At 55.4% G+C, this 57,671-nt stretch carries 43 protein-coding genes and 1 pseudogene (2 of these 44 running past the window's edge); 15 read left to right on the top strand and 29 right to left on the bottom strand.

The window, feature by feature from the left end:
• A protein-coding gene (locus H6F46_RS14945) for a DnaJ domain-containing protein (RefSeq protein WP_190355532.1) crosses the window boundary here: on the top strand, positions 1-797 show its 3' portion. Its footprint begins 727 nt before the window's first position; the window shows 797 of its 1,524 coding nt (coding positions 728-1,524); its start codon lies off the left edge, out of view; its stop codon occupies positions 795-797.
• Between the two features lie 60 nt (positions 798-857).
• On the opposite strand, the gene recJ is transcribed toward H6F46_RS14945, so the two are convergent.
• Positions 858-3,227, bottom strand: a complete 2,370-nt coding sequence (gene recJ / locus H6F46_RS14940; protein ID WP_190355531.1) for a single-stranded-DNA-specific exonuclease RecJ — start codon at positions 3,225-3,227, stop codon at positions 858-860.
• Positions 3,228-3,317: 90 nt separating this feature from the next.
• Complete coding sequence (locus tag H6F46_RS14935; protein WP_099532203.1) at positions 3,318-3,806, bottom strand: flavin reductase family protein; 489 nt, start codon at positions 3,804-3,806, stop codon at positions 3,318-3,320.
• Positions 3,807-4,221: 415 nt separating this feature from the next.
• On the opposite strand from H6F46_RS14935, the gene H6F46_RS14930 reads away from it, so the two are divergent.
• From H6F46_RS14930 to H6F46_RS14890, 8 genes are all read left to right on the top strand, one after another.
• Complete coding sequence (locus tag H6F46_RS14930) at positions 4,222-4,524, top strand: hypothetical protein (protein WP_242027975.1); 303 nt, start codon at positions 4,222-4,224, stop codon at positions 4,522-4,524.
• Positions 4,525-4,702: 178 nt separating this feature from the next.
• A complete protein-coding gene (locus tag H6F46_RS14925) occupies positions 4,703-6,214 on the top strand; it encodes an AAA family ATPase (protein ID WP_099532152.1) in 1,512 nt (503 codons plus the stop codon).
• 187 nt (positions 6,215-6,401) lie between these two features.
• Positions 6,402-6,752 (top strand): DUF1257 domain-containing protein, encoded by a 351-nt coding sequence (locus tag H6F46_RS14920; protein WP_099532151.1) that lies wholly within the window; start codon positions 6,402-6,404, stop codon positions 6,750-6,752.
• 262 nt (positions 6,753-7,014) lie between these two features.
• The gene (locus H6F46_RS14915; RefSeq protein ID WP_190355530.1) at positions 7,015-7,458 is read left to right on the top strand and encodes a hypothetical protein; all 444 of its coding nucleotides are present in this window, start codon (positions 7,015-7,017) and stop codon (positions 7,456-7,458) included.
• Between the two features lie 163 nt (positions 7,459-7,621).
• Positions 7,622-8,383, top strand: coding sequence for a cytochrome c biogenesis protein CcdA (locus H6F46_RS14910; RefSeq protein WP_099532149.1), 762 nt, complete (start codon positions 7,622-7,624; stop codon positions 8,381-8,383).
• Between the two features lie 193 nt (positions 8,384-8,576).
• A complete protein-coding gene (locus tag H6F46_RS14900; protein ID WP_347278341.1) occupies positions 8,577-9,977 on the top strand; it encodes a cytochrome c biogenesis protein in 1,401 nt (466 codons plus the stop codon).
• Between the two features lie 170 nt (positions 9,978-10,147).
• Positions 10,148-10,645, top strand: a complete 498-nt coding sequence (locus tag H6F46_RS14895; RefSeq protein WP_099532147.1) for a pentapeptide repeat-containing protein — start codon at positions 10,148-10,150, stop codon at positions 10,643-10,645.
• 18 nt (positions 10,646-10,663) lie between these two features.
• Positions 10,664-11,395: an SIMPL domain-containing protein gene (locus tag H6F46_RS14890; protein WP_190355528.1), complete on the top strand. Its 732-nt coding sequence runs from the start codon at positions 10,664-10,666 to the stop codon at positions 11,393-11,395.
• An 84-nt stretch (positions 11,396-11,479) separates the two neighbouring features.
• Here the strand turns inward: H6F46_RS14890 and H6F46_RS14885 are convergent, their stop codons facing one another.
• From H6F46_RS14885 to H6F46_RS14815, 15 genes are all read right to left on the bottom strand, one after another.
• The gene (locus H6F46_RS14885; RefSeq protein ID WP_190355527.1) at positions 11,480-15,136 is read right to left on the bottom strand and encodes a response regulator; all 3,657 of its coding nucleotides are present in this window, start codon (positions 15,134-15,136) and stop codon (positions 11,480-11,482) included.
• Between the two features lie 412 nt (positions 15,137-15,548).
• A complete protein-coding gene (locus tag H6F46_RS14880) occupies positions 15,549-16,748 on the bottom strand; it encodes an FtsW/RodA/SpoVE family cell cycle protein (protein WP_099532145.1) in 1,200 nt (399 codons plus the stop codon).
• A 291-nt stretch (positions 16,749-17,039) separates the two neighbouring features.
• A complete protein-coding gene (locus H6F46_RS14875) occupies positions 17,040-17,243 on the bottom strand; it encodes a phycobilisome linker polypeptide (RefSeq protein ID WP_099532144.1) in 204 nt (67 codons plus the stop codon).
• Positions 17,244-17,482: 239 nt separating this feature from the next.
• The gene (gene apcB / locus H6F46_RS14870) at positions 17,483-17,968 is read right to left on the bottom strand and encodes an allophycocyanin subunit beta (RefSeq protein WP_099532143.1); all 486 of its coding nucleotides are present in this window, start codon (positions 17,966-17,968) and stop codon (positions 17,483-17,485) included.
• A gap of 86 nt (positions 17,969-18,054) precedes the next feature.
• Positions 18,055-18,540, bottom strand: coding sequence for an allophycocyanin subunit alpha (gene apcA / locus H6F46_RS14865; RefSeq protein ID WP_099532201.1), 486 nt, complete (start codon positions 18,538-18,540; stop codon positions 18,055-18,057).
• A 450-nt stretch (positions 18,541-18,990) separates the two neighbouring features.
• A complete protein-coding gene (locus tag H6F46_RS14860; protein ID WP_099532141.1) occupies positions 18,991-19,314 on the bottom strand; it encodes a 2Fe-2S iron-sulfur cluster-binding protein in 324 nt (107 codons plus the stop codon).
• 29 nt (positions 19,315-19,343) lie between these two features.
• Positions 19,344-20,294: a F0F1 ATP synthase subunit gamma gene (locus H6F46_RS14855; RefSeq protein WP_190355526.1), complete on the bottom strand. Its 951-nt coding sequence runs from the start codon at positions 20,292-20,294 to the stop codon at positions 19,344-19,346.
• 89 nt (positions 20,295-20,383) lie between these two features.
• Positions 20,384-21,901 carry a F0F1 ATP synthase subunit alpha gene (gene atpA / locus H6F46_RS14850; RefSeq protein ID WP_190355525.1) on the bottom strand — a complete coding sequence of 506 codons (1,518 nt, stop codon included), beginning with the start codon at positions 21,899-21,901 and terminating at the stop codon, positions 20,384-20,386.
• A gap of 88 nt (positions 21,902-21,989) precedes the next feature.
• Entirely contained in the window at positions 21,990-22,544 is a 555-nt protein-coding gene (gene atpH / locus H6F46_RS14845; protein ID WP_099532138.1) for an ATP synthase F1 subunit delta, read from the bottom strand.
• A 2-nt stretch (positions 22,545-22,546) separates the two neighbouring features.
• Positions 22,547-23,089: a F0F1 ATP synthase subunit B gene (locus H6F46_RS14840; RefSeq protein ID WP_234406580.1), complete on the bottom strand. Its 543-nt coding sequence runs from the start codon at positions 23,087-23,089 to the stop codon at positions 22,547-22,549.
• 7 nt (positions 23,090-23,096) lie between these two features.
• Complete coding sequence (locus tag H6F46_RS14835; RefSeq protein ID WP_190355524.1) at positions 23,097-23,576, bottom strand: F0F1 ATP synthase subunit B'; 480 nt, start codon at positions 23,574-23,576, stop codon at positions 23,097-23,099.
• A gap of 127 nt (positions 23,577-23,703) precedes the next feature.
• Complete coding sequence (gene atpE, locus H6F46_RS14830; protein WP_099532136.1) at positions 23,704-23,952, bottom strand: ATP synthase F0 subunit C; 249 nt, start codon at positions 23,950-23,952, stop codon at positions 23,704-23,706.
• Positions 23,953-24,061: 109 nt separating this feature from the next.
• Positions 24,062-24,829 (bottom strand): F0F1 ATP synthase subunit A, encoded by a 768-nt coding sequence (gene atpB / locus H6F46_RS14825; RefSeq protein ID WP_234406579.1) that lies wholly within the window; start codon positions 24,827-24,829, stop codon positions 24,062-24,064.
• A gap of 32 nt (positions 24,830-24,861) precedes the next feature.
• The gene (locus tag H6F46_RS14820) at positions 24,862-25,299 is read right to left on the bottom strand and encodes an ATP synthase subunit I (protein WP_234406577.1); all 438 of its coding nucleotides are present in this window, start codon (positions 25,297-25,299) and stop codon (positions 24,862-24,864) included.
• Positions 25,300-25,462: 163 nt separating this feature from the next.
• Complete coding sequence (locus H6F46_RS14815; RefSeq protein WP_190355523.1) at positions 25,463-26,707, bottom strand: bifunctional 2-polyprenyl-6-hydroxyphenol methylase/3-demethylubiquinol 3-O-methyltransferase UbiG; 1,245 nt, start codon at positions 26,705-26,707, stop codon at positions 25,463-25,465.
• Between the two features lie 373 nt (positions 26,708-27,080).
• Here H6F46_RS14815 and H6F46_RS14810 point away from each other — a divergent pair.
• The 3 genes and pseudogenes from H6F46_RS14810 to H6F46_RS14800 all read left to right on the top strand — a co-directional run.
• Positions 27,081-29,783: pseudogene (locus H6F46_RS14810) on the top strand (phycobilisome rod-core linker polypeptide); the annotation flags it as partial.
• A 415-nt stretch (positions 29,784-30,198) separates the two neighbouring features.
• Positions 30,199-32,274, top strand: coding sequence for a calcium-binding protein (locus H6F46_RS14805; protein WP_190355522.1), 2,076 nt, complete (start codon positions 30,199-30,201; stop codon positions 32,272-32,274).
• A gap of 1,184 nt (positions 32,275-33,458) precedes the next feature.
• Positions 33,459-35,681, top strand: a complete 2,223-nt coding sequence (locus H6F46_RS14800) for a calcium-binding protein (RefSeq protein ID WP_190355521.1) — start codon at positions 33,459-33,461, stop codon at positions 35,679-35,681.
• Positions 35,682-35,734: 53 nt separating this feature from the next.
• Here the strand turns inward: H6F46_RS14800 and H6F46_RS14795 are convergent, their stop codons facing one another.
• The 5 genes from H6F46_RS14795 to H6F46_RS14775 all read right to left on the bottom strand — a co-directional run bounded on the left by H6F46_RS14795 (position 35,735) and on the right by H6F46_RS14775 (position 41,669).
• Positions 35,735-37,276: a glycosyltransferase family 61 protein gene (locus H6F46_RS14795; protein WP_190355520.1), complete on the bottom strand. Its 1,542-nt coding sequence runs from the start codon at positions 37,274-37,276 to the stop codon at positions 35,735-35,737.
• Positions 37,277-37,342: 66 nt separating this feature from the next.
• Positions 37,343-39,571: a polyphosphate kinase 1 gene (gene ppk1 / locus H6F46_RS14790; RefSeq protein WP_190355519.1), complete on the bottom strand. Its 2,229-nt coding sequence runs from the start codon at positions 39,569-39,571 to the stop codon at positions 37,343-37,345.
• Positions 39,571-39,804 carry a hypothetical protein gene (locus H6F46_RS14785; RefSeq protein ID WP_099535054.1) on the bottom strand — a complete coding sequence of 78 codons (234 nt, stop codon included), beginning with the start codon at positions 39,802-39,804 and terminating at the stop codon, positions 39,571-39,573. Before H6F46_RS14785 ends, ppk1 begins: the two co-directional genes overlap by 1 nt.
• A 223-nt stretch (positions 39,805-40,027) precedes the next feature.
• The gene (locus H6F46_RS14780; RefSeq protein ID WP_190355518.1) at positions 40,028-40,519 is read right to left on the bottom strand and encodes an EVE domain-containing protein; all 492 of its coding nucleotides are present in this window, start codon (positions 40,517-40,519) and stop codon (positions 40,028-40,030) included.
• Between the two features lie 76 nt (positions 40,520-40,595).
• Positions 40,596-41,669 (bottom strand): mannose-1-phosphate guanylyltransferase, encoded by a 1,074-nt coding sequence (locus tag H6F46_RS14775; protein WP_190355517.1) that lies wholly within the window; start codon positions 41,667-41,669, stop codon positions 40,596-40,598.
• A 1,050-nt stretch (positions 41,670-42,719) separates the two neighbouring features.
• On the opposite strand from H6F46_RS14775, the gene H6F46_RS14770 reads away from it, so the two are divergent.
• Positions 42,720-44,282, top strand: coding sequence for a serine/threonine-protein kinase (locus tag H6F46_RS14770; RefSeq protein ID WP_099535051.1), 1,563 nt, complete (start codon positions 42,720-42,722; stop codon positions 44,280-44,282).
• A gap of 32 nt (positions 44,283-44,314) precedes the next feature.
• Here the strand turns inward: H6F46_RS14770 and H6F46_RS14765 are convergent, their stop codons facing one another.
• Positions 44,315-45,400: a hypothetical protein gene (locus H6F46_RS14765; RefSeq protein WP_190355516.1), complete on the bottom strand. Its 1,086-nt coding sequence runs from the start codon at positions 45,398-45,400 to the stop codon at positions 44,315-44,317.
• Positions 45,401-46,181: 781 nt separating this feature from the next.
• Positions 46,182-46,421, bottom strand: coding sequence for a hypothetical protein (locus H6F46_RS14760; RefSeq protein WP_190355515.1), 240 nt, complete (start codon positions 46,419-46,421; stop codon positions 46,182-46,184).
• Between the two features lie 927 nt (positions 46,422-47,348).
• Between H6F46_RS14760 and H6F46_RS14755 the strand changes: the two genes are divergently transcribed.
• Positions 47,349-48,419: a YdcF family protein gene (locus H6F46_RS14755; protein WP_190355514.1), complete on the top strand. Its 1,071-nt coding sequence runs from the start codon at positions 47,349-47,351 to the stop codon at positions 48,417-48,419.
• 269 nt (positions 48,420-48,688) lie between these two features.
• Here the strand turns inward: H6F46_RS14755 and H6F46_RS14750 are convergent, their stop codons facing one another.
• The gene (locus tag H6F46_RS14750; RefSeq protein WP_099535046.1) at positions 48,689-49,321 is read right to left on the bottom strand and encodes a class I SAM-dependent methyltransferase; all 633 of its coding nucleotides are present in this window, start codon (positions 49,319-49,321) and stop codon (positions 48,689-48,691) included.
• A 245-nt stretch (positions 49,322-49,566) separates the two neighbouring features.
• Here H6F46_RS14750 and hemH point away from each other — a divergent pair, with 245 nt between their 5' ends.
• A complete protein-coding gene (gene hemH, locus H6F46_RS14745) occupies positions 49,567-50,730 on the top strand; it encodes a ferrochelatase (protein WP_190355513.1) in 1,164 nt (387 codons plus the stop codon).
• A gap of 71 nt (positions 50,731-50,801) precedes the next feature.
• On the opposite strand, the gene H6F46_RS14740 is transcribed toward hemH, so the two are convergent.
• From H6F46_RS14740 to H6F46_RS14725, 4 genes are all read right to left on the bottom strand, one after another.
• Positions 50,802-51,854, bottom strand: a complete 1,053-nt coding sequence (locus tag H6F46_RS14740; RefSeq protein ID WP_190355512.1) for a dihydroorotate dehydrogenase-like protein — start codon at positions 51,852-51,854, stop codon at positions 50,802-50,804.
• A 138-nt stretch (positions 51,855-51,992) separates the two neighbouring features.
• Positions 51,993-55,610 (bottom strand): pyruvate:ferredoxin (flavodoxin) oxidoreductase, encoded by a 3,618-nt coding sequence (gene nifJ / locus H6F46_RS14735; RefSeq protein ID WP_199291591.1) that lies wholly within the window; start codon positions 55,608-55,610, stop codon positions 51,993-51,995.
• A gap of 48 nt (positions 55,611-55,658) precedes the next feature.
• On the bottom strand, positions 55,659-56,243 hold the full coding sequence (locus H6F46_RS14730; RefSeq protein WP_190355510.1) for a hydrogenase maturation protease: 585 nt from the start codon (positions 56,241-56,243) through the stop codon (positions 55,659-55,661).
• 313 nt (positions 56,244-56,556) lie between these two features.
• Positions 56,557-57,671 carry the 3' portion of a Ni/Fe hydrogenase subunit alpha gene (locus H6F46_RS14725; RefSeq protein WP_099535042.1) on the bottom strand. 325 nt of this gene lie beyond the right edge of the window, so the window shows 1,115 of its 1,440 coding nt (coding positions 326-1,440); the start codon falls outside the window, past its right edge; it ends in the stop codon at positions 56,557-56,559.

Below are 57,671 nucleotides of genomic sequence, written 5' to 3'. Positions count from 1 at the left end.
AGGGCCTTGATGCTGCGGCAAATGGATCACAATCACGGCAATTTGAGGGAGAACTAACGGCGCTGGCGGCGAGTCGGGATGGGTATCTGTGGGCGATCGGTTCCGCCAATGGTGTGATTTGGATTTGGGATGGTCGGCGGCAACGGGTGGGGGCAACACTGGATGAACGGTGGTTAAACTTTGGGGCTGGGATTAACGCTTTGAGGTTTGCACCTGACGGGTTTGGATTGTGGAGTGTTGATACCCAAGGAACGATTTGCCATTGGGACTTGAAAGCGGGGCGATCAACTTTGCGGTGGTCAGCCACCGAGCAACAGTGCTCTTCGGAAGTACGCGCACCGCAAGGATCTGACTTGAACGCTGTGATTAGTGCCTGCGGTCGGTCAGCATTATTGGGCGGGCAGTCCTGCGGGCTACAGTTGCTGGATTTACAACAGTCCAAAATTCAGCGGCGATGGTCACTCTCACAGCCGGTGAATGCTCTGGCTTGGAGTCCCGATCGACGGGCGATCGCCCTAGCCCAAGGAGCAACGATTCAACTATCCCTGGCCTCCCCCAAACCCACTACCCAATTGTTACGGGGCCATCAAGGGTCAGTGCGAGCGATCGCGTTTGCTCCCCATAGCACTTGGTTCCTCAGCACAGGAGATGATTGCACGCTTCAGTTTTGGAACCTATCGACCGATCGCCCGCTAAAAACCCTGAGTTTGCCAGCGCCTGGCCGGGCAGTGGTCACCGATGGCAAACGGATCTTCTGTGGCTTGGAAACGGGAGCTGTCATGCTTATTGGAGAGTAGGGTTTGCAACTGGCTGAACTCCCACCTTTCTCTCTTCGAGATCGTTGCGATCAAGGGTGATCAATGGGGTTGGAGGCGCGGATCCAGATCCTGGAGTGCTGCTGGGGGCATGGTGGCGAAATATTGATGGTGAAAGCGCTCTTCTTGGATGATCGCCCAAAATTGTGCGATCGCCCGCGATCGGGTGGTCGCTTCAGTTTCCATCGCATCCAAGGCTTGGGGTTGAAACCTCAGGTGGCCATCCTGCTCCATTGGGTTCAGGCCGATCGCCGCCAGGGCATTGAGGCCGAGTTCAATTGCTTGGGGGCTGAGGGCTAATCGCGCTGATAAGACTGCTCGATCGACGGGTTGGCCGGTGCGGCTGAGATATTTCGCCATCCCCAAAAGGGTTTGCCAGGTGCGATCGGGGCTGGGTTCCAAAATTGGCTGATAGGTCAGGGCGATCGGGCGTTGATCGTCTAGGGCTTGGCGGGCGATTTGCTGCCAGTCTTCCCAACGGGTGGGGCATTGATTAACCCACAACATCTCGTTGGGCGATGGCAATTCGGCGGCAGGTAACCCTTGCCGATAATCCCAAACGGGAATCGTACCAGCGAGATCGCGCACCAAGGGGCGATCGGCTGGGCGCACTGCCAAGGGCCGCAATTGATAGCACTTATCGCGGGCATTGAAATCCAACTCCGCCACCAAGTCACAGGAACCCTTGGGAATGGCTTCCGGCAAACAGTCCCACCAAATGCCCGGGAAAGGTTCGGTAGCCGAATCATCTTGAATTTCAAAGCGGGTGTAGAGATACCGCAATTTTTGGGATCCCAGGTGCAGGCGGCGGACTTGCAGATTTTGGAACCGAACTTGCCGAATCAGCAAACGCGGAGCCGGGTTTCCCATACCGCAAGGTTCCAGCCACTTCAGGGCTTGAAACAGGGCCCGTCCCCGATCGAGCAACAGGTCTGCTACGGTGACGGTCAAATCGGCCGTGATGGGCTGGGGCGATCGGGCTGGGCAGCGTTGACGTACTTCCCGTTCCAGGGCTTGGGTAAACAAATCCAGATTGGCCACCGGCAAAGCCAACCCCGCTGCCAGGGGATGGCCCCCAAATCGATCGAGCAAATGGGTTTGTTGCTTCAGGACTTCATAAAAATCCAGACCCGGGAGCGATCGGGCGGATCCCTTCGCCATGTCGCCTTCCAGGGTCAGCAACACCACGGGGCGGTTAAATTCCTGCACCAGTTGACCCGCCACTAGCCCCAAAACGCCCAAGGGCCAACCCGCTTCCGCCAACACAATCACGGCGGTGGTAGACCAATCGGCGGCGGCCAGGCGCGATCGGGCCCGCCACAGCACATCGTTTTGCAGGGCTTTGCGGCGACTGTTGGCCGCTTCCACTTGGTCAGCTAATTGGCGACACCGATCGCGATCGCGACTGGTCAGCAGTTCAATGCAAAAGTGAGCATCGCCATAGATGCGGCTGGCCGCATTGATGCGCGGCCCCAGGCCAAAGGCAATATCAGAGGGGCGATCGCCCGTTTTCTTGCATCGCTCCAGCAACAGTTGCAATCCGGGGCGATCGGTTTTTTGGAGATGCTGCAATCCCACTTGGGCCAAGTACCGAGCATCGCCCCGCAGTTCCACCAAATCCGCAATTAGCCCGATCGCCACCAGATCCAGCAAGGCCGAGAGGGGCTGTTGGGGAACCGTGGGCAAGGCTTGGTAAAGGGCTTCCACCAATTTGTAGGCCACAGCCACACCCGAAAGGCTGGCCAAGGGCGAATCGATCGGGAGTGCGCGCGGGTTCACCAACGCCACCAAGTCCGGCCGTTGGTCGGGCAAGCTGTGGTGATCGGTCACAATCACTTCCAAGCCCAAATCCCGCGCGATCGCCAACTCCGCCAGGTTGGTGCTGCCCGTGTCGCAGGTCACGATCAGTTGCCAACCGGCCGCCGCCAGGGCCACCAACCCCGATCGGGATAACCCGTGGGATTCTTTGAGGCGATCGGGCACAAAATAAGTGAGCCGATCGCCCTGGGGAAAAAACTGCCCCAACCCGTCCCACAGCACCGCCGTGGCCGTCACGCCATCCGCATCAAAATCTCCCCAAATGGCTACCCGATCGCCCCGTTCATGGGCCAACACCAACCGCGCGATCGCCTGGGCCATCTCGGAGCCAAACCCCTCTGGCCCCGTGGGTTGATAGTGCTCCGCCGAGAGCCACCCGGCCAAGGTGCGCGGATCACGCCAACCCCGTTCCCACAACACTTGGGCCAGCCACCGGGCCCGATCGCCTTGCGGTGAACGACTTTCTTTGAGATCCGCCGCCTTCGGGTTGCCCACCTGCACCGCATCCAGGCGATCGAGCATTGATTGCACCGCCGCCACCCAATCCACCGGGGGAGGTTCGATCGGGAATTGCCAAGCCGCTTCAATATCCATGGGCAAAATCCATGGGTTAACTACAACGGGCCAACTGAAACAAGCTGACGAAACCAGCCAATTTCAGCCAGGGAGTCAACCAAGCCACACCTAGCCGCCGTAGTTCCAGCCGGTGCTTTCTAGGGTGAGGGCCTCTCCTTCCCGATGGATGCCTGCGCCAATCACTTCGCCCACAAAAACCGTGTGATCGCCATGGGCGATCGAGCCAACCACCTTGCACTCCACATAGCCCAGGGAGTCCGGCAAAATTGGGCAGCCCGTCGCTTCGCCCAAATAGAACTCGATGTCTTCAAACTTGTTGCCCACCCGGCGACGGGGCTTAAAAAATTGAGCCGCCAAATCCTTTTGGCCCGCTTCCAACACCGTCAGCGCAAACACGCCGCTCGCTTCAATCATGGCGTGGGAACCAGATTCCCGATTCACGCAGTTCACCACCAAAGGCGGCTTAAATGAGCCTTGCATGACCCAACTGGCCGTAAAGGCGTTCACATCTTCGCCCGCCTCATCCCGCACGCCACAAACATAGATGCCGTGGGGAATTTTCCGGAGCATGGTCTTTTTGGCTTGTTCATCGAGCATGGTGCGAACTCCTCGATCGGGTGAATAGGCGGGGCAACTAACGGCCACGAATGTCAATCACGAATGCCAATTGTGGATGTCAATGATCGATCGCGTCGCCGTTTGCAAATCCCTTGCTGAGTGTATCGCAGCCGATCGCCCTCAAAGTTCCACCCAATCACCGATTAACCCGTTTTAGCGCCGTGAATTGAGCCATGAAGGCTTGGATTTTGTGTAAAGAAAGATTACGGAAAAGACAGCAAGACGGCTTTCTGTCTTGACAGACTAGCGTTGCCCCGATACCTTAACATTCATACCCGGGTAATTCATTTGTAGTTATATGCAAGACAAACAGGACAAACAAAAAGTCACGCTCTACTTCCCCCAACAGTTGCATCGTCAACTCAAAATCCGGGCGGCAGTTGAGTCGGAACCCATGTCCGCAATTGTCGAAAGGGCCGTGGCTTTTTACCTCGAACACCCTGAGGTAATTGACGAGCACAGCGAACCCTACGGGCGTACCCACCGGGTCTATAGCTGCCCTGTCTGTCAAACCTCCACAGTCCTGCGTGACGGTGAATTGGTTGGTCTTGGAAGCCAGCCTGGCATTCTTGCCGAAGATACGCTGTCGATCGAACGGGCCCTGACGGTTCGGGCTGGTGCTCCGGAGTCCGCTGAGGAGGAAGCTCCCAGTAGCGACACGGACGATTCCAACAGCGAAAGCCTTGTCCCTTGCTGAAGCAACTGCCAAATGGCTTCAGTTCCGGTTGCGGGTTAGCCCCTTAAGGATTTCGCTCAGGACTCGCTAGATACTTACTAATCACTTTGGCTAATCACGTTGGGCTAGATGGAGAGCAATTTCCAGTCTCTGAGCTAGTCCGTCGCATGTCCAACTCAAGCGGAATGGGTCGAGGGTTATGCAAGAGCAACTAAGCGTCCTGGTCAGAGCGCAATATCCGCTGGTTTACCTCCTAACCTATGAAGAGGAACGCGCTGAACAGGCGATCGCCCGCCTTGCCCAATCCAAAACGCAACCCCGCCGTCTGTTTGTTTGGACAGTGACCCATGGGGTGGTGGAATATGGCCAACCCCGCACGGTTACGCAACACAACACCGTTTCGCCGGAAGCTGCGATCGAGTGGATTGTGCGCCAACGCGACCCCGGGATCTATATCCTCAAAGACTTCCATCCCTACATCGACTCACCAGGGGTGAAGCGCTGGCTGCGAGACGCGATCGCCCAGTTTAAGGGGATGCAAAAAACGATCGTGTTGATGTCGCCGGTTCAGGAAATCCCGATCGAGCTTGAAAAAGAAGTCGTGGTGTTGGATTTCCCCCTACCCACCCTGAACGAACTCGATCAGGTGTTGGGTGAACAACTCGAAGAGACCCGATCGCGCCCTCTCAGCCCGATCGCCCGTGAGAAACTGCTCAAAGCAGCCCTCGGTCTCACCCGTGACGAAGCCGAAAAGGTCTACCGCAAAGCCCATGTGAGCACCGGCAAGCTCACCGAATCGGAAGTCGAAATCGTCCTATCCGAAAAGCAGCAGTTGATTCGTCGCAACGGCATTTTGGAATACATGGACGAAGACGAGACGATCGAATCGGTCGGCGGTCTCGAAGAGCTGAAACGGTGGCTTACTCAGCGCTCCAACGCCTTCACCGAGCGGGCCCGCGAATACGGTTTGCCCCAACCGAAGGGAATGCTGATTTTGGGTGTGCCCGGTTGCGGTAAATCTCTGATTGCCAAAACCACTTCCCGGCTGTGGGGTTTACCCCTGCTGCGCTTGGATATGGGGCGGATCTACGACGGCTCCACCGTGGGGCGATCGGAAAAGAACCTGCGGATGGTGCTCAAAACCGCCGAGTCAATTTCCCCCGTCATCCTGTTCATTGATGAACTGGACAAGGCCTTCGCCGGTTCCGCCGGTTCCGCCGACTCCGACGGAGGAACTTCCAGCCGCATCTTTGGCTCCTTTCTGACCTGGATGCAGGAAAAAACTTCCCCGGTGTTTGTGATGGCGACGGCCAACCGGGTCGATCGGCTCCCCGGCGAGTTCCTGCGCAAAGGCCGGTTTGACGAAATCTTCTTCGTCGATTTGCCCACCCAGGACGAACGGAGCGAAATCTTCCAAATCCACCTCGAAAAGCGGCGTTCTGAAATCTCCCGCTTTGATTTGGATCAACTTGCCAAAGTTTCCGATGGTTTCTCCGGCGCAGAAATCGAACAGGCCATCTTTGCGGCCATGTACGAAGCCTTTGCCCAAGATCGCGAGTTTACCCAACTCGACATCATCGCAGCGATCAAGGCAACCCTGCCGCTGTCGAGAACCATGACCGAGCAGGTAACGGCATTGCGCGACTGGGCCCGCCAGCGTGCCCGTCCTGCCGCCGCTGCTGTCGCGGACTACATCCGCCAGGAGTGGTGACCCCCAAGCTTTCTCCCGTCTCCCAACGGGAGGAGGGCTAGCCCCCCAGTTCCAAACCGTTCAGCATCTGGAACCCCGGTTGGCTAGCGCATTGAAACCAAGCATCGAAGCCTCCCAACTTCGTGCTTGCCATTGAACCCCTAGTTGTTGTCGTTCACGCAATTTCCATCCACAGGAGGAAACCCTCATGTCTCACTTCAGCACCCTGCGCACCAAGATTACTGATGTGGAAATCCTGCGCCAATCCCTGTGCGACCTGGGCATTCAGACCAAAACCAGCGCCGATGTGCGTGGCTATAACGGCCAGCGGGTTCGCGCTGATCTGGTTGCGATCCTGGAAGGGGAATATGACCTGGGCTGGTCGCGCAATGCTGACGGCTCCTATGATCTGATTGCGGATCTGTGGGGTGTGGCGAAGAAGCACAACCAAACGGAGCTGATCAATTCGATCAACCAAAAATATGCGGTGAATAAGACGCTGGCGGAGGTGAAGCGTCCTGGGCTGCAAAATGCCAATGTGAAATTGGTGGTTCAGTAGCAACCGCTTTGTCTGCGCGTTCCTAAGCTTGCTGGCTGGTCGGGTTACCCGGCCAGCCTATTTTATTGGTTGATTGTTGTTGGTTAATTGCTGTTTATTGGTTGCTGTTTATTGGTTGGTATGGGCTGGTTTTTTTGATTGTTATTGGTTAATTGTTATTGGTTAATTGCTGATTTTTGCGATTGGGTGCTATTTGGTTTTTGGGTTCATTGCTCTTGGTTGCTGTTGATTAGTTGATTACTTGTTTTTTGGGTCTTAGTGGATGCGATCCTTTCCTCGGCTGAATTTGCGGCCCGTGATGATGCACCCGATCGCACGGCGGGGCATGACGGTGGCTCACTGGATTTTGGCGATCGCCCCAATTAGCTTACTGATCACCGGAGCGGGGGCTTGCCTCCAAGCCACCCGAATTTTAGGAAAAGTGCCACAGCCTTGGATCAATGACCCTTATTTGTTCGGTCACAACGACGCGGCTTATCAAGCTTGGTTGCAGGCGGCCAGCTTGGCCCTGGGGTTTACCGTTCTGAGCCTGATTCCTTGGTTTGTGCTGACGGCAGTGGCGATTTTTGCCCATTGGCGCTACTGGGCCAAAACAGAGTCCAGAGGGGCGGTGGGCTACCGGTTGTTGCCGATCGGGCTGTATCTGCTGAGTTGGGCGGTGTTGATTTGGGAACCGGTGGGATTGATAGATTGGTTGCTGGACTAGTGAGCAGCGCCGTTGATTAACCCGAGCAGTGGGCAACTGGGGCGATCGGCAATTTCCATCCACCCCCTAAAATTAATCCTGTAGGCCATAGGGCTATGCCATGGGGCCATGCCATTGGGCCAGGGCAAACCAGCCAGTTCCTGAACAAGTAGGGCGATCACAGGTGTGGGAATCAGTACAAACGGGTTTATATCACCTGGCACAGTGGGCGACAGCGTTGGTGGAAGCACAGTTGGCTCATCCCAGTTTGGGGAGTGCGCTGGTGACGTTTGGGGCGGGCCTGCTCACCAGCTTGACCCCCTGTATGTTGTCGATGCTGCCGATCGCGGTGGGCTATCTCGGGGGGTATGATACCTCAGGCGAGTCGGAACCTGCCGATGGGCGATCGCGCTGGGCGGCAGCGGTGCAATCCCTCTGGTTTGCCCTGGGCTTGGCCACCACCTTGGCCGTGATGGGAGTGGCGGCGGCCTGGTTTGGTCGGGTTTATGGCCAGGTGGGTTGGGGCTTGCCGTTGCTGGTGAGCGGGGTGGCGATCGTGATGGGGCTGAATCTGCTGGAGGTGTTGCCCTTTCAGTTTCCATCCCTGGGACAATTGATTCCTGTGCCGACGGGAGTTCCCCGATCGCTGCGATCCTACTTGGTGGGGCTAACGTTTGGGCTGGCGGCTTCCCCTTGCAGCACGCCTGTTTTAGCGGCACTGTTAGCATGGGTTTCGGCCACTCGCGACCCGATCGCGGGTGGGGGTCTGTTGTTGGCCTATGCGATCGGCTATGTGTCGCCGTTGGTGTTGGTGGGCACGTTTGCCGCCTCTTTGAAGAGCTTGTTGGCGCTGCGGAGTCGATCGGGCTGGATTGTGCCCACCAGTGGCGCGTTATTGGTGGGATTCGGCGTATTTTCGCTGCTCAGTCGGTTACCGATCGGCTAGGGTGAATAACCAACGGATTGCCAGCCAACGGATTGCCAGTCAACGGATTGCCAGCCCCATGAGACGCTAGGGAATTAGGGTCAAAAACACAGCGCTAATCATGCGCTAATCATCAGGATCGGCACACTAGGGCGAATTAAGGGAAGACCAAAGTACTGAGGTCAGGGCAAAAACCATGGATGCAAATGACGGATTGCAGCAAACTCCCCTGGATGGAGCGATCGGGCGGAGCTGGTGGCGCGCAGGGGTGCGCATCATTGCTGACCTGCGGTTAGCGATCGTCCTGTTATTGGTGATTGCGGTGGCCAGCATCACTGGCACGGTCATTGAGCAGGGCCAGGGCTTGGAGTTCTATCAAGCAAACTATCCAGAGGATCCGGCCCTGTTTGGCTTCCTGAGCTGGAAAGTGCTGCTGGCCTTGGGGCTGAACACCGTCTATCGAACCTGGTGGTACTTGGGGCTGCTGGTGTTGTTTGGCACGAGCTTGGCCGCCTGCACCGCCCTGCGCCAATGGCCGGCCCTAAAAGCTGCCCAGCATTGGAGTTATTACCGGGCCCCCAGACAGTTTGAGAAATTGGCCCTCAGTGCCCGGTTGGACTTGGGGGAAGCCAGCAGCGCGATCGCCCCGGCCACTCCTCTCTTGCAAGCCAAAGGTTACCGAGTTTTTGCGGAAGGCAGCAGCTTGTATGCACGCAAGGGGATTGTGGGCCGCATTGGGCCGATTATTGTCCATGCGGGGATGTTGATTGTGTTGTTGGGCGGCATTATTGGTGCGCTCACTGGTTTCATTGCCCAAGAAATGATTCCCAGCGGCCAAACATTTCAAGTCACCAATATTATTGACGGCGGCCCTTTGGCGGCGGGTAATGTGCCCCGAGATTGGTCTGTGAAGGTCAACCGCTTCTGGATTGAATATTTACCGGACGGCAACATCGACCAGTTCTATTCAGATTTGTCGGTGTTGGATCAAGCGGGTCAAGAGCGCGATCGACAAACTATTTTTGTGAATCAACCCCTGCGCTACCGAGGGGTGACCATGTACCAAACCGACTGGGGCATCGCAGCGGTGAAGGTACGCATCAACAACAGTCCATCAATTCAGCTACCCATGGGCAAGCTGAACCTGCCGGGCGCGGGCCGGATTTGGGGCACTTGGGTTCCCACCAAACCGGATTTGAGCGAGGGGGTTTCGCTGCTGGCGCGAGATTTGCAAGGGGCGGTGCTGATCTATGACGCGACGGGCCGCCCGATCGCCACCACGCGGGTGGGCCGATCGACCCCAATTACCCTAGGCGATCGCACCCTCACCTTGGCCGTGGATGATTTGATTGGCAGCACGGGGCTACAGATCAAGGCGGATCCCAGCATCCCGATCGTCTATTTGGGCTTTGGATTGCTGATGGTGGGCGTGGTGATGAGCTATTTTTCCCACTCACAAATCTGGCTGTTGCAAGAGGGCCGATCGCTCTATGTGGGTGGCCGCACCAATCGGGCCCAGGTGACCTTTGAGCGGGAAATGCTGGAGGCGATCGCGCAATTGCAAGCCACTGTCCCGATCGCCTCATCCCCAGCACCCGCTGCGACGGAAACCTAAACGATCGTCTTGAAGTTTGCCAAATTCGCAGATTGCTATCGATGGCTAAATCCTAAGATTCGTCTCCGATCACGGAGGGATCAGGGCGATCGCGCTAGGCTCAGAGTAAAGGTTCTTGCCCCCGGCTCACCATTGCCAGAACCCATTCCACGGGGCAAGTAGGAGGAGTGATGACCGATCGGCATCTGCGTTGGCTTAGTGGTGTCGTCTTGGCAGCGGCGCTCCTCGGTGCGGTAGGTTCGCGGGCGGCGGCGGAGCCCGCTGCAACCACGACTCCCACTGACCTCAAAGAACTTTTGGCAACGGGCCTCTGTGGTGGTTGTAATTTAGCGGCGGCCAACTTGGCGGGGCAAAACCTGCAAGGAGCACACCTGATTGGGGCTGACTTGCGCCATGCCAATTTGCGGGGGGCTGATTTAACCAACGCTAACTTGGAAGGGGCCGATCTGACCGGTGCTGACCTAACGGACGCTAATTTAACCGGCACATTCTTAACCAATGCCATCCTGACCCAAGCGAGGCTCGATCGGGTAAACCTCACAGCCGCCACCCTCAATGACGTGGACGTGACCGGCGCGTCGATGCTGGACTTAACCCTCACAGGCGCGACGATTCAGGACACGGCGATCGGGGTTGGCGGCGACGAACCCATTGAACCCCATCCCTAGGGATGGCTAACCCTTGCCATGATGCGCTTGCTGAATTCCCACAGATCTTCCCGCCTTGAAACAGCCGTTGGTTTGCGCTTGGGGGCGATCGGGCTGGGCATGATTGTGGCGATCGCCGCTGCTCTGCCCGCCCAAGCCCAAGAGCGGCTCAATCGAATCCTGTCCGTTACGGGCCGAGGCAGTGAACTGGTCAGCGCCAGCACTGCCCGCGTGAGCTTGGGGGTGGAAGCCCGGGCCGCCACCGCTGAAGCGGCCCAAGCGGAAATGGCCAAGCGATCGAGCGCGGTGGTGGCGCTGCTGCGGGGTCGCAATGTCCAAAAGCTGCAAACCACGGGCGTTTATCTCAGCCCCTACTACGACAACAACAGCAAACCCGTGGGCTTTGTGGCCACCAACACGGTCAGCTTTGAAATTGCCGCCACCGAATCCGGAGCGCTCATGGATGCGGCCGTGAAAGCGGGAGCCACCCGCGTGGATGGGGTGCAGTTCACGATCGATGATGCCACCAACAACACGGCGCGCAATCGGGCCTTGGCAGCAGCAACCCGTGATGCCCAAGCCCAGGCCGATGCGGTTTTGGCAACCTTGGGGCTAACTCGGCAGGAAGTGATGGGCATTCAGGTAGAGGGGGCGATGATGTCGATCCCCAGCCCCATGCTGCGAGGCGCGGCCGACTCCGCCGCCAGCACCCCCGTGGTGGCCGGTGAGCAGACGATCCAAGCCACGGTTACTTTGCACATTCGGTACTAGTTCGGCCGTCGCCACGGGGGGCTGAATTAACGTTTCATTCGTTTTCAGTTGCCAGCGTCGAGGTTTACAGGGTTAATCAACGGTTCAACGTCGGGATGGGGTGGCCTGAATTTGATCGATTTGATCAAGTTGATCAAGCTGCTGAGTATAGGCACAAACGCGATTCATCACATCCCGTAGTTGAGCTGACAAAATTTCAGCCCGATCGAGCCGATCGGCCAGGGCATTGGTTTCGAGTTGGCAAGCCAAATCCGGCATTTCCAAAACGCCAGCATTGGCCGCCGCACCTTTAATTTGGTGGGCCCGCCGATAGACTTCCTTGATGTTTTGGCTTTCGATCGCCCGATCGAGGGCTTCCAAATATTCCGGAATGCCCTCCACAAAAATACTGAGAATTTCACGGGCCACTTCCGGATCGCCCATGGAAATCTCCATCAACCGTTCCCGATCGATCGGCGGCGCTGACTCAGAAGCGGAATTTCCAGCGCTCAGCATTGGCTTGGGAGTCGGTTCCGTCGGGGGCAAGTCGCCTTCCGTATGCAAATTGCGACTCATGGGAATCACCCAGCGATCGAGCACCGCCGCCAAACCCGCCAAGCTAATGGGCTTGCTGATGTAGTCATTCATGCCCACCGCCAAACATTCCTCCCGGGCCCCAGCCAAAGCATTGGCCGTCATGGCAATTACCGTCACATCCCGATTGGGGCCCGCTTCTGCCCGCAACCGTTGCACAGCCTGATAGCCATCCATCACCGGCATCAAGCAATCCATCAACACCAAGTCAAACGGCTCCCGCAACAGTCGATCGATCGCCTGTTGGCCATTGTCAGCACAGGTCACATTCTCCCAACCCAAACTCTTGAGCTGCCGCAAGACAATTTGTTGATTCAGGGGCGTGTCTTCCACCACCAAAATCTTGCAATGTACTGGCCGCACCAGGGGATGGAGCGATCGCGCCGCCGATCGCCCATCACGCTCAGCCACCGTGGGCGACTCCAGTACCGCAGGCAAGGTTGGTGACTCGTGACGCACCGCGGCCGTTAACGCATCCAGCAGTTGCGAAACCAAAATCGGCATCGTCAGGTAATGCTTAATCACCCCCTGACCCACCAGTTGATGGCCCAGCGATCTTGCTTCCGGCTTCAGCAACAGAATCCAGTGCAAAGTGGCCAAGGCTGGTTGCTGCTGAATTTGTCGCTGCAACGGTTCCCAAGTCAAATCCAAATCTTCCAAATTCACAAGGGCGATCGTGTAAGGGTTTTCGCTGTGGCTGGCCATCTCGATCGCCCCAAACACCTCATCCGCCGACACACGATCCAAACGCCCACCCCAAGCCCGCACCTGAGAACCAATCAACAATTGCTGGCGGGGATCCGTATCCACCAACAGCAACCGTTCTTGGCGCAAAAAAGACCATTGCTCCGCCTCATCTGTCAACGCCTGGCGCTGCAAGGGCACTGAAAACCAAAACGTACTGCCCCCGCCCACATTGGCCTCATAGCCAATTTCTCCCCCCATCAGTTCCACCAACTGCCGACAAATGGCCAGCCCCAAACCAGTGCCCCCATAGCGACGGGTTGTGGAAGCGTCCACCTGCGAAAAAGACTGAAACAGCTTGTGACGATGCTCCGGCAAGACCCCCACCCCCGAATCTCGCACCTCACAGTGAATTATCACCATCTTGTTTGATTGGGATTCCAAAGACATTTGAAAAACCACCTGTCCTTGATCCGTGAATTTAATAGCATTACCCACCAAATTAATGCAAATTTGATGCAGTCTTGTGGGGTCACCTACTACCGTCCAAGGCACATTACTATCCAGCAATGTCAAAAGCGTTAATCCTTTCGCTTGGGCTTGGGGCCGCAGGAGATGATCGACGGTTTCAATACATTGATTTAGATCAAAGGGAATGGACTCTAGCTGCACTTCCCGAGCTTCAATTTTTGCCCAATCCAAAATGTCATTAATCAACGACAACAGGTGCTCGCCGCTGGTTTTTAAGATTCGGGCTAAGTCTTGCTGTTCAAGGTTTAGGGGCGTTTGTAGCAGCAGATCGGTTGTGCCTAAAGCCGCATTCAAAGGAGTCCGAATTTCATGACTCATGTTGGCCAGAAATTGGCTTTTGGCTCGGTTAGCAGAATCGGCTAATTCTTTTGCCAGTTGCAATTCCGTGGACTGGTGTTGAAGACGTTGCACCAATTGGGTTTGTTGAACAGCAATTCCCAGTTGTGCTCCAATTTGCACCAGAATTTTGATGTCTGATTCACTCCAAGTGCGGGGGCGTTCATTTTGATAGGCTCCCAGGACTCCCCACAGTTCCCGTCCACAATGAATGGGTACACAAATAAAGGCTTTGGCCGCCAATCGATCGAGCAATTCCAAACAGGTGTCCGCCAAATCCGCCTGCTCCACATCGCTGGCACTGACATAACTGGCTCCCAAGTTGAAGGGGCCCCCTTGGGTCAGTTGCCAAGTTTTGTGGCACAGGGCGGGATTCAAGTGATCCACATCCTTGGTGACTCCGCTCGGACTGACCAAGGGCTGCACACCATCGGCCACGGACTCCACCAAAAATTGACCGCTCCAGTCTGGATTAAACCGATAGATCACCACTCGATGGCAGAGCAGGGCCCGCCGTAGCTCATCGGTTGTATCCAGAAAAATTTCATCCAGATCCAGGGATTGCCGCATTCGGGTGATGATTCGGGCGATCGCGGTTTCGCGCCGGGCCAAGTCCCGCAGGGCCTGTTCTGCCTGTTTTCGTTGCATCAAGGCTCCGGCCTGAGTCCCCACCGCCTCCAGCAGATGCAAAATTTTGTTATCGAGGGTCGAGGCCTGTCGCCGCAGGAACATCAAGACCGCCAAAACCTGGGAGCCGTCCAAAATGGGAACCGCAAAGGCCGATCGCAAACCGACACTAGCGGCCAGCTCTGAACGGGCAAAAATTCCCGGATAGCTCAAATCCTCCAGCCATTCCGCCTGGCGCTGGGCCCAAACTCGGCCGGGCATTCCTTCTCCCGATCGATACTGAAGCTGCAAACTGGCTTGGCGAAAGGCTTGAAAAGATGGGTCACTGGCATACCAACTGGGGCTACACTCCAGCGCCGTCCCGTGGGCATTTGGCACCCAGGCTTCTGCACAATCCCACTTAATGGTTTGGCAAGTCAGCCGCAAAATGGCTTCGAGGGATGCATCAAAATCCGAGGCTCGCCCGATCGCCTGGGAAGCCGCCAGCAACAGCCGAATTTCAATTTCAACTTTCTGGCGCTGAACAATTTGTTTGTGTAGCAGTTCATTCTGCTCAGTCAGGCGACGATTAGCCGATCGCAATTCTTCCTGAAGGGCATACAACCGCAGTTGGCTCTCAATTCGCGACAGAATTTCTTGAACCTGAAAAGGTTTGGTAATATAGTCAACTCCACCGGCTTCAAAGGCATGAACTTTATCGGTTGGGCGATCTAAAGCGCTAATAAAAATAACAGGAATATGACGAGTTTGAGGATCATCTTTTAAATAACGACAAACCTCATATCCATCCAAATCTGGCATACAAGCATCCAGAAGGATTAAATTTGGTGCAGCCAATCGAGCAGCACTTAATGCCAATCGACCACTAATTGCCTTTCTAACGCGATAGCCATGGGTCTCCAGCATAGAAGACAGCAGACGGAGATTGTCTGGCAAGTCATCCACAATTAAGATGTCGGCCTTGGCGGGATGCCCAGAAGAAGATAACATCGACAGCAATCCAGAGAGGAAGGAGGAAATTAGTGATCAAGCGTCAAGCAAGGATCTAGCAACTGTTATTCAAGACGGTTCATTTCATGCAAGTTGTTGGGTTCATGGCTGATGAGTGCTGTGTTATTTTTGATTGATTTTTGATTGGTTTTTGATTAACGGGGACGATCGGGATAGTCAATTGTTTGGAATTTGAGCTTATTAGCTGTTAGGTACTTTAGGCGGTCAATGACTATCAAGTCAGCGATCGCCTAAAGTCAGATTAACTCTGAACTTTTGGTGGCTTCAGTCTGTACGCCATTCAACAATCATGCAGCATGGTCATGGCTGTTAACTATCGGTAGAACACGAGTATTTTTTGATACGATCGCCCGGTTCCCTTTACGGGGATAGTACAAATTGCGGTGCGTCTTTAAGGCCGACGGGGCCGGCGGCGATCGAGGGGAACAACCGTGGCCGCACTGCTTTCGCGGGCCACCCGAATCAGCAACCCCGCTAGAAACAGACTGGCAATAATCGAGCTACCGCCATAGCTCATGAGGGGAAATGGCAGTCCTGTAGTTGGCAGCACGCCGGTTGCCACGCCAATGTTCACCAGGGCTTGGCCCACCAGCAGCAACACAGCACCGACGGCCACCAGTCGCAGGGAGCGATCGCTCGCATTGGCAGCCACTCGCAGGCCCAATGCACCATAAACGACTAATAGAGTCAACAACAGTAGGGAACCGACAAAGCCAAACTCTTCCGCAAACACTGAAAAGATAAAGTCAGTGAACTGGATGGGCAGGCTGGCTAATTTTTGTTGCGAGAGGCCAAACCCCGTCCCCCACCAGCCCCCCGACCCGATCGCCAGGAGACTTTGCACCAATTGATAGCCAATGCCTAGGGGGTCATCCCAAGGATTGAGAAAGGAGGCAATTCGCCGCTGCTGGTAAGTGCGCAGGCTGATGCTAATTAACCCTAAAACCAGCCCACCTCCCGCCGCGCTGAGCAGATAGGCATAGGGCAAGCCCGCCGTCAGCGCCAGTAGCCAAACGGTCATCCCACAAACCGCTGCGGTGCTGAGATTGGGTTGCAACAAGATCCCCAACAACACTGCACCGATGGTTCCCAGCCAAAACCAACGATGGCGATCGGTCAACCGTTCCCACTGACCCAAAATACGGGCACTTTGCAGCACCAAAAAGGGCTTTAGGAGTTCCGAGGGTTGGATCGGCAAGACCCCAATCTCAATCCAGCGAACGGCTCCGTTGGCCGATCGCCCAAGACCAGGAACCAGCAGCGCCCACATCAGCATTAAGGTGACTAGCAATCCCCAGTGGGCGATCGCCAGCACGTAACGCAGGGGCAGGGAAACGGCCGTTTGGAATCCCACCAAGCCCGCCGCGATCCACAGTAATTGCCGTTTGCAGTAGTACCAACCGTCTCCTTCCGTAGCTTCCGCACTGGCGTAGGAAGCAGATAGCAAAATCAGAAACCCCACAAACAGCCAAAAGAAGGTGAGCCAACGCAACCAGCGGGCTTCGTCGGCCCAGCCCACGGCCGACCACCCCACGGAGGTTCGGAACTGTGTGAGCCAATCACTCCAAACAAGGGGGCGACGTTGGGCCATGGATTGCAGGCAACCTCAAGGGGCAAAGACAACCAGGAAGCAACCCCACCAGCGGAGGCCAAGTGCTGCTGACTTCAAACAATGCTGATGCAAAATACCTATTCAAAACAATATCGCGAGCCACAAGTTTCAGCTACCCGTAGGCAGGCTCACTTGTCACTCGCGATCGGCTGAGTTCGGAATTGGTGTGCCAATTCCAAAAATGACTGAGGGTTGGGTCACCGACTCGATCGATCCACCTGACCCCAAAAGGACAGAAGGAACCGATCAGGCGGTTCACAGTTTGCCAATCTACAGCAAACCCGTATTCGTGCCCGGGCGGCCCGTAGCCAGCTCGACCTTCACGATTTTGCCACCCATCTTTTGGATGCGTTGCTGTTCCTTGAACCAGTTGTCGTAGGAAACCAGCTTCGTGAAGAAGGTGTTTTGCAGCTCGCGCTGCGTCCGAATTCGCGTTTGGCTCGGCACGCAAGCCGTAATTTTAAACATCCGCATGGCGAGAAACCTTTGTGACTTCAACGACAAATCTGACCAAAATTCAGACCAAGTCCTTAAACAACGAGGTCTGAGCCGTGCTGCCCCCAAAGCTAACCAGACAACGCGATCGCGGAGCCTATGCAACTTTGAGCGTTCAGCAACTATCCCAGACCCCGTGGCTTCACTCATTTCAACCCAACAGGGGAAACCACAACCATCAACCCGGTGAGTCGAAATTCAGCCAAGCCATTTGTTGTTTAGCTCAAGCCCGAGGAGATGTAGTCGAAGTACACGCCCATTTCCTTACCAGCGTCAGAGCCCACCAAACCGGCGGTCACTTCCTTCATGGCTTGGATTGCTTGCACGGTGGTGCCGATGGGCACGCCCAAGGAGTTGTAGGTTTCCTTCAAGCCGTTGAGCACGCGCTCATCGAGGATCGAAGGATCGCCAGCCAACATGGCGTAGGTGGCATAGCGAAGGTAGTAGTCCAGGTCGCGGATGCAAGCAGCATAGCGACGGGTGGTGTACATGTTGCCGCCGGGACGGGTCACATCGGAGTACAGCAGCGACTTAGCAACAGCTTCCTTGACGATCGTGGCAGCATTAGCGCCGATCGCGTTAGCAGCGCGCACGCGCAGTTCGCCGGTAGCGAAGTAATTCTTCAGCTTATCCAGAGCGCTCGAGTCGAGGTACTTGCCCTGAACGTCGGAGGAGTTGATGACGGAGGTAATTGCGTCTTGCATGATCGTTTTTGAATAAGTCGGTTTTGCAAGGAAATGGCTTTCATTAAAGCCGAAGCAAGTCAAGCTAGCGAGGGAGAACCCAGGTCTTAGCTCAAGCCGCCAATCACGTAATCGAAGTAAGCCGAAGCTTCAGCTGCATCTTCGCCGCTCAGCAGACCAGCAGCAGCAGCCTTCATGCCACGCACACCTTCAGCCACGCCGTCGATCGGGGTACCCAGCGAGCGGTACATTTCGCGCACGCCCACCAAACCGATTTCTTCGATCGGGGTCACGTCGCCAGCCACGATGCCGTAGGTCACCAGACGCAGGTAGTAGTCCAGGTCGCGCAGGCAGGTTGCGGTCATTTCTTCACCGTAAGCGTTACCACCGGGCGAAACCACATCGGGGCGCTTTTGGAACAGTTGTTCGCCGGCTTGCTTAACGATGCGCTCACGGGCATCGGTCAGGATTTGGGCAATGCGCAGGCGTTGAGCGCCGGTGGACACGAAAGCCTTGATGCGATCCAGTTCGCCGGGGCTGAGATAGCGGGCCTCAGCGTCGGCATTCACGATTGACTTCGTGACGATACTCATTGAATAAACTCCTCCGAAAGGAAAAAAGTTTTGACTGGAGATTGGGGCTTCCACCGAGGAAACGACTAGCATCGCTGCGATTGCTCAGGCAGCGGGAGCAACGAGAAATTTTCTAAGCCAGGTCGTTTAACCCTTAGCTCGAAATCCACCAGCGACAGTCCTGAGACCGCACTCGGTGTCCTCCCCGGCAAATCAACACTTATTCTCAGGCATGAAGCCCGTTGACCCTCGCTTGGATTAACAGTTTTTAACATCCTTCCTCAGACAGCTAATCTTTGAGGGCCGTTCCGAGTCTGTGATTTTTGTCCCGATCGCTCAACTGCCGAAAAGACAAAACACCAGGCGAATCAAAATCTAGGGTCAAGATTTTGCGCCTGATGCTTTGTAGATTTCGGTTTGGATCGAGCGATCCAGCGATCGCCCAACAGCCAAGTTTTCCCAAGTCCAAATTTATTTTTGGAATTGACCAAATTGCAGTTCGTAAACCTCATCCTCACAACCAGTTTGGATTTTGAGGTTAGAACGGGGCTTGGCGGTACAAAGGAGCGCAAACCCCTTCGTGCGCAAATCCGGACTCAAGCCCATGCTGTCGCCTGGCTCGATCGTCCCTTCCACTACGCGGGCAGCACAGGTCGTGCAAACCCCCGCATTGCAAGAGCTGGGAAGCGTCAGCCCCGCCGCTGCTGCCGCCGTCAAAATGGGCGTGTCATCCGCCACTTGCAGGACGTGGGTTTGCCCTTCGTGCTGAATTTCAACCTGATAGGTCGTGCTCATGGTTCTTCTCTCGAATCCCTAGCCAATCCCTAGGAGCGCAGCGCCTCAGCACCACCGCACACTTCCAGGATTTCTTGGGTAATAGCGGACTGCCGTGCCTTGTTGTAAGTCAAGGTCAAACTGCCAATCAGGGTCTTGGCGTTCTCGCTGGCGTTGCTCATGGCAGTCATCCGAGCAGCCAACTCGCTGGCGGCGGACTCTTGCAGGGCCCGCAGCAGTTGGTTGTTCAGGTACAACGGCAAGAGCGCATTCAGAATCTGTACCGGATCCTGCTCAAAGATGGTGTCGCGCGGCAAGGGTGTGGTGGGCAAATCGACCCGCTCACGCTCCACTTGGAATTGTCCGCCACGGGTCGTCAGCCGGAAGATCTCGTCATCCGAAGCTTCCAAACCTTGCGGATCCAACGGCAGCAGGGTTTGGACTACGGGACGGGAGCTAATCAGCGATACAAATTTGGTGTAGACCAGTTCAACGCGATCGACCGTTTCCGAGAGGAACAGCGACAGCAGCTCGTCTGCAATTTGCGATGCTTCCGACGCGCTAGGGATTTGCTCTAGACCGTCATAAACAGCCGCGACATCGTAGCCCCGGCGGCTGAAGTATTGGTTTGCCTTGCGACCCACCACGATCATTTTGACGTTGACCCCTTCAGCAAGCAGCTCTTTGCTGCGTTGCTCGGCCCGACGGATCACATTACCGTTGTAGCCACCACAGAGGCCCCGATCGCCTGAAACCACCAAAATACCTACGGTTTTAATGCTTCGTTGCCGCAGGAGTGGCAGATCTACGTCTTCAAATTTGAGGCGCGATTGCAAGCCGTAGAGCACTTGGGCTAAGCGATCGGCGAAGGGGCGGGTGTTGTTTACCTGCTCTTGGGCCCGGCGCACCTTTGCGGCGGCAACCAAGCGCATGGCTTCAGTAATTTTTTTAGTGTTTTTAACGGACTGAATTCGGTCGCGAATTGCCTTGAGGTTTGCCATAGCTGTGGAGTCCTTTGAGTCGCCTGAGTCGCTAGGGGGCGCGATCGCCCGGGGTAGAAGACCCTAGGCGATCGCTTGATTCGCGATGATTACTGAGCAACCAAGAAGGTTTGCTTGTACTCAGTCAACGCTTCCTTCAGCAGGGTTTCCGCCTCTTCCGTCAGTTGCTTGGTGCTGCGCACGGCTTCACCATAGCCAGCCTTGTTATTCTTCAGGTAATCCCGCAGACCCGCCACAAACTTGGTGATCAGGTTGACCGGAATTTCATCCAAATGGCCGTTAATCCCGGCGTAAATGACCGCCACTTGCTCATCCACACCGAGAGGCGCGTATTGGGGCTGCTTCAGCAGTTCCCGCAGACGCTGACCACGGGCCAACTGATCTTGGGTCGCCTTATCCAAGTCGGAGGCGAACTGTGCAAAAGCAGCCAAGTCATCGTATTGAGCCAGTTCCAGCTTCACCTTACCGGCTACCTTCTTCATGGCCTTGGTTTGGGCAGCCGAACCCACGCGGGATACGGAGATACCAGCGTTCACGGCCGGGCGCAGACCCGAGTTGAACAGGTCAGCGGACAAGAAGATCTGACCGTCGGTAATCGAAATCACGTTGGTCGGGATGTAGGCCGACACGTCACCGGCTTGGGTTTCGATGATCGGCAGAGCCGTCATGCTGCCACCACCTAGCTCATCGCTCAGTTTGGCGGCGCGCTCCAGCAAGCGGCTGTGGAGATAGAACACGTCGCCGGGGTAAGCTTCCCGACCGGGCGGACGACGCAGCAGCAGGGACATTTGGCGATAAGCCTGGGCCTGCTTGGACAAGTCATCGTAAACCACCAGGGTAGCCTTGCCCTTGTACATGAAGTACTCAGCAATGGCAGCGCCGGTGTAGGGGGCCAAGTATTGCAGGGTAGCGGGGGCGTTGGCGTTGGCGGCCACTACGATGGTGTAGTCCAGCGCGCCCGATTCCTTCAGTACATCGATCACCTGGGCCACGGAGGAGGCCTTTTGCCCGATCGCCACGTAGATGCAAATCACATCTTCGGACTTTTGGTTGATGATCGTGTCGATCGCAATCGAGGTCTTACCCGTTTGGCGGTCACCGATGATCAGCTCCCGTTGGCCACGCCCGACCGGAATCATCGAGTCAATTGCCGTAATCCCGGTTTGCATCGGTTCGCACACGGACTTCCGGGCGATAATCCCAGGGGCCATCGATTCGATCAGACGGGTTTCCGAGGAGGCAATGTCGCCCTTACCATCGATCGGGCGAGCCAACGCATCCACAACCCGGCCCACAACCGCATCACCCACCGGAATCGCCGCGATCTTACCGGTGGCACGAACGGTACTGCCTTCTTGGATGTTGAGGCCGTCACCCATCAACACAGCACCCACATCGTTCTCTTCGAGGTTCAGTGCGATACCCACAGTACCGTCCTCGAACTCCAGCAGCTCACCAGCCATGGCATTTTGCAGGCCATAGATACGAGCGATCCCGTCACCCACTTGCAGCACGGTGCCCACGTCGGCCACCTTGACATCCTTGTCGTACTGCTCAATCTGCTGCTGAATAATGCTGCTGATTTCGTCCGGTCTGATTGCAATCACGGTCTGCGACTCCTAGTTTTCAACGTTGTTTCCAGCGTTTGGGGTGCTTATCTTGGTTGCGGCCCTCGGGATTTGCTCACAAACAGAGCTAGATCGCGCCCAAAGTCAGCGCCATGCGTCGCAATTGACCACGCAGGCTGGCATCGACCACTTGCGAGCCGACTTTGATAATCACGCCGCCGATCAAATCGGTATCGACCTTCGTCACCAGTTCCACGCTGGCGGCCCCGGTGAGCTGTTTCACCCGCTCAATGGCGCTTTGGCGTTGCTCTTCCGTCAGTTCCACCGCAGAAGTCACTTCCGCCAAGGCCGTATTCGTAAACTGGCGCAGCAGGTCTTGATATTTCTGGGCGATCGAATCCAGCAGCGCAATCCGCTTGCGATCGACCAAGAGTTTCAAAAAGTTCGCCGTCAACGGGTGCAGAGTTTCACCCGCCAGGCGATCGAGTACAGACTTCTTATCGTCCGCCTTGACAAACGGGTTAGCCAAGAGAGCGCCCAGCTCATCCGAGGCTGCTAGCAAACCTCGTAGGTAGGTCACATCCTCGCCAAAACGCTCCACCAAGCTTTCCTTTTGAGCCAAGGTCATCAAAGCTTGCGCGTAAGGCTCGGCGATGCTGGCGATCATTGAACTGCTTTGCATCGTTAGTTCCCTCCCCCTTGAATCAGGGCCAAGCTCCGATCAACCAAATCCCGCTGTTGATCCGAATTCAAGCGCGAGCGCAGTTGGTCGTTGACCTGCTCCAGCGCTGCGGCCACAGCCCGCTGCCGCAATTGCGTAATCACACGCTCTTGCTCAGCCGCCAAGTCACTGGAAGCGGCCTCGCGCATCCGTTGCACATCCTGGGTGGACTTCGCCAAAATGGCTTCCTTCGTCCGCTCAGCTGCAACCTTTGCTTCAGCAGTGATTCGCTCTGCTTCCGCCTGGGCTTGAGCCAGTTTGCGCTGTTGCTCTTCCAAGGCCTTCACAGCTTCCGCTTGCGCCTTTTCTGCTTCGGTGATTGCCTCTTCGATCGCCGCTCTCCGGGTTCCCAGCAGGTTACCCAAGAAGCCACGACCAAAGTAGACCAGAACCCCCAACACGATCGCCAGGTTGATCACATTGGTTTCCAGGATGTCGGTGTTAATCCCGAACGATCCATGGGCCAACAGATGAGGGGCGATCGAACCCAAAAACATGTTCGTCATCACAACCTCATCCCAACTCAAAACCCAACAACTTCCGCACAATCTGACGGCTCAGCACCGCCACTTGACCGTCCAGGGCAGCCAAAGCCGTCTGCCGTTGACTGTCAATCTCCTGTTGAGCCGCTTCCCGCTCCGATTGGGCCTGTCGTTGTGCGTCTGCCACCGTCTGAGCCGCCAGTTTTTGCGCCTCCGCTTGGGCATCCGCTACGATGGACTGAGACTTACGGCGGGCCTCCGCCAAAGCCTTTTCATATTCCGCCGTCAACGACTTCACCTTCTCCAGGCGCTCTTGTGCATCCAGTTGCTTGCCGCGGATGTAGTCTGCCCGTTGGTCAATGGCTTGTCCCAGGGGCTTGTACAAAACCGCATTCAAAATCAAAGCCAAAATTAGAAACTGCGCTGCCATCAGGGGCAGGGTGGCATCAAGGTCAAACAGACCCCCTTCTGCCTCCGCTGCCAACAGCGTTGGTACGAGTGCGTATAGCATTTCGCTTACTCCCAGCAGATGGTTGACAGCCCCTTTTCGCGAGTTGGGGCAGCAAAAGGCTTTCGCATCAAGCAAGCACCTTTCGCCGCCTCAGGTAAAACTCGTTCGCAAAAGCCGAAAACCAAATTTACGAAGCGAAGGGGTTAGCGAACAGCAGCACCAGTGCCACCACCAGACCGTAAATCGTCAGAGCTTCCATGAACGCCAAGCTCAACAGCAAGGTGCCACGGATTTTGCCTTCTGCTTCCGGTTGACGAGCAATCCCTTCCACAGCTTGACCAGCCGCATTACCTTGACCGATACCGGGGCCAATTGCACCCAAACCCACAGCCAGAGCAGCAGCCAGAACCGAAGCAGCAGCAATCGTAGGATTCATTGTCGTAGTCCGTCCTTGAATTGTTGTTGAGAGTCTTGTAATTAGAAGGGAAACAATCCCCAATTGATGCTTTCACGACTCCGTTTCACAACCCCTAAAAATGGGGTCGTTAGTCGTGATGCTCGCCGTGGTGATCTTCCATTGCTTCACCAATGTAGGATGCCGCCAGAGTTGCAAAAATCAGGGCTTGAATTGCACTCGTGAACAGCCCCAAAACCATCAGCGGAATGGGCACGAACAAGGGAACCAGGAAGACCAGTACAGCCACCACAAGTTCATCCGCTAGGATATTACCAAACAAACGGAAGCTTAACGACAGCGGCTTGGTAAAGTCTTCAATGATTTTGAAGGGAACCATGATCGGGGTCGGCTGCGCGTAATCGGCGAAGTAACCCAACCCTTTTCGGCTCAATCCTGCATAGAAATAGGCGACCGATGTGGTCAGTGCCAGGGCAACCGTTGTGTTGATGTCGTTGGTAGGAGCAGCCAATTCACCAGACGGTAACTCAACGAGTTTCCAAGGAATGAGTGCACCACCCCAATTCGACACAAAAATGAATAGGAACAAAGTGCCAACAAAGGGAACCCATGCTCGATATTCTTTTTCGCCCACTTGGGTTTTGGTAAGGTCGCGGATAAACTCCAAGGCATATTCCATGAAGTTTTGCAATCCCGACGGTACTCGCTGAATGTTACGAGTTGCCAAGATGCAAGTAACGATCAGTAGCCCTAGGACAATCCAAGAGGCAAGGAAAACTTGCCCATGTACCTTGAAGTTGCCAATGTGCCAATAGAAGTGTTGACCAACTTCCAGTTCTGCTAGCGGAGAGAACGGAATGTTTGAAAAAAGATCGAACATAGCAACGCTGTTTTGCATAGGCATTTGACGAGATTGCTCTCGCAATTAGCCTAAGGGTTGGGCTTTGCGATCGCGCGCAACGTGTGGAAAATTAGAGCAGCCTTATAGGTCAGAAAACCAAGGATGATTGGCAACAGTTCAAGTTGCTGAACTCGAGCACCAATGAGAAAAATGGCTACAAAAAGTGCTAGCCGAGTTTTACTCAATTGCTGTTTGCCATTACCCAGGGTAGCGACATCTTTGGCCAGCATTCGCAGGTATACAATGCCCACCAGCGCTCCCAGCAAATAGCTCAGGGCAGTGTTGAGACTGTAGGTGGCCCAAACAGACAGAAAAATCACCAGGGATACAACCAAGGAGCCGATTAATAGCTCCCGTTGGAGTTTGTAGTATTCCTCCATGGCTGCGCCGTTTTCGGAAGTGCCCTCGATCGCTTCGGGAGAAACTTCCGGCATGGCGGTGACTGGTTCGACCGTTGGAGAGTCCATCGGTTGCAAACTCCTGGCTGTTGAATGCTGGCCCGGCGGCCCTAAGCCAGGTGCGATTGTACCACGCAGGTGTTGCGCGTTTTTCACGGGAAATGGGCGAGGTTGCTGGGGGGAGCTATTTTGACTGCGCCCGGATTTAGCGGGTGGTTGGCTAGGGATTGAATTAGCGTTGGGGAGTCAGCAATAACAGGCGCTGATCAAGCAACGATCGCACGTTTTCGAGGGTGAAGCCCGGCTGCTGGCTTAGGAGTTGGGCGATCGACTGGGGTTGGTCAGCGGTTTCATTGGCGGCCACGGCACTGAGAAACTGGAAAGTGGCATCGTCCAAGCTGACAATCCGATAGTCCTGATTAAATAGACAACGGCTGGGCCAGCCATCCATACAGGGATTCAGGCTCGGCAGGGCCGCGGCCAGGGCGCTGGAGTCTTCCCAGGTGAGACGATTGACCGGCGGGCAACCTAACCAAAACTCGTAGTGGGTAGCTCCTTCGGGATCCAGCGATTCCACCAGGCGATAGCGCTGTCGATCGCTCAAGCCCTCGGCTCGCGCCATCAGCTCTGGATTGCTGCCCAAGAGGCGATCGAGCTGCCAGTAATCAGGGTTGGAAAAGCCCAGGAACTCCAGACCCGAGGCCTCAATTAATTCAAAGAGGGTATCGATGTTGTAGTCCACTTCCTGGGGATGGACATACATGTCTGCGAAACACTCATCCCGCTGGTTTTCCATCGACCAGCGCTCCTGTTCCCGCCGCACCAACCGATTGGTTTCGGGTAAGGCCGCAAATAGCGATCGTCCAATCTGAACACCATCACGATAGGGATTGGAATCTGCCGGGCCCGTGGGGCTTTCACGGAGCAGGCGGATCGCTCGCTGCATCAACTGGATTTCCCAACGACCCAGTTCCCCGTAAACGAAAATGTGCATGAGGCCACCGGGAGCTAGCTTGGCGGCCAGGGATTGAATGCCTCGCACCGGATCGGGCAGGTGGTGCAACACGCCAACGCAGTTGATCCAATCAAATTTGCCGGAAATTTCCTGGGCATCGTAAAGGCTGAGGTGTCGGAATTCTACGCGATCGCCTCCGCGAACCCGATCGCCCGTCCGCCGACACCGTTCCCGAGCCACGCCCAACGCCTCTGAACTCAGGTCGATCGCCGTGATCTTGGTTTCCGGGTTCAAGTGCATTAAATATTCAGTGCCCACACCCGTGCCGCAGCCCGCATCCAAAATTCGAATATCAGTGCGTTCCGCCTTTCTGCCCGTGCAAAACTGATGCGCCGCTTGCCAATTCCAGCGCCAGTTATAGCCCGGCGGGGGTTCATCCAACAGGGGTTCTGGCGGAAACGGATAGGTATCGTAGAGCTTTTGGACGGCGGCGAGGGTTTGGGCGGTGCGCTGTGCTTCCATCGGAATTGAATAGGGGGTTGATTGGGTTGATTGTTTATATAGGAATTGCTGAAAAGAGGCTGAAACGAGGACTCGCAAGGGTGATCACCGCGATCGAGTCTATCGCACCCCCTGCCCTTCCAATGCCTGCGATCGCCCGCCTGAGAAGCATACACACTTCTTAACAAAGGCCGCCCCACGCACAGAATCGTTTTAGTCTAATGGGTGGATTCACAACCATATTGAGTTGAGATCGTCCCTTCCATGTTCGCCGACAGCCGTTGAGGGTTGCCAGCGTCGAGCCAACCTGAGGCTAAGGGCTAAAGGTTCTGTCCAATGTCACAGAACCCGGTACGGTCGTTCACCTGACTTAGAAAAGGACCATTAGAATCTCATGAGCGTTAAAGCAAGTGGTGGAAGCTCGGTTGCCCGTCCGCAGCTCTACAGCACTGTTCCCGTATCTAAAATTTCCCAAGCAGAACAACAAGATCGCTACCTAGCCCCAGCGGAACTCAGCGAACTTAAAACTTTCTTTAGCTCCGGTGCTCAACGACTGGCCATTGCTCAAGTCCTGACGGTTAACGCCGAAATCATCGTCTCGCGAGCAGCCAACAAGATCTTTACCGGTGGTTCGCCCCTGGCTTTCTTGGAAAAGCCGCCAACGGATGAACCGGTAATGGCCACCACCACCAACCCCGTAGCCAAGACGGTGCAGGAAGGCATGACCTTCGGCACCGTCACCTACGTGGAAGCCAAGAGCAGCGGCGGTGGCCTGTTCAGTGGTCTGCGCGACTTTTTCTTGACCCCCTCCGCGCCCATTCCCGCTGGCTTCCGGCCCATTAGTGTTGCCCGCTATGGCCCCCGGAACATGCAAAAGTCCCTGCGGGACATGAGCTGGTTTCTGCGCTATGTGACCTACGCGATCGTGGCCGGTGACCCGACGATCATCGCCGTGAACACCCGTGGTCTGCGCGAAATCATCGAAAACGCCTGTTCCACGGCCGCCACGATCGTGGCGATCGAGGGCATGAAGCAAGCGGCCCTCACCTACTTCCGCGATGATGCCAACGCCACGGAAATCGTCAAGCAATACTTTGACGTATTGCTAACGGAGTTCAAGGCCCCCACACCGTCCAACAAGGTGCGTCAGCGGCCTTCGGCGGATCAACAGGGTCTGGCCCTGCCGCAAATCTACGCCAACGCCGCTGAAAAGCGCGTTAAGTACGCGATGAAGCCCGGCCTGTCGGCCACCGAAAAGAACGATGCGGTGAAAGCGGCCTATCGCCAAGTGTTTGAGCGCGACATCACCCGCGCTTACTCCTTGGGAATTTCTGACCTGGAATCCAAGGTCAAAAACGGCGAAATTTCCATGAAGGAATTCATCCGCCGTTTGGCCAAGTCGCCCCTGTACCGCAAGCAGTTCTTTGAGCCGTTCATCAACAGCCGTGCTCTGGAACTTGCTTTCCGTCACATTCTGGGTCGTGGCCCTTCGTCCCGCGAAGAAGTGCAAAAGTACTTCTCGATCGTCTCGAGTGGCGGCTTGGCGGCCCTGGTCGATGCCCTGGTCGATTCGCAAGAATACGCGGATTACTTTGGCGAAGAAACCGTGCCTTACCTGCGTGGTCTGGGTCAAGAAGCCCAAGAGTGCCGCAACTGGGGCCCGCAGATCGACCTGTTCAACTACAGCGCCCCCTTCCGCAAGGTTCCCCAATTCATCACCACCTTTGGGGACTATGTGCAACCCCTGCGCGATCAGCATCCCTACGGGGTTGGTAATGATCCGCTGGAAATTCAGTTTGGGGCAATTTTCCCGAAAGAAACCCGCAATCCCAAGAACCGACCTGCGCCCTTTGGCAAGGATACCCGCCGGATTCTGATCAAGCGTGGTGCCGGGATTGAGAACCAACTGAGCAACCCGGGTGCAGTGGGCAAGGCTCCTGGCTCGATGGGGCCCAAGGTGTTCAAGCTGGATCAGTTGCCCGGGATTGGCAAGTCGGTGAAGACCGCCAGCATTCGCTTCTCGGAAAGCACCACCCAAGCCGTCATCCGCGCTGCCTACCTGCAAGTGTTTGGCCGCGATGTGTATGAAGGCCAGCGCCTGACGGTGGCGGAAATCAAGCTGGAAAACGGCAACATCACGGTCAAGGAATTCATTCGTCAGTTGGCCAAGTCGGATTTGTTCCGCAAGACCTACTGGAGTTCGTTGTACGTGATGAAGGCGGTGGAATATATTCACCGTCGCCTGTTGGGTCGCCCCACCTACGGTCGCAACGAAACCAACAAGTACTTCGACATTTGTGCCAAGCAAGGGTTCTATGCCTTGATTGATGCAATTCTCGATACGGCGGAATATGCGGAAGCCTTTGGGGAAGATACGGTTCCCTACGAACGCTATCTGACGGCGGGTGGCCAAGCCCTGCGCACGACTCGTCCGGGTAACTTGGGCTTCAAGGGCGTGCTGACCAAGCCGGAACCGGAAGCACCGCGCTTTGTGGAGCTGGGACAACCGCTCTCGATCCGTACGGAAGGGGATGCGAGCAACCGCGCTGGCCAAGGGGTGAGCCGTCGTCGCGAGCAAACCAAGACCTTCAAGCTGACGACCACGACCGACAAGGTGGCCCTGAAAACGGCGATCGCGGCGGCCTATCGTCAGGTCTTTGAGCGCGACTTGGATCCTTACATCGTGCGGGCTGAGTTCACGGCGCTGGAAAGCAAGCTGGGCAATGGCGAAATCACGATGAAGGAATTCATCGAGTCATTGGGCGGCTCTCGCTTGTACACCAAGGAATTCTATGCCCCCTATCCGAACACGAAGGTGATCGAACTGGGTCTGAAGCATTTCTTGGGTCGGGCACCGCTGAACCAGGTGGAAATCCGCAAGTACAACCAAATTCTGGCGACGGAAGGTCTGAAGGGTTTTGTGTCGGCCATGCTGAACACGCCGGAATATGCGGAGTGCTTCGGTGAGGATACGGTTCCCTATCGCCGGTTCCCGACGCTGCCAGCGGCGAACTTCCCGAACACCAACCGGTTGTATGACCAACTGACCAAACAGAACAGCGATGTGGTGGTGCCGAGCTTTGTGCCGGCAACGCCCCTGAGCCGTGCCTAAAGCGCGGATTCTGTGGGTCTTTTCTGACAGGTGATTCTGTTGAATTTGAGGTTGTGAATGCTCCTACATTCGATCGCTCGCTGAGGCTGGGCGATCGGGTGTAGGCTTCTCAATTTCAAGCCTGATTGGATGGTTGCCGATCGACTCAGACCAATTAAACATACCTTTTAAGCCAGTTTTTCAAGACTGCTGAAAACAAGGGGCCTTCGCTCCTTGTTTTTGCGTTTTTGGCACTGTTGATGGTCGCTATGGTAATGACTGTTCAAATGACTGATAAGCATAGCTCGCCTAGAGTCCGTTCTTTGTGATACCAATCATCATCCTATTCAAGATAAAATTACTACCGACTTCATAACTTAAACAACCCGTCATTCAAAAGATTTGAAGCCAGGGTGCATCAATGGCTATTTCATTTAGCGGTTCCTATAGTCAGAACTTCGACACTCTCAATTCGAGTGGTTCTAACAGTAGGCTAGATTGGACTAATAACACTACGCTGCTCGGCTGGTATTTGTTTCGCCAGCCCGCTCCTGGCCAAGATTTAGAATCTTATCGATCGAGCCGAGGCAACGACAACACAGGCAATTTCTATAGCTTTGGCATCAATGAAGAGAGCGATCGAGCCTTAGGCGGCATTGGCTCAGGCGGTACATATTTCGGGAGTCCTGCCAGCGGAAACATTGCCGGATGGATCGCGTTTGCGGCCAAAAACACCACTGGCACGATGATTAATCATCTCACAATTTCCTTTGCGGGTGAACAGTGGCGAAATGGGGGAAACGCCACTGCGCAAACCATGGTGTTGGAATATGGCTTTGGTAGCAGTTTCACAACCGTTCCAACCTGGACAGCGCCGGGCAGTGGATTCAATTGGACTTCGCCCGTTGCCACTGAAACGGCTGGCATGGTTGACGGGAATGTTGCAGGGCGGGTTGCGGGCGTTGGAGGCGCACTGTCCGGCTTGAGCTGGGCCCACAATGACACCCTCTGGCTTCGTTGGGTGGAGCGAAATGACACGGGGGATGATCATGGTTTGGCGATCGATGACTTCTCCCTCACCGGCACACCCAACCCCACCGTCAATCTCTCGGTCAGCCACAACAAAGGAACCGAAACCGATCGAACCGTCATCACCGTTACGGCCACCGCTTCCCGGGCCGTTGTCAGTGACCAAACCATTGAATTCCAAGTCAGCGGGGCAAACATCACCCCGGAAGACTATCAGCTCAGCCAACCCCAAATCAGCATCACCAACGGCAACACAACCGGCTCCGTCACCTTCACGGTGATGGATGACGCGATGGTGGAAGGAACCGAAACTGCCACCATTACCCTGAAAGCAACGACCAGTGGCTTGACCCCCGGCAGCAGCCTGGTACAAACGATCGAGATTGAAGATAACGACGGGGCCATCAGCTCCCCCAGTCCCCTGAGTCCGGCTGGTGGTTTGGCTCCGGCTCCTGTTGCTCCAGTTTTTGTGGCTCCGGCCCCGATCGCCCCCAGCCCAGAACTTCTCCCCAGCAGCCCGATCGCCCCACCGCCGCCCCTGCCGCCTCGACTGATCGTGACTCTCGATCGGGGCGGGCCAATCATCCTTGACGACACCACCGCCCCCATACAGCTCACCCAACCCTCAGCAACCACAGACAGCGCAGCCCGGCCCCAACAGGTGATCAGCATCACCAACATTGGCTCAGAACCCCTGAAGCTCTTGGATTTGCAACTCCCCAAGGGCTTTTCCATTTTGGAACCCCTGCCGCCCGTTGTTCTGCCCAGCACCACCCTCCCAGTAACTTTGGCACTCACGGAGCAACCGGGAACCTATGACGGGCGCGTTGTGCTGCGCACCAACGGCGAACCGGCAATCTATGATTTCCCGGTTGCTGGACAGGTTCCCCCCAGCCTCAGTTCTTTCCCGATCGGGGACAGCGGTTATGGGTGTCAACCGCCCTTGCTGATGCCCGATCGCACCCAAACTGGTTCCGATCGCGCAGATATCCTGTGGGGCAATGCCGAAAGCAACCAACTCTTGGGGCTAGGTGACTCTGACTGGCTATGGGGTGGCGCAGCAACCGATTGGCTGGCGGGCGGTGACGGGAACGACACGCTCTTTGGCAACCAACAGGCGGATACCCTCTGCGGCGGAACTGGTAACGATCTGCTCTTTGGCGGTCGGGGAGCGGATCTGCTGTTTGGCAACGATGGCGATGATCTGCTCAGCGGCGATCGGGGCGAAGACACCCTGATCGGCGGCACAGGAAGCGATCGCTTTGTGATTGGTGAAGGCACTGATACGATTCTCGATTTTGAAGTCGGCATCGATCGCCTCGTTTTGCCCTTGGGTGTGGGTTTCGACTCTTTGAACCTGACGGTGAGCAATGGCTTTTTAAACCTCAGCAATGGCACAACACTGCTCGCCAAGATCGCCAACCTCGCACCCAACCAACTGACCGCAGCAGACCTCGCTCCGGCTTAGGTTCGTTTTGAATCATCACAAGCGGACAATTTGCAATCATCTTCTCCGTAGAATTCCTGAAACCTACGGAGAAGACCTCTGATTGTTGAACAACCGAAACCAGGCGAAGATCAAACCCCAATCCTAGACAGGCACTTCGTCTGAGCTGGCTTTGTACAATCTTGCTTATCATCCATCCCCCAACAATCAAACTTTAATTGAATGATTTCATTTAAGTACCTTTTTGAGATCAACCAAATATCTACTTTATAAAACTAAATCTATTTATCTAGAAATCAAGCTTTTTTTCGACCAAATTGAGCTTTTCTTTAAACTTAACATCTAACCAATTAGAACTTGATCTTGTTTTTTGCCTGAAAATCGACTTTCTTCGAACTTTTTCAAGTTTTTTGATCCGTAAATCGATGCAAGTTGATTGTATATAAAAGAACTTTCTTAGACAACTCATCAAGCTTGAGATCTAGTCTTGACTCTTCCTAGGAGTTAATTTATACAAGACTGGGAAGGAATTATCTCTCTCGCTTGCTGGATATCTCGGCACTCTTGGTCAGAATTGTCACTAATACGATCTGTTCTGATGAAACTTGGGGTGATCTACGTTGACTGATGCCAAAGATTTAGTGATCTGCCTGGCTGATCACAACATCACCCAGTTTTTGCCAAACGTAGTCCAAATCATTTTCCAGCACTAAACAACTACAGACCATTTCTCTGGCATGTCACCAAATATTGTCAACGGCCCTAGCAATTCTCCTGATGCAATTGGGCCAACAAGTAACAGCGACGACTTTACCAATAAATCTTTCCAAGTTAGTGCAACTCTATCGCCGGGAAGCACCATCAACCCAGGAGCAGTTTCCTTCACTAACACGGTTAAGAATACAGGTACTTCTGCAGCCTATATTTCTTTACGACCTTCTGCACCAGCCAACTTGACTGACTTGCCCAGCAGTACGATCGTAACCATTTCCTATGGCTCTGCATCTGCTATCTACACATACAATGGCACAGTTTTTAACTATACAAGCGGCAGCGGCATTGTAAACGGTAACCCAGTAGGTTCATTTAACCCCGTTCAAATTGGGCCATTAGCCGTCAACGCAACTGCTGACTATACAGTCAGTATTGATCTGCCCGCCAGTACACCTCTTTCAACGGATACCAACATTGAGCGGGGTTTTCCTGTGCCCATCACGGCATTCATTGATGCCAATGGTAACGGCGAAGCAGACGATTCGGTAAAAAACGATACGATTAACCGTCTCTATACTGGATTTCTTCAGCAGCTAAAACAATCGCGGATCTTGCAGGGAACTGGGCCAACTGTTCAAGGAACTGATGGAACTCTCTCGACATCCCCCAAGCAACCTGCACCAGGCAATATTATTGAGTACGTTGTGCAGTACAAAAACATTTCTGACAGCCAAGTCGGAAGCGGGAATGTGATTTTGACTGCCAGTAATGTAGTCATTACTGAAGATGGGATTCAAAATAATTGGGCAAAAGATAACGATGGCGATGCTGTAATTGATACTAAGCATGTGCTTGGTTCGGTACAGACAACAAGCGGAACAATTCAATATTTTAGTGGCAGTCTTGCTAATAATCTTTTGGGTGGTGAACAAAGTGGCAATACGGCCACTGGCGATGTCACTAAGTATGCAAACACTTTAACTGGAACGGTCTCGCCAGGAAGTTCGGGAACATTTACGTTCCAGCGGCAAGTTAATCAGACAACAGTTGGTCAGGGGATTAATAACATTGCCAGTGCAACTTATGAAGATGTAAACAATCCCAGTGTACCGATCAAGAACACTTCTAACCAAGTAAGTGCAACCATTAGTTCTGTTGTACCTACAGTCAATCTCTCCGTCAGCCCCGCCTCTGGTTCTGAAGCCGCCGCCACCGCCATCACCGTCACCGCCACCGCCAGTGCGGCGGTCAGTGGCGCACAGACCGTCACCCTCGGCGTGACCGGTACGGGCATCACCACCGGGGACTACAACCTCAGCAACACCACAATCACCATCCCCAACGGGGCAACCACTGGCTCCGTCACCTTCACCGTCTTCGATGATGCCTTGGTCGAGGGCACTGAAACCGCCACCCTCACCATTTCTGGCCCCAGCAGCGGCATTCAGCTTGGTTCTACCACCACCGCGAACGTCACCATCACCGACAACGACGCGCCACCCGCAACTCCCACTCCTGCGCCGGGGCCCGCTCCTACCCCCGCTCCTGCGCCCGCGCCCAGCAGCCCGATCGTGGCGGCTCCCCCGGCTCCGGCTTACTTCTCCATCAACCTCGGCAACAACGGCCCCACCCTGCTCAACGCCACGGATGTTCCCGTCCGCTTCGGGGCTAACCAAGATAGCGGCAATCCCTTCCAAACCCTGACGATCACCAGCCTCAGCCCCAATTCCCTCAAAATTCTGGGTCTCGAACTGCCCAACGGCTTCAGCTTGGTTGGCCCGCTACCAGAAGTGGTGCTACCGGGTCAGGCAGTTCCCATCACCCTCAGGCTCAGTGGCAAAGCAGGCGACTACTCAGGACAGTTTGTTCTCAAAACCAACGGCGACCCCCAATCCTATCGCCTCCCGCTCGTTGGCAAACTGCTCGTTGATTCCACGCCGCTTTCGGATCGGACACTGCCCGTTTGTCCTTGCGATACGTTGACGGATCCCACCATTCCCCAGTCCATCTCTCCCAAAACTGGCTCTGAGGGCAATGATTCCTTGGCCGGAACTCCCAACAGTGACCATCTCTTGGGGCTGGCGGGCAATGACTTGATCAGCGGCAAACAGGGCACGGATTATCTCTTTGGTGGCGAAGGGGATGATTTCCTGTTTGGCGGTCGGGACTCCGATTGGCTCAATGGTGAGGTGGGTAATGATTTCCTCTCGGGCGACCTGGGCGCAGATACAGTGTTGGGCGGTGCGGGTAATGACGTGATCTTTGGCGATCGCAGTACGCCCGGGGAAACGGCAGAGTCAGGCGCGGATCTGCTCTGTGGCGGTGACGGAAACGACACACTTTTTGGCAACCAACAGGCGGATACCCTCTGCGGCGGAACTGGTAACGATCTGCTCTTTGGCGGTCGGGGAGCGGATCTCCTGTTTGGCAGCGATGGCGATGATTTGCTCAGCGGCGATCGGGGCGAAGACACCCTAATCGGCGGCACAGGGAGCGATCGCTTTGTGATTGGTGAAGGCACTGAGACGATTCTCGATTTTGAAGATGGAATCGATCGGCTCGTTTTGCCCACCGGACTCAGTTTTGGATCCCTCAGCCTGACCGTGAGCGATGGCTTTTTGAACCTCAGCAACGGCACAACGCTGCTGGCCAAGATCGCCAACCTCACACCCAACCAACTGACCGCAGCCGATCTCGCTCCAGCTTTGGTCTAGGTTTGCTGGATGATTGGGCGTTCAGTGGTTGACTGATTTCTGTTGGCTGATTTCTATAGATTTGCCCGATCGAGAATGGTGGCCAGGGCCTGAGGATCGATTTCCAAGTCATCTCGATAGGCTTGGGCCTGGGCCATCCAATCCCCGATCGGCAAAGGTGGCAACGTTTCGCGCCCCAACAGGGCCCAATAGTTCAAATGGCTACAGTTGGCCACTAACCAAAAGAAATTCGCCACATAACGCGGTGGAAATAGCTCAATTACCGTTGTGCCCGGTTCGGCGTAGGCCAAATTGGTCAAACCTGCGCCATGGGGAGCCACAATGGCACGGGCCCGCTGGAACAGGGCGGCTTGGTGACCCAGACTGAGACCATCGAGATCCACCGCCTGAAACCCCCGCTGGGTCAACAGGGGCAAAATTTCCGCTTCGTTTAAAAACCGGCGATGCTGCACATTGTTGCGCCTTGTGATGTAGAGCCGATCGGGACAGTGGGCCGGATCGATCGCCGTGGCCAGCGGTAAAAATTCCCGTCGCAAAAAGTCGCGGGTCTGGGGAGTGAAAGTGTTGTCGGAAATGGGAGTACAGCGGCCCAAGGGCGGCAAGGCCAAGAGCCGATCGGCTTGCAGGTGGGGATGACAATCGCTCGAAACGACGCGATCGGGGTTGATGCCCAAGCGCTCCAGGGTGGCGAATTGAAAGGGATAGTCGAGGCGATCGAACACCCACCAATCGATCGCCGATCGCTCAAACCCCGCCTCCGCCAACCAAGCCAACCGGGGCAAACAGTCCACCATCCAATGCCAATAGTTGGGCCGAAACCGCACAGACAAAAAGGCCGCCGTGCCCGACAGTTTCCGAACAGGCGGTGGCTGGCTCACCGCCTGCAAAGGCGCAATCCCCGAAGACAGTTCCTGAATAACTTGATGATCGGCCGTGGTGATGCAGATCCCCAACTGGGAAATTTGGGCCCGCCCCTGGAGAATAGCCACCACTCCGGGGCGAGGCCAGGGCGGCAGTTGGGGGGCCGTGTCTGGAGCCAAGTGCGGATGCACAGGCCCCAACATACGGGCAGCTTTGAGGGGTGGGTAGGGGTCGATCGGCTCCAGCCAGCGGGTTTGTTCTGCGGGTAAATCGGCGGCGGAACACAACCGCAAGGGATAGTCTAACCGCGCAAATTCCTGGACGATCGCGGGGGGCAGTTGCCAGCGATCACAGTCGGCCGCTTCCCGATCGCGCCCCAATTCCCGCAGCAGCCGCGCCACCCGAAAACAGCAGGTGGCCCCGTTGCCATTGGCTTGGAGCGATCGCAAGTAGGCCCGAATCGCCATCGGGCGATCGCCCAGCCCTTCCGCCACTTGGGCCCCTTGCAGCCACAACCGCCAGTTAGCAGGAGCCAACTCCGCCGCCCGCCACAGGGCCATGGCTGCCGCCGGCCACCGTTGCAGTTGGGCCAGCACTTGGGCGAACTGCACGTATAAATCCGAGTCCTGGGGCCGATCGCAAATGGTCGATCGGAGCCGTTGCCGCATCAGTTCAGGGGCGATCGGCTCCGGGTTTTCGGCCACCGGGTTTTCGGCATCAGGCAACTCTGCCACCACTAGCAATCAATCCACCACTAGCAATCAATCCACCACTAGCAACCGATCCACCCCTGGCAACCCCTAATCGTCATCCTTCATCACTGCTTCTTGTTCCGCCAACTGCATCAACACCACCTGAGACGCTTGGGGATCCGATTTGCCAAGGGGTTGCCGTTGGATGTAGATCCCATCCGCCTGTAGTTCCCAAGCGTTGCGTGTGTCAGCCAGCATCACACCCAAAATGGCTTGCAATTCTTGCACCAAATCGGGATCCTCGATCGGGGTGACGGCCTCCACCCGCCGTGTCAAATTGCGGGGCATCCAATCGGCACTGCCAATATACAGCTCATCTTGGCCGCCATTGTGGAAATAGAAAATGCGGGAATGTTCCAAAAAGCGGCCCACAATGCTGACCACGCGGATGTGGTCGCTCAGGCCCGGCAAACCCGGCCGCAAACAACAAATTCCCCGCACAATCAAATCCACCTGCACCCCCGCTTGGGAGGCCTCATACAGCGCCCGAATTACCACCGGATCTACCAGGGCATTCATTTTGACCACAACCCGCCCCTGGTGACCTTGGCGGGCCCAGTCGCGCTCCCGTTGAATCAAGGCCACCATCCGATCGCGCATGTTCACCGGGGCCACCAACAGCTTGCGATAGGCGCGTTGGCGAGAATAACCCGTTAGGTAATTGAACAAATCGGTCAAGTCAGCTCCCAGCTCCGGCCGGCAACTGAGCAGCCCCACATCGGTGTAGAGCTTGGCGGTTTTGGGGTTGTAGTTTCCGGTTCCAATGTGGACATAGCGGCGCAGGCCCTCCGGCTCCTTGCGCACCACCAGCACAATTTTGGTGTGGGTTTTCAGTCCCACCAAGCCATAAACCACATGCACCCCGGCGCTTTCCAGCTTGCGGGCCCAGTTGATGTTGTTTTCTTCATCAAACCGCGCCTTGAGTTCCACCAACACCACCACCTGTTTGCCGTTTTCCGCCGCATCAATCAGGGCATGGACGATCGGGGAGTCGCCAGAGGTGCGATACAGGGTCATCTTGATCGTCAGCACGTTCGGATCGCGGGCTGCTTCCGTGATGAACCGCTGCACTGTGGCCGAAAAGGAGTGATAGGGATGGTGTAGCAGCAAGTCTTGGCGGCGAATTTCTGTGAAAAAGTCGCTGACTTCCTCTTCCTCTGGGGATTGCACATTTTCCGAAGGTTCCGGCAGGCGCTGCACCCGCTTAGGAATCACTGGGTTCCAGGACGGATCTTTCAAGTGAGGCAGGGGCAAGCCCAAAAAGGCCATGAAGTCCCGCAGCCCCAGCAGGCCGGTGACGGGATAGACGCTCTCGGCAGTAATTTCCAACTCTTCGAGCAGTCGATCGCTAATTTCCGTGGGCATGGTGTCCAGCACCTCTAGCCGCACCACGGAACCACCCAAGCGCCGCTTTCGCAATTCCTGTTCGATCGCCAGCAGCAGATCATCGGCCTCATCTTCCGCCACGGCGATGTCCGCGTTGCGGGTGACCCGAAAGGGCTGATATTCCAGGATATTCATGCCCGGAAACAGGCTTTCCAGGTTGTGAGCAATCACTTGCTCGATCGCCACGCAAACCCAAACCGGCTTACCGGGATTGGCCCCCACCCAATCGGCACTGAGGGTGGCCGGATCTAGGCTATCGGCCGCCAGGGGCAAAAACCGGGGCAAGCTTTCGGGAACCTTCACCCGCCCAAAGTGATCTTCCTGGGTTTCCGGATCCTGCACCACCACCGCCAGATTCAGGCTGAGGTTGGAAATATGAGGAAAGGGATGACCCGGATCAACTGCCAGGGGCGTGAGTACCGGGAAAATTTCCGCCTCAAAGAGCTGATGGAGATAGGCCCGCTGCTCTTGGTTCAGGTCAACGTAATCCAGCAGGTAAATGCCCTGTTCGGCCAGCAGGGGACGCAACACCTTGGCGTAGTGTTGATGTTGCTCGGCCACGATCGGGCGCAGGTGTTCAGCAATTTCAACCAGTTGCTGTTGGGGCGATCGCCCGTCGGGGGGCCGCTTGGCCACGCCCGCTTCCACCTGCTTTTTGAGGGCCGCCACGCGCACCATGAAAAATTCATCCAAGTTGGAGCTGAAGATCGCAGAGAACTTCAACCGCTCCAACAGGGGGTTGCGATCGTCCATAGACTCGTGCAGCACTCGCCGGTTGAACTGAATCCAACTCAGCTCCCGGTTGAAGTAGTACTGCGGATCGTGCAGGTCGATCGATTGCGATTCCGGTCGATCGGGATTTTCCGTGGTAGCTCGTTGCGCCCTAGTCATTACTCGTTGCCGCCTGGCCCATGAGGTCGAAACATTTCCTGTTCGCGACCGACCCACCATTCACCCAAATTCATCAAGTCTTGGTGAATGTCCGCTAGGGCTTGGGAATATTCCGCTGGCGAAAGGCGATCGCGCTGCTCTTCCAATTTGGCAAGGCGAAGCTGTACCAGCAACCAGGGTTTGTGGGAACTGTCGGTACCTTCGATGTAGCGGGCAATGGCTTGGCTAATCATGGGGATTGGGGGCGGACGCGCTCTCGACCGTAGCAAAAATGGCAGTTGCCTCAGCTTAACCTATCTTTAAAATTTGGTTAAAGCGCAATTTCCCAAAGCCGGAGCCAGGCGCTCCAGCCCCCAGCCTGCTGGCATTAAATGGAGTTTGATGGAGTTGAGAGACCCCATTTGAATTTGTTCAATTGGGCCCCCGTTTGGCTCTCTTTTAGCTTTCTATTTAGGTTTAAGGCGCGGTCTGAGGCGAGCTGGCCAACATTAGCAATCGCTCAGCCACGGGGCGATCGACCGGCGTAACGGAAAGGCGGTTTCCCCGTCGCAAAATCAGCAACTCATCGGCCGTGAATTGCGATCGCAACAATTCCAGAGGTAAGAACCGATCAAAGGTTTGCAAATGGGCCACCTCCACCGTGAACCAACGGGGGCGATCGGGACTGGCCTTGGGGTCAAAATACGGGCTATTGGGGTCAAACTGGGTTGGATCCACCACCTTGGCCACGGCCACCTGCGCCAGGCCCGCAATTCCCGGCGGCTCCGTGTTGGAGTGATAAAAAAACGCCCAATCTCCCGGCTGCATCGCTTGCAGAAAGTTACGCGCTTGATAGTTCCGCACGCCATCCCAAATGGTCTGTCGATCGCGCTCTAGGTGGGCGATCGAGTAAGTTATGGGTTCAGATTTAATCAGCCAGCAAGCGGCCGGCACAGGGGGCAAAGCCATAGGAAAACGAGCACAAGCAAAGCTCTGTGATTAAAACACAACTTAAAATCCCTAGCGACATCAACCTAAACATGCCCTAGAGCCGATCGAGCCATTCGGGATGCTCCTGCACCGCCTTCACCGCCGCCTTAATATCTTGGGTGCGATCCTTCGCCACAATCAGGGTCACATTCCCATCGCGCACCACCACCACATCCTCTAGGCCAATGGTGACCACCAACTCTTCGGGATCACTGCTGTAGACGATCGCCCCGGTTGTCTCCAAAGCCAAATGTTGAGCCAAATCCACATTAGCCCGATCGCCCTTTAACAGCCGCTCGATCGCATTCCAATCGCCCAAGTCATCCCAAGCAAAGGCCGCCGGAACAATGCAGGCGCGATCGGTCTTTTCCATCAGCGCATAGTCCACACTCAGCTTGGGAACCTTGCCATAGGCGGCCACCCCTTCCGCCCGCAGCGGTTCAATAATTTCCGGGGCGTGCCGTTCTAATTCCGCAATCACCGTCTTGGTCTGAAACACAAACATGCCGCTATTCCAGCTATAGCGACCGCTGGCGAGGAACTGTTCAGCCCGGGCGCGATCGGGCTTTTCCGTGAATCGACTGACGCGATAACCCGGCAGGCCCGCAAAGTCCCCCAAGGCCTCGCCCTGTTCGATGTAGCCATAGCCCGTGGCCGGCTGGGTTGGCGTAATGCCCAAGGTGACGATCACCCCCTCCGTGCGGGCCAAGGTCGCCGCCGCCGCCAGGGTTTGGGCAAACGCTTCCCCGTCCCCAATCCAGTGATCCGCCGGGAAAAAGCCCAACACCGCCTCATCACCATATTGCTTGGCCGCCTCCAGGGTTGCCCAAGCCAGGGCCGGGGCCGTGTCGCGCCCTTCCGGTTCGATCGCAAAATTTGCTGCCGGTAATTCTGGCAACTGTTCGCGGGCCGTGGCTTCCAGGTGCTGACCCGTCACAACCCAAACATGCTCCGCCGCCCCCGCCAACGGAATCAGGCGATCGATCGTGGCTTGCAACAAACTGCGGCCGCTGCCATCCAAGCAGAGAAACTGCTTGGGAAACTGACGGCGACTGAGGGGCCAAAACCGCTCACCCTTGCCACCGGCCAAGACGATCGGGATTAACTGGGGAGTTGAGGAAGCAACCATTTGTTCAAAGACCATCAAACTTAACTGGAAAACCAATGCGGAGACGGCGGGCCCCCAACCGGACACAAATTCAGGTGCAGACTCGCGATGAAAGCTCTAGGGGCAAACTCTAGGTGAAAACTCTAGGGGCAAAGCTCAACACAAACTTAACGATGGATGCGACCAATTCCCAGAATTGATAGAAATTTCGCAAGTTCCGCAAATTGCGCCAATTCAAAAAATTCTGCATATTCCGCACATTCCGAACGTTTCACGGATGCCTGCAAACTGGATTTCCCCAATTCTGGCTTGGCCCAAGGCGATCGGCACGGTTTTTACCGTTTCCACAGTTGCAACCGACAAGTGATCGACGCGCTCTCCACTCGCAGCGGGGCCACAAAACTGAGCCGCCAAAGGGCCCAATTCTGCACAAGGGCGCGATCGACCCCTTTGCTCCATCAGTTGGGAGTAAGCGACAATGATTGGGGAATCGGGCCCAACGCTTCCTCTCCCTGCCAGCTCTCCTCAACCAACCCCGCCGCTCCATTTTTTCCCTACTCCTGGCGGGCGATCGCCCTTAAGGTCTCCTGCCGCCAATCGCATTGTTCATCAACTTTTTGCTTTAATTTTGGTTGGTTTGCTTACCCTAGCCTTCTAGACAGGTCTTCGGGAGCGGCTCCTGATGGCTCTGATCAGGTCAGATATGGCTATTGGAGCAGTTAAATCAGTTAGATCTGTTGCATCCGTTCCCTTAAGCATCTGCTCACTCGGGCATCTGCTCGCTCGGGTGTTCGATCGAGTTCCTTTGGCAAGGATCATGACGAGGAAATAGACCAGTTAGTCTGGGTGCAACCGAATCCGCAGAATTTCAACGCTTGATCTCACGGTCTGGCCCCGCCGACTGAGTACCTGAGTACCCAAGACTGCATACCCAGGATTGACGATCGCCACCTGGGCATCACCACCTGGGCATCGGGGATACTGATAGGATTCACCGGATTTGTTGCATTCTTGGTTTGATTTGACGATTTCTAATTTTTGCGATCAGCCCAGCAGAAGAGCGCAGACGCTATGAGCGACCCGAATCTTGGCCGAGTGCTAGCCGACCGATATCGACTCGATGAGTTGATCGGGCGCGGTGCTATGGGTCGCGTTTACCGAGCCAAGCACATCCTGCTGGATGCGCCCGTGGCCGTGAAGTTTTTGTCTCAAACCTTGCTGAACCAGAAAATGCGCGATCGCTTCAAACGGGAAGCCCGCTCCTGTTTTCTGTTAGGGCAAAAAAGCAAGCACATTGTCCAGGTGTTGGACTACGGGGTCAGCGAAGATGAGGTTCCGTTCTATGTGATGGAATATCTCGAAGGTCGAGACCTGGGGGCGATCTTCAAGCGGGAAACCATGCCCCTGCCGCGTTTTCTCAATCTGGCCCATCAAATTTGCCTGGGACTTCAGGCGGCTCACCAGGGCATTTTGCTTGAGGATCGCCTCTGCCCGATCGTCCACCGAGACATCAAGCCCAGCAACCTGCTGGTGGTGCAAGATCCGGACATGGGTGAGTCGGTCAAGATTTTGGATTTTGGGATCGCCAAGCTCATGCAGGGGGATGCGGCCCAAACCAGCCACTTCATGGGAACCCTGGCCTACTCTTCACCGGAGCAGATGGAAGGCAAGGAGTTGGACGGCCGGGCTGATATCTATAGCCTGGGCGTGGTGATGTTTGAAATGCTCTCGGGGAAGATGCCCCTGCGGGCGGAAACCCATTCCTTTGGCAGTTGGTATAAGGTACACCGGGACAGCCCGCCCATGACCTTTGCGGAGGCGCGGCCGGGGCTGAAAGTGCCCAAGCCGCTGGAGTCACTGATTTTGCAATGCTTGGCGAAAAAGCCGGACGATCGCCCCGCGTCCGTGAGCGATATTTTGCAAGCCTTGGAGCCGATGGAACACCGCTACAGTCCCGGCCGGCTGATTAGTCGTCGCATTGAAAGCACACTCCAGCGGGCGACCTTGCCCGGAGCTTCCCTCGGCGGTGAGGGCGGGTCTGAATCGCGGGGTCGATCGAGCAATGCGGATCCTGATGTGCTCTGTCGGTTGCAGTCTTGGCCCAAGGGCAAACCGGTGGCGGAAATTGTGTTTCCTCACCTGCTGCCCACCAGTGGCGACCCGTTGGCAACGGTTTGGATTATGTTGCCGCGCCAAATGATTCGCGCCATCCAATCCAGCGAAGAGGGCAGCAGTTGCTACAGCCGGTTTATGGGCATGATGTCTCCCCATCCGATGGTGCTGTGGCTGACGGTGCTCTATATGTCGATCGGGGATGGCACGCGGCGGGCCAAATGGCTACCGTCCTATTTGGATTTGAAACAGCCCCGCAATTTGGAGTTGGCTCGGCAGTTGGCCAAGCAGAGCTGTTATCGGTTGCTGTTTTTTGCCCTTGAGGATCCCCACAGTTGCCAATATGTGGCCAAGATTCACCTAACGGCGGCCAATTGCCAAATGCTGCGTCAGTGGGCTGACCAAAGCTCACAGATGCCCGCAGCGGATCCGCAGGTGGGCAAGGCCTATCTGCGTAAGGAGTTGGATCGCGCCAAGCCCCAAATTTTGCAGCAAATTGAGCAGCGATTGCGTCGGTCTTGAGGGGCCAATCCACCCAAGACCGACGCGATCGGCTAGGGAGTTTGTAGACTGGCGATCGCCCGTTCCCAAGCACCAATCGCTTGCTGAATGGATTGGGGCAGTCGATCGCGCATCAGATCGGCATATTGCACCGAAACTCCCCGATCGGTCAGGGTCACCGTTTGGTAGTCTGCGGCTCCCGGTGTGGGCAAGTAGCTGAGGCCCGAGAGATTGGACAACATGCTGTTATCCAGAGCCTGTTCCAATTCCGTTCGCTGATTGGCAGACAGTTGGCCCACCAACTCCGGCGCTTGATTGTTGATGCGCCACACCAATCGCCCATCTTCCATCAAAGTCCAACGTTCCTGGCGACCGGCAATCCCGCCAGTGATGTGCATCTGGAATCGCTCCCCATTGCCGAGGGTGGGGAGGTCGCTGGTCATGGGAGCAATGGCGGTTGTGCCGTTGCTGGCGGCTTGGTTGTAGCGCACGAGGTTGGCCGCGCGATCGAGGTGAAACACAAAGGCCCGATCGCCCTGATTCAAAATGGCTTGCCAACCGTCGATCGCAATCATGGTGCAGGCCGTGAGCGGCGCGTCATAAACCCCCATGCAGCCATCCCAGGTTCTGCGCTTCAGGGCCGTGACGGTGAGCGATCGAGACGGCAACTTCAGCGATCGTTCCGCCTGTCGCAGCAACCGCTGTTCCACTTCTGGCGTGAGCGATCGGGAACCCACCGCTTGGCGAATGATCTGACCCGCTTGATCGGCGCGATAAAACCAACTGGGCGGCCCCCAGGATTGACGCTCGCTCACTTCAACGGCCCAACCCGGGACTTGCATTTGGGCACAGAGTTCCGCTGGCCCACCCAAACCCAAGCAACTGTCTGACCAAGTGGCGCGGGTGGCTTCGCGAATGGTCAAGTTTGCAGGCGCTTGACCCAAATCCCGGGCCGCCGCTGCCAAGATGCGCGATCGCACCGATGGGGGTAACTGATTGCTGGTGTTGAGCACGGGGGTCGATCGGGGATTGGCCTGGGCGATCGACGGCTGCCCCAGTTCCCCAACAGCCCCCATTAACAGACCCAATCCCAAGGGTACAATCAAACCCAAACGCCAACGCAAAGCAACAGGAGACATAGACAAACTCGATCGGTCATTAGCTGTGGGCAATCAAAAAGCAGTAGTCTTGAAGCCTTCAATTGCTGTCTTCAATCACCGTTTTCGATTACTACTCATTCAGCATCGGCCAGACCTTGCTCAGGAAAAGTCACCATGAGCCGGTCTTTCGGATGTCACCTGCTAGGCGAGTTTTTCCCCAATAGTGCTTCCCATGGATCGTCGCGCCAATCCAGTAACTGCAATTGATTGGAACTTGAATTGCTGTTTGCTGATTGGCTTTCCCGATCGGGCCAGTTAACCAACCTTAACAGGCCCTGCCCCTGGGAAACCCAGCCAGCCTTGAAAGCAAACAGCACAACCCAGAGGCCCAAAAATTCTAATATTCAGTTAAATCAATTTGATAAATTTGAAATTTAAAAATACAACCTTTACCCAGAAAGATTGGTACGCCATATCACAGAATCCATGAAGCAATTATGAAGTGGGCAGTGCCCACCCTACTAACGCTTAGGATAAGGATCGTGATCGATGCAAGAGATCTAAATAAATAAAACAAAATCGTAAAACAAGAAATTGATACAAGAGATCTAAGAGATAAAACAAAATCGTAAAACAAGAAATTGATGCAAGAGATCTAAGAGATAAAACAAAATCGTAAAACAAGAAATTGACACAAGAGATCTAAGAGATAAAACAAAAAATAAAATAAAATAAAAACAAGGAGCATTAACCCCTTGTTTTCAAAATATTCATGCGTTGTCAGTGAAAAAGCTTTGGGGAAGCAAATTTCAGGCAGTCTTTATTCCTCGTCCCAAAGGGCCTGGGTATAGCCGAGCTTCGTCAAAGCCGCTTGCTGGCCAGCGCTCAAATCTTCCCAATATTCATCATCACTGGCTGGGGGATCCGTATCTTCTTCCCAGCTCGACTCATCCCATCCCAACTCACCCCAGAGGGACTGCTCTTCGCTGCTGAGATCAGACCAGCTCAAGTCTGCCCAAGTGCCGTTGGGGTCGCCGTCAACGTCGCGAATTCCAGACATATTTTTTCTCAGTGGAGAATGATTTGATCAAGAGTAATCACAAAGCATCAACAATTGGCGAGCAATCAGGTTGCAAATTGTGACTGATCGTAGGTTGACTTTAAATCAACCAAGATGAAGAATTCATCAAGCTGTTGTCACTCCATCAAAACTCAGAATAGCTCGTTGTTTTCATTCAGAAGATGGCCCAAAGATTTTGCTTCATGAATGACCCAATTCGCAGGATTCGTTTTTTGAAGAGTAAGCAACAATTCGATGGTTAGCTTAGATCATCCGCTTAATTGATCAGGAAATTAACCCAGCCGAATTTGGTATAACACCACGATTCGGCAGCGTCAAGAATAGGTTAAGCAGAGTCTTTTAAAGATTTATTGAATTCTAGAACAAATCGAAATTTAACCACCATACAGCCTTTAGGGGGTTCACAATTTAGCTCATGATCAGTGCGTTAAGTTCATTGATTGCCAAGTTCATTGATTACATTGCTGCATTTGCTGCATGAGCTGAGCACAGAAATCTTGGTGTAGCAATTCAGGTTAAGCATGATTGGCAATGGTCGATCGAACCGTTCACCGGTTTGAGGTGCTGAGCAGCAGGCACGCAGCAGGGAGACAACAGCCCCAGGCAAAACGACGCAAACCCAGCCGCAGGCCCCAACCTGGGGTTGCTCCCGTCGTCGATCAGCCCACCAGGCGGCCACCGGACGGGGCCACGGGGCGATCAGGGCAATCTGTTGGATCCAGGAAATTGTTAAGGAATTTCTAAAATCAGCAATGGGTGAGGGGCGTTTACGGTCAGCAGTCGATCGCTCAAAAAGCTCTGGGGGTTAGGCTTCTGGTTTCAAAGCGGCAAAATTCCTCTACCATTGCCCTAAAACTTGCGGTTAAAACTAACCGGTAGGTCGATCGCCGACGTGGGTGATTTGGAATGTTTGAGACCCTGACCTTTATCTTAATTTGGCTGTTTATCGGCTGGCTGCTCTGGTACTTCCTGTTTCAGGTCAAGTTCATCCCGGTGGCCTACTACACCGGCTTTGGCATTGTCACGATCGCGGCACTGCTGACGATCGCGTTTATGAACCCCGGTGGCCGCACCTCAGAATCGGTGGGCAGCCTTCTGTCCCTGCTTCTGACTCCTCTGGGTCTGTCGCTGCTGTTGCTCTCGCGCTGGGTGCTGCGCGAAGGGCCGGGCAAGTTCACGGCCAATGGGGTGGCGGCTTGGGCCTTTTCGGTGTTGCTGCTGTTTAGCACCCCAGCAATCGGGTTTTTACTGGCGGGGCAACTGGAGCGCGAAGCCGTGTCCATGCAGGGCTATGGCGATCGGGGATCTGTTGAGGCGATCGTGCTGCTGGGGAATGGCACAACCCGTGTGGCGGGGATTGGCCAACAGCGCATTGAGCTGACCGAAAGCGGCGATCGAATTACATTGGCGGCGCAACTGTATCGCGCTGGCCGGGCCAATCGAATTATTGTGAGCGCGGGGTTCCGGCCGGAGCTGAACGCTTACTGGCGACCGGTGAGCAGCGACTGTCGGAACCCAGACGGCACGGCCACACGCTGCCGGGCGGCGGAATCGTCTGATATCAGCGTGTTGTTACAGGAAATGGGCGTGCCAGCCAGCGCGATCGTGATTCCCCGCAGCGAAATTGCCCAAAAACGGGAAGTGGTGAACGTGCGCAACAGCGCCCTGGATGTGCGCGATGAGTTTGGTTCCAACCCCCAGGGGGCCCGCATTGCCTTGGTCACCTCCGCGATCGAAATGCGGCGATCGACCCTGGCGTTTGAGTCCGTTGGTTTCCGGGTTGTGCCGCAACCGGCAGACTTTTACACCCTGCCCTACGATGCCCCGGACATCACCCCCATCCCCTGGCGCTATTTCTCCATTCCGGATCTGGTTCCCAACTCCGAAGGCCTCACCGTCAGCACCAAGGTGGTGACGGAATACCTGCAAAGCGTGTTCTACTTCCTGCGGGGTTGGATTTCACCGTTTAGGCTCTAATTTCCGGCTCTCATTTCAAGCTCCAATTTCAGGCTTTTAAACAAGCCGCAGGAAACAGAATCTCAAGGGCTTGATCGGCGATCGGGCTACCGTTTGGCGACCTAAACCAACCCATTGCTCATCAATCCCCACGCTGGGCCAGCCGGTGTGGGGATTGATCGTCTGGAAATTAATCGCACGGGAATTGATCGTGGGAATTGATCGTGGGAATTGATCGCACGGAAATTGATCGCATGAGCAACTCGCAAGGCTAAGCCCAATCGGGGCGCTTAGCCCGCAGCACGCTTAGCCCGCAGCACTTGCACCGAGCCACCCGCATAAAACGCTTGAGACACATCACAAAACCCGATCGACTCCAGCAAACCCGGCACATCTGTTTGCACAAATTCCCAAGCCGTTTCCGTTTCAAACAGCCAGAAGAACGCGGCCACCCCCGGCCAAAACAGCGGGTTGGTGGGGGCATGGAAATCGGAAAACAGAAACCACCCCCCCGGAACCAGCACCCGATGGACTTCCTGAAAAATTTGGCGGAGCTGTTCAGCCTCCATTTCATGCATGGCGGCGCTGCTGTGAACCACCTCAAAGCTACCGTCCGGAAAGGGCATGGCTTCCGCAAAAGCTTCCACATAGGTGGCTTGGGGAACAGCCGATCGGGCCCGGGCCAGGGCCTTGGGCGAAGCATCCAACCCGGTCACGCAGTTCGATCGCTCCACCAACAGCGCCGTTGTTTGCCCCCAACCGCAACAGAGATCCAGCACCCGGGTTTCCGGTTGCCAATCGAAGTTTTGTAACGCTAGTTGACGAAAGCGCCCCTCACCGCCCACCGCCAGGGCCGCCACCCGCGAAATGTTGTCGTATAGCCACTGGTAGCGATAACTCAAATCCCGTAGAATCGTAGCCACAAAGCATCCTTAAAACATTATTGACAATAGCAATCGTCCGTCAGACGGCCCTTCATCAAATTAGGGTCGATGACCGAACGCCTTGAGGATTCTGTGTTTCAGACAGTTGCGAAGTCCCTTGCCGGGTTCCCTTGCCAGGTTCAGATGATGGGGCGATCGCCCGTCAGCGCAAACCTCAAGATATTGTTAATATCAGTTAAGAATCTGAAAAGAAACACCAACAGCGGAACGGGAAGCAAAAGGTTATGGGTCGAGATGGGGTCTTATTGCTCAACCTAGGGGGGCCGGAAAAGCTGGAAGACGTGCGGCCCTTCCTGTTTAACCTATTTTCCGATCCCGAAATTATCCGGTTGCCCAGCCCAATTCTGCAAAAGCCCCTGGCCTGGCTGATCTCCACCCTGCGGGCTTCCAAATCCCAAGAGGGCTACAAGCAAATTGGTGGCGGCTCACCCCTGCGGCAAATCACTGAAGACCAGGCCCGCGCCCTGGAAGGCAAGCTGCGGGAACGGGGCCGCGATGCCAAGATCTACATTGGAATGCGCTATTGGTATCCCTTCACCGAAGAAGCACTGGATCAGATCAAGCGGGATGGCGTAGATAACTTGGCAATTTTGCCGCTTTATCCGCAATTTTCAATTAGCACCAGCGGCTCCAGCTTCCGCCTGATTGAGCGGCTGATGGAAAAGGATCAAACCCTGCAAACGATCGACCATCGCGTGGTGCAGTCTTGGTACGATCGCCCCGGTTATCTGCGGGCCATGGCGGATTTGATTGCCACGGAACTCGATCACTGTGAAGATCCCAACAGCGCCCACATTTTCTTTAGTGCCCACGGTGTGCCCGTCAGCTACGTGACCGAGGCGGGCGACCCCTACCAGCAAGAAATTGAAGACTGCGTAGCGCGGATTATTCGCACCCTGAATCGGCCCAACCAACATACCCTGGCCTATCAAAGCCGGGTGGGCCCGATCGAGTGGTTACAGCCCTACACGGACGATGCGATCAAGGAACTGGCCGCCCAAGGGGTGAAAACCCTGGTGGTGGTGCCGATTAGTTTCGTGTCTGAGCACATCGAAACCCTTGAAGAAATTGACATGGAATATCGGGAAGTGGCCGAAGAAGCGGGGATTCATAATTTCCACCGCGTGCCCGCCCTGAATGTCCATCCGGGTTTCATTGAGGATTTGGCCAACCTGGCGATCGAAACCCTAGATGGCAAGGGCATGACCCTGGCCCAAACCTTGCACCCGCCCGACAAGGCCAAGATCTATCCCCAAGAGCGTTGGGAATGGGGTTTGACCACGGCGGCGGAAGTGTGGAATGGTCGCTTGGCCATGCTGGGCTTCCTGGCGCTGGCGTTGGAGTTGATTAGCGGCCGCGGGCCGCTGCACTTGGCTGGGTTACTCTAGCGGGGCGATCGGCCCAAGACCCGGTGTGCCTGGGGCGGGTGTGCTAATCCCCGCCCCAGGCTTGTTCGATCTCAGGAAGGCAAGAAGCCGCTGTGAATGGGTGGATCGAGAATCAACCCGTAGCCCGCATCCACCCGGAAAGATTGCAGCGTCTTCAGGTATTGGGCCCGTTCGTAGGCGCTGGGGTCAGGGCAATGGACTTGGCTCATCACTCCTCGCAATTCCTCAACGGAGTTATATTCCTGAGCCTCTAGCCAGGCCACCAGTTCTCGCTCCAGAACGCGCAAATGCTCCAGACCATGGCGCAGCAGCACGGAACAAACCTGGGTAATTTTGGCCCCAGCCATCAGCAATTTCACCACATCGGCCCCATGTTGCACCCCACCTGTGGCCGCCAAATCCGTCTCTAACCGGCCATAGAGCAGTGCAATCCAGCGCAGGGGCAGCCGCAAATCATTGGCGGAGCTGAGATAGGGAACGGGACGCACCTCCAGCTCGATCGGGTCGATGTCGGGCTGCATAAACCGATTGAACAGCACCAAGGCATCGGCTCCAGCTTCGTCAAAGCGCTGGGCCATGTTGGCCAGGCTGCTGAAGTAAGGGCTGATTTTGACCGCAACCGGAATGCTCACTTCGGCTTTGACGGCCCGCAGGGTGGTGAGGAACGATTGCTCAATATCCAGGCCGGAAATGTCCGGGTCGCTGGGGACAAAGTAAAGGTTTAGCTCGATCGCGTCGGCCCCGGCTTCCTGGATCGATCGGGCATATTCCACCCAACCACCGGGGGAATAGCCATTGAGGCTGGCAATGATCGGAATGCTGAGGGCGGCTTTGGCGGTGCGAATGTGGTCGAGATAATGCTCGGGGCCAAGGCGGAAGGCTTCCGGCTCAGGAAAGTAGGTGAGGGCTTCGGGATAGCTGTCGCGCCCATGGCTGAGATGGTGGTGCAGCTCAAAGCTGTCTTGCACCAGTTGTTCTTCAAATAGGGAGGGCAAGACGATCGCCCCCGCTCCGGCATCTTCTAAGCGACGCAGGTGATCGAGGGAACTGGTGAGCGGAGCAGCGGCCGAAGGTACCAGGGGCGATCGAAGGGTGAGACCCAGATAGGTGGTGTGCAGATCCATAGATTAGGGCGCTAGATTAGGGCGCTAGGTGGGGAGGCTAGGGGCGAAGAGAACTGGGACGGGGTGAGCCGATCGGGCGATCGGCCCATCCAAGGCTTCATTCAGGGGATTTCAGTCAGGGGATTTCAGGAACGGGGCCTAGGACACCGGCTTGGGTTCCGAGGAAGATGCAGCATCCCCTGGCGGCGTTGGGCTGGGGCGATCGGCTGATTGGGGCTGCCCGATCGACTGGGCCGCCAGGTATTGATAGAACCGCCAGCGGTGGTTAATGTCCGCCTGCGCCTGTTGGGCCAACTGTTGCGCGGCGGCCGGGTTGGTCTTGCTCAACATCTTGAAGCGGGTTTCCATATCCATGGCCGCCGCCACAGGCATCTTCGGCGCAGGGGAATCCAAATGCAGCGGATTTTTGCCCTGGGCCACCAGATCCGGGTTATAGCGATAGAGGAACCAACGACCGCTATCCACCGCAGCTTTCTGGTGAGTCGTGCCCTTGCTCATGTCAATGCCATGGGCGATGCAGTGGCTATAGGCCAAAATCAGCGAGGGGCCGTCGTAGGCCTCTGCCTCCAGAAAAGCCCGCAGGGTATGTTCATCACGGGCCCCCATGGCTACGCTGGCCACGTAGATGTTGCCGTAGGTCATGGCGATCGCCCCGAGATCTTTCTTGGCGGCGGGCTTACCACCAGCGGCAAACTTAGCCACCGCGCCTCGGGGCGTTGATTTTGAAGCTTGCCCCCCCGTGTTGGAATAAACTTCCGTATCCAAAACCAACACATTGACGTTTTGGCCGCTGGCCAGGACATGATCCAAACCACCAAAGCCAATGTCATAGGCCCAACCGTCACCCCCCACAATCCAGACGGATTTCTTGACGAGGTAGTCTGCCACGGCCAGCAACCGCCGAGCATCGGGGTGATTGATCTCGGGGAGGCGCGTTTTCAGGCTGGCCACCCGATCGCGCTGTTCCCAAATTTCCGCTTCGGTGCGCTGTTCCGCCTGCAACAGGTCTTGAACCGTGCTGTCACCCAGCTCCCCAGCCAACCGCTTCAGCAGCTCGCTGGCAAAGGTGGCTTGCTGATTCACGGACAGGCGGAACCCAAGGCCAAATTCCGCGTTGTCCTCAAACAGGCTGTTTGCCCAGGCGGGGCCGCGGCCATCAGCATTTTTAGTCCAAGGGGTGGTGGGCAGGTTGCCGCCATAGATCGAGGAGCAACCGGTGGCGTTGGCAATCAATGCCCGATCGCCAAACAATTGGGACACCAACTTCAGGTAGGGCGTTTCGCCGCAACCGGCACAGGCCCCTGAGAATTCAAAGAGCGGCTCTTGCCATTGCTGTTGACGCAGCCGATCGGGATGCAATTTGGCGCGATCGGGATTTGGCAGCCCCAAGAAAAAGTCCCAATTCGTCCGCTCCGCGTCGCGTACCTCGTTGGGGTTCACCCAATTCAGCGCCTTGCGCGAGGGGCGCTTGCGATCCTTCGCGGGGCAAATTTCCACACAAAGACCGCAGCCGGTGCAGTCTTCCGGAGCCACCTGAATGGTGAATTTTTCGCCCTTGAAGTCTGGGTCGCGCGTGTCGGCCACCCGGAACCCGGCCGGCGCATCTCCCAAAGCGGACGGATCGTAGGATTTGCCGCGAATGGTGGCATGGGGACAAATGGCGATGCACTTGCCACACTGCACACAAACCGCTGGATCCCATTCAGGCAGTTGCTGGGCAATGTTGCGTTTTTCCCATTGGGACGTGCCCGTGGGATAGGTGCCATCGCAGGGCAAGGCGCTCACCGGCAGTCGATCGCCCTCCCGAGCCATCATCGCCCCCTGCACATTGCGCACAAAATCCGGCGCGCGATCGGACACCATGGGCAACCGGTGCAAGGTGGATTGGGCCGATCGAATCGGCACCTCTTGCAAATTCGACAGGGTGTTATCTACCGCCCGCAGATTCATATTCACCACGGCGCTGCCCTTTTTGCCGTAGGTTTTTTGAATTGCCGCCCGAATTTGATTGAGGGCTTCTTCCTGGGGCAGCACCCCCGTCAAAGTGAAGAAACAAACCTGCATTGGAATATTAATGTGACCGCCCGTGCCACTCTCGCGAGCCACTTTATAGGCATCAATTGCCCAAAGTTTCAGTTGCTTCCGAATGATAATTTCTTGGGCTTCTAGCGGTAAATGATCCCAAATTTCCTCCGCCGGATAGGCCGCGTTGATCAGCACCGTTGCTCCATCAAGGGCCTTGTCCAAAATCTCATAGCGTTCCAGGAACATCCACTGGTGACAGCCAATGAAATTCGCACCTTCAATTAGGTAAGGGGCCCGAATGGGGTCAGCCCCAAAGCGCAGGTGGGAAACGGTCATCGCCCCCGACTTCTTGGAGTCATAGACGAAATAGCCTTGGGCATATTGATCGGTGCTGTCGCCAATAATTTCGATCGTGTTTTTGTTGGCTCCCACGGTTCCATCGGCCCCCAAGCCATAGAAAATGGCCGCAAAGGTGCGATCGCCCGGCAAAGCAAAGTTGGGGTCGAAGTCCAAAGACGTGAAGCTCACATCATCCACAATTCCTACCGTGAATCCATTCTTGGGTTCCGGCGATTGCAGATTTTCAAACACCGCCTTCACCATGGCCGGTGTGAATTCCTTGGAAGACAATCCATAGCGCCCGCCGATCATGGTTTTGACCGCCTGGTGTTGCGCCGATTGTTGAACCGTTGCCACCACGTCCAAATAAAGCGGTTCGCCCAATGCGCCGGGTTCTTTGGTGCGATCGAGCACGGCAATGCGTTTGGTGCTGGTGGGCAATACGGTGAGGAAATCTGCCGCGCTCCAAGGACGATATAAACGAACTTTCAAGACTCCCAATTTCTGTCCCTGTTGATTCAGGGCTTGCACCGTTTCTTCAACGGTTTCGCAACCGGAACCCATCAGAATCGCCACGGATTCCGCTTCCAGATCACCCACATATTCAAAGGGCTGATAAACCCGTCCCGTCAGGTTGCCAAATTCCGCCATCACGGATTTCACAATTTCCGAGCAGGCAAGATAAAACGGGTTGACGCTTTCCCGACCTTGGAAATAAACATCGGGATTTTGGGCCGTGCCACGCATCACCGGGCGATCGGGAGTGAGGGCGCGATCGCGGTGCTCCAAAATCGCCGCTTCGGGGATCATTGCTCGCAAATGATCTTCATCCACGGGAACAATTTTCTGAATTTCGTGGGAAGTCCGAAAGCCATCAAAAAAGTGCAGAAATGGCACTCGAGATTTCAAGGCCGCAATGTGGGAAATTGCAGCAAAATCATGGGCTTCTTGCACCGAAGCAGAACACAACAGCGCCCAACCCGTGCCCCGCGTGGCCATCACATCGCTGTGATCCCCAAAAATTGACAACCCTTGGGCCGCGAGCGATCGGGCAGCCACATGCAAGGTCGCACCGGTCAATTCCCCAGCAATTTTGTACATGTTGGGAATCATCAACAGCAACCCTTGGGAAGCCGTGAAGGTTGTGGCCAGGGATCCCGCCTGGAGCGCCCCATGCAGCGTGCCCGCCGCTCCGGCTTCGCTCTGCATTTCCACCACACTTGGCACAGATCCCCAAAGATTGGGTTTGTTTTGGGCTGCCCAAGCATCAGACCATTCCCCCATGGGCGAAGCGGGCGTAATGGGGTAAATAACAATTAGTTCACTGAGACTGTAGGCAATTTTGGCAACAGCTTCGTTACCGTCGAGGGTCATGGTTTGGTGGCGTTTCATGGTCATCACTCCAGCAAAAGGCACAGAGAAAAACAGCGGGCAATTGATTTAGATTCGGACGGGTAATTTCAGCGATTCACTAGGCAGATGAAGCGAGGGAAAATGAGTCGTCATGCCTTGTACCTCGTCAATCAGGGTTTGAATGACAACCAGCGCCCGTTGCATTCCTTGAATGGCAATTTCAGAAAATTCGCAGCCCAACTCAAAGGACACCGCAGGCACTGCAATTAACCAAGCCGGGGGCACATGGCCATAGAGCCATTTCGTCATGTGCAGCAGACTTTCAGGTTGATAGAAATGGCCCAAAAGACTTGGAGTTTCTAGATTTTCAGCGGTGACCGTGGCGGAAGCTGGGGTGGGTGGGCGAATTCCCAAATCTAGCGATCGCAGTTGGGTTTTGGGAGCAGACATTTTCAGGGCATTGCAGTCTAAGGCATCAACGAAAATTACCAAGCCAGCTCCCGCGATCGAATCGGCTAACTCCGGGGTTAATTGATGACAAATGAGGGTTTGAAGTTGTGAATTTTGCCATTGGGAAATGGCTTGGACGACCGCTGGCCCCACACCGTCATCACTGCGGAGAGTGTTGCCATAACCAATCACCAAGATCGGGGATGGAAGATGGATAACCATAGGGCGATCGCACCTCAAAAATTAACGAGAGTCTGGTCAATACCACTGAACTGTTTCAACTGAGTCATTGGGTCATTGAGTTCAAGGGGTTGCTCACCCATCGATCGGGAGTTGATCCTGTCCGGTAGTTAATACCATCAGTCAAAACTCAATTTTTCACCTGCAATTCCTAGTAGCATGACAGGCTTAATACATTGAGTCGAAGTTGCGGAGCCAGTCGTGGTAACAAGGGGCTTAAGCCCCTTGCTGCCTAACGATTTGGTGACGGTAATAGCCATGTAATTTAACCCAGCGAATTAAGGCAGCCACGCTACTAGGAAGACCGCTCCAGAGTCTGAATCAGTACCCGATCGGCATTGAACACATCTAGTTTCAGCGGCATTTGCCCCACCGCATGGGTTGAACAACTCAAGCAAGGATCAAAGGCTCGAATTCCCGCTTCAACCCGATTCAAAATTCCCTCTGGAATCGATCCATCGCTACTGCCTTCAACATAATGTTGAGCAATTTGTTTGATGGTGCGATTCATCGCCAAGTTATTTTGACCCGTGGCAATGATCAGATTCACCGATTGAATTAAGCCGTTTTCATCCACTTGGTAATGATGAAATAACGTGCCCCGAGGTGCTTCGCTCACACCAACGCCATTCAGCTCATTAATACCAGCTTCCGCCCGCACCCGAGGCGACTGCACATCAGGATCATTCACTAACTGTTCGATCGCCTCAACACAGGCCAAAATTTCAATCAATCGAGCGTAGTGATAGAAAAACGAAGAAGTGGCCACTCGCCCACCGGCCCGCTGTCTAAATCGCTCCAGGGCCCGATCGGCTTCTGGCGTGCCAATGAAGTCACAAATATTCAACCGAGCCAGGGGCCCCACGCGATACACACCATCGGGATAACCCAAGGGTTTGTAGTAGGGAAACTTCAGATAAGACCAGGGTTCAACGGCTTCGCCAATGAAGGATTGATAGTCATCTTCCGAAAGGCGATCGGCGACAATTTGCCCTTCACTGTCAATGATGCGCAGATGACCGCCGTAATGCTCCCAGCGTCCATCGTCACCCACCAAACTCATGAAGAGCGATGGAAATTTACCAAACACATCGACTTCCACCGGATGGGCATCAAGCCACGACTCAAATAGTTCGATCGCGCTTAAAATTGTGGCTCGTGATTCTGGCAATCGGTCTTGAATCCAAGCTTTTCCTTCATCGGACAAGGGATAGCGAACCCCGCCAGGAACCGGCCAAGCCGCATGGATTTTGCGCGCTCCCAGCAGCTCAATCACCGTTTGGCCAAACTGCCGCAACCGAATCCCCGCCCGCGCCAAGTCCGGATTCGCTGCCATTAATCCAAAAACATTGCGTTGGCCTGGGTCACTGTCCCAACCCAACAGAAAATCGGGGCTGCTGAGATGGAAAA

The organism is Limnothrix sp. FACHB-1083 (assembly GCF_014696485.1).
Lineage (GTDB): Bacteria > Cyanobacteriota > Cyanobacteriia > CACIAM-69d > CACIAM-69d > CACIAM-69d.
This window is presented reverse-complemented; position numbering and strand designations above follow the sequence as displayed.

Coding starts and splice junctions, on each gene's coding strand:
- H6F46_RS14820 (WP_234406577.1), bottom strand. CDS start 25,299: ATGGACTCTCCAACGGTCGAACCAGTCACCGCCATGCCGGAAGTTTCT.
- H6F46_RS14740 (WP_190355512.1), bottom strand. CDS start 51,854: ATGGATCTGCACACCACCTATCTGGGTCTCACCCTTCGATCGCCCCTG.
- recJ (WP_190355531.1), bottom strand. CDS start 3,227: ATGGATATTGAAGCGGCTTGGCAATTCCCGATCGAACCTCCCCCGGTG.
- H6F46_RS14775 (WP_190355517.1), bottom strand. CDS start 41,669: ATGGTTGCTTCCTCAACTCCCCAGTTAATCCCGATCGTCTTGGCCGGT.
- atpE (WP_099532136.1), bottom strand. CDS start 23,952: ATGAATCCTACGATTGCTGCTGCTTCGGTTCTGGCTGCTGCTCTGGCT.
- H6F46_RS14920 (WP_099532151.1), top strand. CDS start 6,402: ATGTCTCACTTCAGCACCCTGCGCACCAAGATTACTGATGTGGAAATC.
- apcB (WP_099532143.1), bottom strand. CDS start 17,968: ATGCAAGACGCAATTACCTCCGTCATCAACTCCTCCGACGTTCAGGGC.
- H6F46_RS14930 (WP_242027975.1), top strand. CDS start 4,222: ATGTCCGCAATTGTCGAAAGGGCCGTGGCTTTTTACCTCGAACACCCT.
- ppk1 (WP_190355519.1), bottom strand. CDS start 39,571: ATGACTAGGGCGCAACGAGCTACCACGGAAAATCCCGATCGACCGGAA.
- apcA (WP_099532201.1), bottom strand. CDS start 18,540: ATGAGTATCGTCACGAAGTCAATCGTGAATGCCGACGCTGAGGCCCGC.
- H6F46_RS14935 (WP_099532203.1), bottom strand. CDS start 3,806: ATGCTCGATGAACAAGCCAAAAAGACCATGCTCCGGAAAATTCCCCAC.
- H6F46_RS14730 (WP_190355510.1), bottom strand. CDS start 56,243: ATGGTTATCCATCTTCCATCCCCGATCTTGGTGATTGGTTATGGCAAC.
- hemH (WP_190355513.1), top strand. CDS start 49,567: ATGGGTCGAGATGGGGTCTTATTGCTCAACCTAGGGGGGCCGGAAAAG.
- H6F46_RS14755 (WP_190355514.1), top strand. CDS start 47,349: ATGTTTGAGACCCTGACCTTTATCTTAATTTGGCTGTTTATCGGCTGG.
- H6F46_RS14855 (WP_190355526.1), bottom strand. CDS start 20,294: ATGGCAAACCTCAAGGCAATTCGCGACCGAATTCAGTCCGTTAAAAAC.
- H6F46_RS14780 (WP_190355518.1), bottom strand. CDS start 40,519: ATGGCTTTGCCCCCTGTGCCGGCCGCTTGCTGGCTGATTAAATCTGAA.
- H6F46_RS14925 (WP_099532152.1), top strand. CDS start 4,703: ATGCAAGAGCAACTAAGCGTCCTGGTCAGAGCGCAATATCCGCTGGTT.
- H6F46_RS14885 (WP_190355527.1), bottom strand. CDS start 15,136: ATGTTATCTTCTTCTGGGCATCCCGCCAAGGCCGACATCTTAATTGTG.
- nifJ (WP_199291591.1), bottom strand. CDS start 55,610: ATGAAACGCCACCAAACCATGACCCTCGACGGTAACGAAGCTGTTGCC.
- atpH (WP_099532138.1), bottom strand. CDS start 22,544: ATGCAAAGCAGTTCAATGATCGCCAGCATCGCCGAGCCTTACGCGCAA.
- H6F46_RS14760 (WP_190355515.1), bottom strand. CDS start 46,421: ATGTCTGGAATTCGCGACGTTGACGGCGACCCCAACGGCACTTGGGCA.
- H6F46_RS14805 (WP_190355522.1), top strand. CDS start 30,199: ATGGCTATTTCATTTAGCGGTTCCTATAGTCAGAACTTCGACACTCTC.
- H6F46_RS14835 (WP_190355524.1), bottom strand. CDS start 23,576: ATGCTATACGCACTCGTACCAACGCTGTTGGCAGCGGAGGCAGAAGGG.
- H6F46_RS14770 (WP_099535051.1), top strand. CDS start 42,720: ATGAGCGACCCGAATCTTGGCCGAGTGCTAGCCGACCGATATCGACTC.
- H6F46_RS14880 (WP_099532145.1), bottom strand. CDS start 16,748: ATGGCCCAACGTCGCCCCCTTGTTTGGAGTGATTGGCTCACACAGTTC.
- atpB (WP_234406579.1), bottom strand. CDS start 24,829: ATGCAAAACAGCGTTGCTATGTTCGATCTTTTTTCAAACATTCCGTTC.
- H6F46_RS14840 (WP_234406580.1), bottom strand. CDS start 23,089: ATGACGAACATGTTTTTGGGTTCGATCGCCCCTCATCTGTTGGCCCAT.
- H6F46_RS14785 (WP_099535054.1), bottom strand. CDS start 39,804: ATGATTAGCCAAGCCATTGCCCGCTACATCGAAGGTACCGACAGTTCC.
- H6F46_RS14895 (WP_099532147.1), top strand. CDS start 10,148: ATGACCGATCGGCATCTGCGTTGGCTTAGTGGTGTCGTCTTGGCAGCG.
- H6F46_RS14815 (WP_190355523.1), bottom strand. CDS start 26,707: ATGGAAGCACAGCGCACCGCCCAAACCCTCGCCGCCGTCCAAAAGCTC.
- H6F46_RS14875 (WP_099532144.1), bottom strand. CDS start 17,243: ATGCGGATGTTTAAAATTACGGCTTGCGTGCCGAGCCAAACGCGAATT.
- H6F46_RS14915 (WP_190355530.1), top strand. CDS start 7,015: ATGCGATCCTTTCCTCGGCTGAATTTGCGGCCCGTGATGATGCACCCG.
- H6F46_RS14890 (WP_190355528.1), top strand. CDS start 10,664: ATGATGCGCTTGCTGAATTCCCACAGATCTTCCCGCCTTGAAACAGCC.
- H6F46_RS14860 (WP_099532141.1), bottom strand. CDS start 19,314: ATGAGCACGACCTATCAGGTTGAAATTCAGCACGAAGGGCAAACCCAC.
- H6F46_RS14765 (WP_190355516.1), bottom strand. CDS start 45,400: ATGTCTCCTGTTGCTTTGCGTTGGCGTTTGGGTTTGATTGTACCCTTG.